The 53558-nt window shown below is 66.4% G+C and carries 64 protein-coding genes (2 of these 64 only partly in view); 37 read left to right on the forward strand and 27 right to left on the reverse strand.

Annotation, left to right across the window (positions count from 1 at the left end):
- The 4 genes from mnmA to A4249_RS08660 all read left to right on the forward strand — a co-directional run.
- Nucleotides 1-1013 carry the 3' portion of a tRNA 2-thiouridine(34) synthase MnmA gene (gene mnmA / locus A4249_RS08645; protein WP_066551990.1) on the forward strand. 199 nt of this gene lie to the left of the window's left edge, so 1013 of the gene's 1212 nt are visible here — the last part of the coding sequence; the start codon falls outside the window, past its left edge; the stop codon is at nt 1011-1013.
- An 85-nt stretch (nt 1014-1098) separates the two neighbouring features.
- Entirely contained in the window at nt 1099-3024 is a 1926-nt protein-coding gene (locus tag A4249_RS08650; RefSeq protein WP_066551991.1) for a S9 family peptidase, read from the forward strand.
- Nucleotides 3025-3219: 195 nt separating this feature from the next.
- Nucleotides 3220-5553, forward strand: coding sequence for a TonB-dependent receptor (locus tag A4249_RS08655; RefSeq protein WP_066551994.1), 2334 nt, complete (start codon nt 3220-3222; stop codon nt 5551-5553).
- A gap of 164 nt (nt 5554-5717) precedes the next feature.
- On the forward strand, nt 5718-6410 hold the full coding sequence (locus A4249_RS08660) for a response regulator (RefSeq protein ID WP_066554951.1): 693 nt from the start codon (nt 5718-5720) through the stop codon (nt 6408-6410).
- A 6-nt stretch (nt 6411-6416) separates the two neighbouring features.
- Here the strand turns inward: A4249_RS08660 and A4249_RS08665 are convergent, their stop codons facing one another.
- The 3 genes from A4249_RS08665 to A4249_RS08675 all read right to left on the reverse strand — a co-directional run bounded on the left by A4249_RS08665 (nt 6417) and on the right by A4249_RS08675 (nt 8068).
- On the reverse strand, nt 6417-6767 hold the full coding sequence (locus A4249_RS08665) for a VOC family protein (protein WP_066551998.1): 351 nt from the start codon (nt 6765-6767) through the stop codon (nt 6417-6419).
- A 61-nt stretch (nt 6768-6828) separates the two neighbouring features.
- Nucleotides 6829-7530, reverse strand: coding sequence for a helix-turn-helix transcriptional regulator (locus A4249_RS08670; RefSeq protein ID WP_066552000.1), 702 nt, complete (start codon nt 7528-7530; stop codon nt 6829-6831).
- Nucleotides 7531-7579: 49 nt separating this feature from the next.
- On the reverse strand, nt 7580-8068 hold the full coding sequence (locus A4249_RS08675; protein WP_066552002.1) for a winged helix-turn-helix transcriptional regulator: 489 nt from the start codon (nt 8066-8068) through the stop codon (nt 7580-7582).
- Between the two features lie 180 nt (nt 8069-8248).
- On the opposite strand from A4249_RS08675, the gene A4249_RS08680 reads away from it, so the two are divergent.
- Complete coding sequence (locus A4249_RS08680; protein ID WP_066552004.1) at nt 8249-9097, forward strand: thioesterase family protein; 849 nt, start codon at nt 8249-8251, stop codon at nt 9095-9097.
- A gap of 55 nt (nt 9098-9152) precedes the next feature.
- Entirely contained in the window at nt 9153-9431 is a 279-nt protein-coding gene (locus A4249_RS08685; protein ID WP_017504585.1) for a hypothetical protein, read from the forward strand.
- A 1-nt stretch (nt 9432) separates the two neighbouring features.
- On the opposite strand, the gene A4249_RS08690 is transcribed toward A4249_RS08685, so the two are convergent.
- Genes A4249_RS08690 through queC form a run of 3 tightly spaced genes read right to left on the reverse strand, consistent with a single transcriptional unit; the run spans nt 9433 to nt 11164 of the window.
- Nucleotides 9433-9801 (reverse strand): 6-pyruvoyl trahydropterin synthase family protein, encoded by a 369-nt coding sequence (locus tag A4249_RS08690; protein ID WP_066552005.1) that lies wholly within the window; start codon nt 9799-9801, stop codon nt 9433-9435.
- Nucleotides 9801-10436 carry a 7-carboxy-7-deazaguanine synthase gene (gene queE / locus A4249_RS08695; RefSeq protein WP_066554954.1) on the reverse strand — a complete coding sequence of 212 codons (636 nt, stop codon included), beginning with the start codon at nt 10434-10436 and terminating at the stop codon, nt 9801-9803. The genes A4249_RS08690 and queE overlap by 1 nt, the downstream gene beginning before the upstream one ends.
- Complete coding sequence (gene queC / locus A4249_RS08700; protein ID WP_066552007.1) at nt 10433-11164, reverse strand: 7-cyano-7-deazaguanine synthase QueC; 732 nt, start codon at nt 11162-11164, stop codon at nt 10433-10435. Before queC ends, queE begins: the two co-directional genes overlap by 4 nt.
- Before the next feature lie 192 nt (nt 11165-11356).
- Here queC and A4249_RS08705 point away from each other — a divergent pair, with 192 nt between their 5' ends.
- Complete coding sequence (locus tag A4249_RS08705; RefSeq protein WP_066552008.1) at nt 11357-12979, forward strand: response regulator; 1623 nt, start codon at nt 11357-11359, stop codon at nt 12977-12979.
- 3 nt (nt 12980-12982) lie between these two features.
- Here the strand turns inward: A4249_RS08705 and A4249_RS08710 are convergent, their stop codons facing one another.
- Nucleotides 12983-14014, reverse strand: coding sequence for a ligase-associated DNA damage response exonuclease (locus A4249_RS08710; RefSeq protein ID WP_066552009.1), 1032 nt, complete (start codon nt 14012-14014; stop codon nt 12983-12985).
- A 46-nt stretch (nt 14015-14060) separates the two neighbouring features.
- Here A4249_RS08710 and A4249_RS08715 point away from each other — a divergent pair, with 46 nt between their 5' ends.
- The 5 genes from A4249_RS08715 to A4249_RS08735 all read left to right on the forward strand — a co-directional run bounded on the left by A4249_RS08715 (nt 14061) and on the right by A4249_RS08735 (nt 16681).
- Entirely contained in the window at nt 14061-14561 is a 501-nt protein-coding gene (locus A4249_RS08715) for a PaaI family thioesterase (protein WP_231868676.1), read from the forward strand.
- Nucleotides 14558-14953, forward strand: a complete 396-nt coding sequence (locus A4249_RS08720) for a PaaI family thioesterase (protein ID WP_055754741.1) — start codon at nt 14558-14560, stop codon at nt 14951-14953. Before A4249_RS08715 ends, A4249_RS08720 begins: the two co-directional genes overlap by 4 nt.
- Nucleotides 14954-15129: 176 nt before the next feature.
- The gene (locus A4249_RS08725; RefSeq protein WP_066552012.1) at nt 15130-15471 is read left to right on the forward strand and encodes a hypothetical protein; all 342 of its coding nucleotides are present in this window, start codon (nt 15130-15132) and stop codon (nt 15469-15471) included.
- A 91-nt stretch (nt 15472-15562) separates the two neighbouring features.
- Nucleotides 15563-16003, forward strand: a complete 441-nt coding sequence (locus A4249_RS08730; RefSeq protein WP_066552014.1) for a hypothetical protein — start codon at nt 15563-15565, stop codon at nt 16001-16003.
- A 42-nt stretch (nt 16004-16045) separates the two neighbouring features.
- Entirely contained in the window at nt 16046-16681 is a 636-nt protein-coding gene (locus A4249_RS08735) for a S24 family peptidase (RefSeq protein ID WP_017504575.1), read from the forward strand.
- A 61-nt stretch (nt 16682-16742) separates the two neighbouring features.
- Here the strand turns inward: A4249_RS08735 and A4249_RS08740 are convergent, their stop codons facing one another.
- The 6 genes from A4249_RS08740 to A4249_RS08765 form a co-directional block, all read right to left on the reverse strand.
- Entirely contained in the window at nt 16743-17216 is a 474-nt protein-coding gene (locus A4249_RS08740) for an SH3 domain-containing protein (RefSeq protein ID WP_039246408.1), read from the reverse strand.
- A gap of 77 nt (nt 17217-17293) precedes the next feature.
- The gene (locus A4249_RS08745; RefSeq protein WP_066552019.1) at nt 17294-17683 is read right to left on the reverse strand and encodes a hypothetical protein; all 390 of its coding nucleotides are present in this window, start codon (nt 17681-17683) and stop codon (nt 17294-17296) included.
- A gap of 60 nt (nt 17684-17743) precedes the next feature.
- Nucleotides 17744-19426, reverse strand: a complete 1683-nt coding sequence (locus tag A4249_RS08750) for a lysine--tRNA ligase (protein WP_066552021.1) — start codon at nt 19424-19426, stop codon at nt 17744-17746.
- A 41-nt stretch (nt 19427-19467) separates the two neighbouring features.
- A complete protein-coding gene (locus A4249_RS08755) occupies nt 19468-19812 on the reverse strand; it encodes a RidA family protein (protein WP_066552022.1) in 345 nt (114 codons plus the stop codon).
- A gap of 61 nt (nt 19813-19873) precedes the next feature.
- On the reverse strand, nt 19874-20350 hold the full coding sequence (locus tag A4249_RS08760; protein ID WP_066552024.1) for a hypothetical protein: 477 nt from the start codon (nt 20348-20350) through the stop codon (nt 19874-19876).
- A gap of 41 nt (nt 20351-20391) precedes the next feature.
- The gene (locus tag A4249_RS08765; RefSeq protein WP_039246401.1) at nt 20392-20841 is read right to left on the reverse strand and encodes an Lrp/AsnC family transcriptional regulator; all 450 of its coding nucleotides are present in this window, start codon (nt 20839-20841) and stop codon (nt 20392-20394) included.
- 135 nt (nt 20842-20976) lie between these two features.
- On the opposite strand from A4249_RS08765, the gene A4249_RS08770 reads away from it, so the two are divergent.
- Both A4249_RS08770 and queA read left to right on the forward strand, forming a co-directional pair.
- Entirely contained in the window at nt 20977-22263 is a 1287-nt protein-coding gene (locus tag A4249_RS08770; RefSeq protein WP_066552025.1) for a D-amino acid dehydrogenase, read from the forward strand.
- Between the two features lie 345 nt (nt 22264-22608).
- Nucleotides 22609-23694 carry a tRNA preQ1(34) S-adenosylmethionine ribosyltransferase-isomerase QueA gene (queA, locus tag A4249_RS08775; RefSeq protein WP_066552028.1) on the forward strand — a complete coding sequence of 362 codons (1086 nt, stop codon included), beginning with the start codon at nt 22609-22611 and terminating at the stop codon, nt 23692-23694.
- Between the two features lie 7 nt (nt 23695-23701).
- Here queA and pdxH read toward each other — a convergent pair whose 3' ends face one another.
- Complete coding sequence (pdxH, locus tag A4249_RS08780; RefSeq protein WP_066554958.1) at nt 23702-24376, reverse strand: pyridoxamine 5'-phosphate oxidase; 675 nt, start codon at nt 24374-24376, stop codon at nt 23702-23704.
- A 110-nt stretch (nt 24377-24486) separates the two neighbouring features.
- Between pdxH and A4249_RS08785 the strand changes: the two genes are divergently transcribed.
- Together A4249_RS08785 and aroC are read left to right on the forward strand one after the other, a co-directional pair.
- On the forward strand, nt 24487-25233 hold the full coding sequence (locus A4249_RS08785; RefSeq protein ID WP_066552031.1) for a J domain-containing protein: 747 nt from the start codon (nt 24487-24489) through the stop codon (nt 25231-25233).
- A gap of 8 nt (nt 25234-25241) precedes the next feature.
- Nucleotides 25242-26327, forward strand: a complete 1086-nt coding sequence (gene aroC / locus A4249_RS08790) for a chorismate synthase (RefSeq protein ID WP_066552034.1) — start codon at nt 25242-25244, stop codon at nt 26325-26327.
- Here the strand turns inward: aroC and A4249_RS17055 are convergent, their stop codons facing one another.
- Nucleotides 26328-26453 carry a hypothetical protein gene (locus A4249_RS17055; protein ID WP_257722450.1) on the reverse strand — a complete coding sequence of 42 codons (126 nt, stop codon included), beginning with the start codon at nt 26451-26453 and terminating at the stop codon, nt 26328-26330.
- Between the two features lie 99 nt (nt 26454-26552).
- Between A4249_RS17055 and A4249_RS08795 the strand changes: the two genes are divergently transcribed.
- Entirely contained in the window at nt 26553-26894 is a 342-nt protein-coding gene (locus A4249_RS08795; RefSeq protein ID WP_066552036.1) for a VOC family protein, read from the forward strand.
- A gap of 3 nt (nt 26895-26897) precedes the next feature.
- Here A4249_RS08795 and A4249_RS08800 read toward each other — a convergent pair whose 3' ends face one another.
- The 3 genes from A4249_RS08800 to thiE all read right to left on the reverse strand — a co-directional run bounded on the left by A4249_RS08800 (nt 26898) and on the right by thiE (nt 30131).
- The gene (locus A4249_RS08800) at nt 26898-27680 is read right to left on the reverse strand and encodes a hypothetical protein (RefSeq protein ID WP_066552037.1); all 783 of its coding nucleotides are present in this window, start codon (nt 27678-27680) and stop codon (nt 26898-26900) included.
- Between the two features lie 43 nt (nt 27681-27723).
- Nucleotides 27724-29415 carry a sensor histidine kinase gene (locus A4249_RS08805; protein WP_066552038.1) on the reverse strand — a complete coding sequence of 564 codons (1692 nt, stop codon included), beginning with the start codon at nt 29413-29415 and terminating at the stop codon, nt 27724-27726.
- Between the two features lie 62 nt (nt 29416-29477).
- Entirely contained in the window at nt 29478-30131 is a 654-nt protein-coding gene (thiE, locus tag A4249_RS08810) for a thiamine phosphate synthase (RefSeq protein WP_066554961.1), read from the reverse strand.
- A gap of 131 nt (nt 30132-30262) precedes the next feature.
- Here thiE and A4249_RS08815 point away from each other — a divergent pair, with 131 nt between their 5' ends.
- The 6 genes from A4249_RS08815 (at nt 30263) to A4249_RS08840 (ending at nt 34527) form a co-directional block, all read left to right on the forward strand.
- Nucleotides 30263-30448, forward strand: coding sequence for a (2Fe-2S)-binding protein (locus A4249_RS08815; RefSeq protein WP_017504559.1), 186 nt, complete (start codon nt 30263-30265; stop codon nt 30446-30448).
- A gap of 141 nt (nt 30449-30589) precedes the next feature.
- The gene (bfr, locus tag A4249_RS08820; RefSeq protein WP_026108332.1) at nt 30590-31090 is read left to right on the forward strand and encodes a bacterioferritin; all 501 of its coding nucleotides are present in this window, start codon (nt 30590-30592) and stop codon (nt 31088-31090) included.
- A gap of 69 nt (nt 31091-31159) precedes the next feature.
- Complete coding sequence (locus A4249_RS08825; protein ID WP_066552039.1) at nt 31160-31720, forward strand: tryptophan-rich sensory protein; 561 nt, start codon at nt 31160-31162, stop codon at nt 31718-31720.
- A 103-nt stretch (nt 31721-31823) separates the two neighbouring features.
- Nucleotides 31824-32390, forward strand: a complete 567-nt coding sequence (gene efp, locus A4249_RS08830; RefSeq protein WP_055754985.1) for an elongation factor P — start codon at nt 31824-31826, stop codon at nt 32388-32390.
- A gap of 104 nt (nt 32391-32494) precedes the next feature.
- Nucleotides 32495-33301 (forward strand): inositol monophosphatase family protein, encoded by an 807-nt coding sequence (locus tag A4249_RS08835; protein WP_066552040.1) that lies wholly within the window; start codon nt 32495-32497, stop codon nt 33299-33301.
- 194 nt (nt 33302-33495) lie between these two features.
- Complete coding sequence (locus tag A4249_RS08840) at nt 33496-34527, forward strand: glycerophosphodiester phosphodiesterase (protein ID WP_066552042.1); 1032 nt, start codon at nt 33496-33498, stop codon at nt 34525-34527.
- Here A4249_RS08840 and A4249_RS08845 read toward each other — a convergent pair.
- A complete protein-coding gene (locus A4249_RS08845; RefSeq protein ID WP_066552044.1) occupies nt 34524-36392 on the reverse strand; it encodes an ABC transporter transmembrane domain-containing protein in 1869 nt (622 codons plus the stop codon). The genes A4249_RS08840 and A4249_RS08845 overlap by 4 nt on opposite strands.
- Before the next feature lie 153 nt (nt 36393-36545).
- Here A4249_RS08845 and rpmE point away from each other — a divergent pair, with 153 nt between their 5' ends.
- The gene (gene rpmE, locus A4249_RS08850) at nt 36546-36770 is read left to right on the forward strand and encodes a 50S ribosomal protein L31 (RefSeq protein ID WP_017506001.1); all 225 of its coding nucleotides are present in this window, start codon (nt 36546-36548) and stop codon (nt 36768-36770) included.
- Nucleotides 36771-36929: 159 nt separating this feature from the next.
- The gene (locus A4249_RS08855; RefSeq protein ID WP_066552045.1) at nt 36930-38492 is read left to right on the forward strand and encodes a L,D-transpeptidase family protein; all 1563 of its coding nucleotides are present in this window, start codon (nt 36930-36932) and stop codon (nt 38490-38492) included.
- Nucleotides 38493-38501: 9 nt separating this feature from the next.
- On the opposite strand, the gene rcdA is transcribed toward A4249_RS08855, so the two are convergent.
- Nucleotides 38502-39002: a protease adaptor protein RcdA gene (gene rcdA / locus A4249_RS08860; protein WP_055754989.1), complete on the reverse strand. Its 501-nt coding sequence runs from the start codon at nt 39000-39002 to the stop codon at nt 38502-38504.
- Nucleotides 39003-39111: 109 nt separating this feature from the next.
- Complete coding sequence (locus A4249_RS08865) at nt 39112-39315, reverse strand: DUF1192 domain-containing protein (RefSeq protein ID WP_066552046.1); 204 nt, start codon at nt 39313-39315, stop codon at nt 39112-39114.
- 88 nt (nt 39316-39403) lie between these two features.
- Between A4249_RS08865 and A4249_RS08870 the strand changes: the two genes are divergently transcribed.
- The gene (locus A4249_RS08870; protein ID WP_066552047.1) at nt 39404-40375 is read left to right on the forward strand and encodes an NAD(P)H-quinone oxidoreductase; all 972 of its coding nucleotides are present in this window, start codon (nt 39404-39406) and stop codon (nt 40373-40375) included.
- On the opposite strand, the gene A4249_RS08875 is transcribed toward A4249_RS08870, so the two are convergent.
- A complete protein-coding gene (locus A4249_RS08875) occupies nt 40372-41214 on the reverse strand; it encodes a beta/gamma crystallin-related protein (protein ID WP_066552048.1) in 843 nt (280 codons plus the stop codon). The genes A4249_RS08870 and A4249_RS08875 overlap by 4 nt on opposite strands.
- A gap of 220 nt (nt 41215-41434) precedes the next feature.
- On the opposite strand from A4249_RS08875, the gene A4249_RS08880 reads away from it, so the two are divergent.
- Entirely contained in the window at nt 41435-42100 is a 666-nt protein-coding gene (locus A4249_RS08880; RefSeq protein ID WP_039245300.1) for a DUF1013 domain-containing protein, read from the forward strand.
- Between the two features lie 183 nt (nt 42101-42283).
- On the opposite strand, the gene A4249_RS08885 is transcribed toward A4249_RS08880, so the two are convergent.
- Complete coding sequence (locus tag A4249_RS08885; RefSeq protein WP_017505994.1) at nt 42284-42457, reverse strand: YdcH family protein; 174 nt, start codon at nt 42455-42457, stop codon at nt 42284-42286.
- A gap of 116 nt (nt 42458-42573) precedes the next feature.
- Between A4249_RS08885 and A4249_RS08890 the strand changes: the two genes are divergently transcribed.
- The 7 genes from A4249_RS08890 to A4249_RS08920 all read left to right on the forward strand — a co-directional run bounded on the left by A4249_RS08890 (nt 42574) and on the right by A4249_RS08920 (nt 49053).
- Nucleotides 42574-43176: a UbiX family flavin prenyltransferase gene (locus A4249_RS08890; RefSeq protein WP_066552049.1), complete on the forward strand. Its 603-nt coding sequence runs from the start codon at nt 42574-42576 to the stop codon at nt 43174-43176.
- On the forward strand, nt 43173-43637 hold the full coding sequence (locus tag A4249_RS08895; protein WP_066552052.1) for a TIGR02444 family protein: 465 nt from the start codon (nt 43173-43175) through the stop codon (nt 43635-43637). Before A4249_RS08890 ends, A4249_RS08895 begins: the two co-directional genes overlap by 4 nt.
- Nucleotides 43638-43687: 50 nt before the next feature.
- Nucleotides 43688-43912 (forward strand): YdcH family protein, encoded by a 225-nt coding sequence (locus A4249_RS08900; RefSeq protein ID WP_055754995.1) that lies wholly within the window; start codon nt 43688-43690, stop codon nt 43910-43912.
- Between the two features lie 168 nt (nt 43913-44080).
- Nucleotides 44081-44722, forward strand: coding sequence for a M23 family metallopeptidase (locus A4249_RS08905; protein WP_066552055.1), 642 nt, complete (start codon nt 44081-44083; stop codon nt 44720-44722).
- Between the two features lie 67 nt (nt 44723-44789).
- Nucleotides 44790-46676, forward strand: a complete 1887-nt coding sequence (locus tag A4249_RS08910) for a CocE/NonD family hydrolase (protein WP_231868677.1) — start codon at nt 44790-44792, stop codon at nt 46674-46676.
- 74 nt (nt 46677-46750) lie between these two features.
- The gene (locus A4249_RS08915; protein WP_066552059.1) at nt 46751-47698 is read left to right on the forward strand and encodes an ABC transporter ATP-binding protein; all 948 of its coding nucleotides are present in this window, start codon (nt 46751-46753) and stop codon (nt 47696-47698) included.
- A complete protein-coding gene (locus A4249_RS08920) occupies nt 47695-49053 on the forward strand; it encodes an ABC transporter permease (protein WP_066552061.1) in 1359 nt (452 codons plus the stop codon). Before A4249_RS08915 ends, A4249_RS08920 begins: the two co-directional genes overlap by 4 nt.
- A 166-nt stretch (nt 49054-49219) precedes the next feature.
- Here A4249_RS08920 and rpsU read toward each other — a convergent pair whose 3' ends face one another.
- Entirely contained in the window at nt 49220-49462 is a 243-nt protein-coding gene (gene rpsU, locus A4249_RS08925) for a 30S ribosomal protein S21 (RefSeq protein WP_026108547.1), read from the reverse strand.
- A 188-nt stretch (nt 49463-49650) separates the two neighbouring features.
- Between rpsU and A4249_RS08930 the strand changes: the two genes are divergently transcribed.
- Nucleotides 49651-50298, forward strand: coding sequence for a COQ9 family protein (locus tag A4249_RS08930; RefSeq protein WP_045810502.1), 648 nt, complete (start codon nt 49651-49653; stop codon nt 50296-50298).
- A gap of 67 nt (nt 50299-50365) precedes the next feature.
- Nucleotides 50366-50542 (forward strand): hypothetical protein, encoded by a 177-nt coding sequence (locus A4249_RS16620; protein WP_156494682.1) that lies wholly within the window; start codon nt 50366-50368, stop codon nt 50540-50542.
- Between the two features lie 511 nt (nt 50543-51053).
- Here A4249_RS16620 and A4249_RS08935 read toward each other — a convergent pair.
- Together A4249_RS08935 and purE are read right to left on the reverse strand one after the other, a co-directional pair.
- Nucleotides 51054-52136, reverse strand: a complete 1083-nt coding sequence (locus A4249_RS08935) for a 5-(carboxyamino)imidazole ribonucleotide synthase (RefSeq protein ID WP_066552063.1) — start codon at nt 52134-52136, stop codon at nt 51054-51056.
- On the reverse strand, nt 52137-52628 hold the full coding sequence (purE, locus tag A4249_RS08940; protein ID WP_055804233.1) for a 5-(carboxyamino)imidazole ribonucleotide mutase: 492 nt from the start codon (nt 52626-52628) through the stop codon (nt 52137-52139).
- 183 nt (nt 52629-52811) lie between these two features.
- On the opposite strand from purE, the gene A4249_RS08945 reads away from it, so the two are divergent.
- The gene (locus A4249_RS08945; RefSeq protein WP_066552065.1) at nt 52812-53375 is read left to right on the forward strand and encodes a GGDEF domain-containing protein; all 564 of its coding nucleotides are present in this window, start codon (nt 52812-52814) and stop codon (nt 53373-53375) included.
- A 22-nt stretch (nt 53376-53397) separates the two neighbouring features.
- On the opposite strand, the gene A4249_RS08950 is transcribed toward A4249_RS08945, so the two are convergent.
- A protein-coding gene (locus tag A4249_RS08950; protein ID WP_066552066.1) for an autotransporter domain-containing protein crosses the window boundary here: on the reverse strand, nt 53398-53558 show its final stretch. The gene runs 1642 nt beyond the window's last position; only the last 161 of its 1803 coding nucleotides appear in the window; its start codon lies off the right edge, out of view — the gene reads right to left on this strand; the stop codon is at nt 53398-53400.

Here is a 53558-nt window from a genome sequence, read left to right on the forward strand (position 1 = left end):
TGACGCTGCAGCTCTACGACCACGGCGCGGCTTTGAAGAAAAAGGGCGCCTGCTGCGCGGGTCAAGACATTCACGACGCGCGTCTGGCCGCCGACATGATCGGCATTCCACACTATGTCTTGGACTATGAGAGCCGATTCAAGGATGCGGTGATCGACCAGTTCGCCGACTCCTATCTGAAAGGCCAGACGCCGGTCCCCTGCATCCGCTGCAATCAGACCGTCAAGTTCCGCGACCTGCTGGACGTGGCCCGCGACCTGGGCGCCGAGGCGATGGCGACGGGTCACTACGTCCGCCGCGCCGTCGCCGGCAACCGCTCGCAGATGCGCAAGGCGATCGACCATTCGCGCGACCAATCCTATTTCCTGTTCGCCACGACCCAGGACCAGTTGGACTATCTGCGCTTCCCCCTGGCCGATCTAGAAAAGCCACAGGTGCGCGGCGTCGCCGCCGAACTGGGTCTGAAGATCGCCGCCAAGCCGGACAGCCAGGACATCTGTTTCGTGCCGTCCGGGGACTATCGCACCCTGATCGACCGCCTGCGTCCGCAAGGGCGTGAGGCCGGCGAGATCGTGCATATGGACGGCCGGGTGCTGGGTCAGCACGCGGGCATCACCGACTACACCATCGGCCAGCGCCGGGGCCTGAACGTCGCCGTGGGCGAGCCGCTGTTCGTGACCAGGCTGGAGCCCGAAACCCGTCGCGTCATCGTCGGCCCGCGTGAAGCCCTGCTGACCGCCTCTCTGACTTTGGAAGAAACTAACTGGCTGGGCGACGAGGCCACCATCGTCGAGGCGGCCGAGACCAACATCCCGGTCCTGGCCCGTGTCCGCTCGACCCGGCAGCCCTCGCCGGCGCGCCTCGCCCTGATCGACGGCGATATCCGCGTCGTCTTCGACGATGGCGAAGAAGGCGTCGCGCCGGGCCAAGCCTGCGCCCTGTATGACCCGACGGACCCCGAACGCGTCCTGGGCGGCGGCTTCATCCGCGACACGACAGCGGTCGTCGTCTAACGACGATCCATTAAATCGAAGACAGTTTGCATCCGACGTGGTGTTCTGTCGCCTCCTCCGGTCATCCCACCGACGAGAGGCTCCGATGCGCACCACCGCCTGCCTGGTTTCCGTACTGGCCCTGATGGCCGCCCTTCCCGCCGCAGCCATGGCGCAAGCTGCCACGACCGCAGCGACAAGCCCGGCGACGCCGACCTATACGGCGGCCCAGTTCTTCGACACCGTTTCGTATGGTCTTGGCTACGGCGGGGCCAAGGCGTTCTCGCCGGACGGCAAGTCCGTGCTGATCCGGTCGGACAAGACGGGGGTCTTCAACGCCTATGCCCTGCCCATCGCCGGTGGCGACCCGGTCGCACTGACCAACTCGACCACGAGCGCGGTCAATCCCGTCAGCTATTTCCCCTCCGACGCACGCATCCTGTTCACCCAGGACGGCGGCGGCGACGAGCTGAGCCATCTGTTCGTGCGGACGCCGGACGGGGCGATCACCGACCTGACGCCTGGCGACAAGGTCAAGGCCGACTTCCTGAGCTGGAGCCAGGACGGCAAGACCTTCTTCGTCACGTCCAATGCACGCGACGCCTCGGCCTTCGATGTCATCACCTATGATGCGACCACCTATGCGCATCGGACGGTCTTCGAGAACACCGGCGGTTTCTCACCGGCCGCCCTCTCGCCGGACGGGCGGTGGCTGGTGCTGGACAAGGCGCTGACCAGCGCGAACAACGATCTCTATCTGGTCGACCTGACGACACCGGGCGAACCCAAGCTGCTGACCCCGCACGAGGGCAATGTCGCCTATACCGCCTTCGACTTCACGCCAGACTCGAAAGCCGTGCTGATCGGCACGGACCAGAACGGCGAGTTTCAGCAGGCCATTCGCCGCGATCTGGCGAGCGGCGCAAACACGCCGCTTATCCAAGCGGATTGGGACGTCAGCTTCGTCTTCTATTCGCCGAGCGGGCGTTACCGCGTCTCGGGCCTGAACGCCGACGCCAAGACCGAACTGACCCTGCTGGACGCCACGACCAGTCAGCCCGTCGCCCTGACCGGCCTGCCTGACGGCGACATCGGCAATGTCCGGTTTAGCGAGGACGAGAAGACCATCGCCTTCACCGTTTCGTCCGACACCTCGCCGGCCGATGTGTTCGTCGCCGACCTGACCACCGGGCGGGCCACCCGTCTGACCCATGCCCTCAATCCCGCAATCGACGAAAACGCGCTCGTCGAGGCCACCATCGTGCGATACCCTGGCGAGGGCGGCGTCATGATCCCCGCTGTGCTTTACAAGCCCAAGGGCGCGTCCGCCGCAAATCCCGCCCCGGCCATCGTGCTGGTCCACGGCGGTCCCGGCGGCCAGACCCGACGCGGCTATTCGGCCATGGTCCAGCACCTGGTGAACCATGGCTATGCTGTGTTGGGCGCCAACAACCGGGGCTCCTCCGGCTACGGCAAGACCTTCTTCCATCTGGACGACAAGAAGCACGGCGAGGCGGATCTGCGCGACATCGTCGCCGGCGGCGACTGGCTGAGACAGCAGGACTGGGTCGCCGACGATCAGGTCGCAGTGATGGGCGGATCCTATGGCGGATACATCACCGCCGCCGCCCTCGCCTTCCATCCTGACGCCTTTGCGGCGGGGGTGGACATCTTCGGCGTAACCAACTGGGTTCGGACGCTTGAGTCCATTCCGCCATGGTGGGGCGCCCAGCGCATCGCCCTTTATGACGAGATGGGTGATCCAGCCACCGACGCCGAGCGCCACCGCCGCATCTCGCCCCTGTTCCACACCGAAGGGATCAACAAGCCCCTTTTGGTCGTGCAGGGTGAGAACGACCCGCGCGTGCTGAAGGTCGAAAGCGACGAACTGGTCGCCGCCGTCCGCGCAAATGGCGTGCCGGTTGACTATGTCGTCTTCCCGAACGAAGGGCACGGCTTCACCCGCCGCGACAATCGCATCACAGCCCAAGACGCCTATCTGACCTTCCTCGACAAATACGTGAGGAAATAGCTTTCACGAGGACGGAGCGCGTTGTCCGACGCGCTCCGTCCGATCGATTGTGGAGACGATGTGGAATTATTGTGGACCTGCATCGAAGATTTGACGCGTCCTCGGACATCAAAGATGCACTAGGCTGTTGCACGGCTGTAAACTGCGCATCGCAATGACGGCGTAATCCCCGCCCCGACTAAGCAGGGGATAAAAATGCATCGTCAGACCAAACTGCGCCTTCAGCTGCTGCTGGGGACCGCCCTTCTCGCCGCGCCCGTTTCCTCCTTCGCCCAGACCGTTCCGGTCCAGACCGCGCCTACGGCCGCCAGCGCCGAGCCGGCCGGTCTTGACGACATCGTCGTGACCGCCACCAAGCGCGAAACCAACCTGCAAGACACGCCGATCTCGATCTCGGTCGTCAACGCCGAAGCCCTGGCCGATCGCCACGTGCAGAGCCTGATGGACCTGGCCGACGGCAGCGTCCCCAGCCTGCGCATCGCCACCTTCGAGGCCCGTCAGTCCGCCTTGACCATCGGCATCCGCGGCATCGTGCCGAACGACGCCAATCAGCCGGCCCGCGAGCAGGGCGTCGGCGTCTATGTCGACGGCGTTTATCTGGCCCGCCAGCATGGCCTAGCCGCCGCCCTGCTCGACATCGAGCGCGTCGAAGTCCTGAAGGGTCCGCAAGGCACCCTGTTCGGCCGCAACACCGAAGGCGGCGCCCTGTCGCTGGTGACCAAGAAGCCCACGGGCGTGTTCGGCATGCGCGCCATCGCCGGCGTGGGCAATCTCGAGTCCTACAACTCCGAACTGCACGTCGACTTCCCCGCCCTCGGCGACTTCGCCTTCAAGGTCGACGGCATCATTTCAGTCCAGGGCCCGGTGACCGAGAACATCCTGCCGGGCCAGACAGGCTTTGGCGAATATGACCGTCGCGGCCTTCGCTTCCAGACGCGTTGGACGCCCGCCGAAAACTTCACCGCCACCCTGGCGGCGGACATCAGCAAGGACAAGAACACCCCGTTCTACAGCCAGCTGCTGAACTTCAACCCGAACGGCCTGACCGTCGTGCCGTTCACCTCGGCTACGGTTCCGTCGGGCAGCATCCGCGCCCTGTCGCCCCTGGTTCAGGTCGAAGGCTCCAAGCGGATGACGCAGGCCGACATCGGCGTGCCTCAGCAGTTCAGCGTCGACGACACGCGCGGCATGGATCTGCATCTGTCGTATCGCCCGACCGACTCGCTGGAAATTCGCTCGATCACGGCCTACCGCGATCTGGACGTCGAACAGTACGACAACATCGCCGGCGCCCACCGTCCGCCGGTCGTCGGCCCGAACGGCCGCTTCAGCCGCTACTCGCTGGCCGGCTTCTGGCAGCATCAGTTCAGCCAGGAACTGCAGGCCGTCGGTTCGCTGGGCGACAGCATCGACTACGTCGGCGGCGTCTTCTACTTCAAGGAAACGGTGTCCGACGACGCCGCCACGCCCTCGACGAACCAGTGGAACGCCGACGGCACGGGCTACACCATTCTGGACCCCACCCCGACGATCCGCGGCTTCCGCTCGCTGGACCGCAAGTCCACCGCACACTCGGAATCCAAGGCCATCTACGGACAAGCCACCTGGACCCCGGCCAGCATGGACGCCCTGCACCTGACGGTCGGCGGCCGCTACACCTGGGACGACAAGGACGGCAAGCTGGAGGTCGTCAACAACGCCCCCACCAACCTGACCTTCAGCTCCAAGGTCGATCGCTTCGACCCGCTGGTCACCCTGGCCTATGACGTCAGCAACAACATCAACGTCTATGGCAAGTATTCGACCGGCTACCGCGCCGGCGGCGCCTCCTCGCGCTCGCTGACCTACCGCTCGTTCGATCCCGAAGAGGTCAAGGCCTACGAAATCGGCCTGAAGAGCGACCTGTTCGACCGCCGCGTCCGCTTCAATGCGGCCGTCTACGCCATGGACCGCACCGACAGCCAGATCGACTTCAGCCTGGTAACCGTCCAGGGCGCCTCGACCCGCAACACGCTGGAAACGATCAACGCCCCGGGCACCACGAAAATCCGCGGCGTCGAGCTGGAAGGGCAGTTCCGGGCGACCGACAACCTGACTCTGTCGGCTTCCTACGCCTATACGGACGCTAAGGTGCCGGACACGGTGAACCCGTTCAACGGCCAGGTGCAGCAGGTCTTCATCGCCTATACGCCTGAGAACGCCGGCAGCGTCGCCGCCGACTGGAACTCGCCCTTCATGGGCGCGACCCTGAAGGCGCACATCGACGCCAACTACGCCGATGCCGCCCACAGCTTCGAGCAGTTCGCAATCAAGGCCGACTCGTCCTTCGTCGTGAACGCCCGCGTCGCCATCGCCGACATCACGACCCGCGACGGCGGTCCGCTGCTGGAAGTGGCCCTGTGGTCGCGCAACCTGCTGGACGAGACCTACGTCTACCGTCGCGACCCGTCGAACCGGAACACCTTGGGCGACTACGGCAACTTCAACAACCCGCGCACCTTCGGCATCGAGCTGCGCGCCTCCTACTAAGCGTTCCTCCCGAACGACCGACTGGCCCCCTTCCGCCTTGGCGGGAGGGGGTTTTTCTTCGTCTGCGTGAAGGCTTTGCGACGGCGATATGAAACTTCACCGCAGCCGTCCGGTTTTGCTGGACGACGCGACGATCTGGCGCGATGGCGGCTTTCGGAGACGCCATGAGCAGCCTGATCCTGATCGCCGATGACGCCGCCGAGGGCGTCGAAATCATGGACGCCGCCCTGCGTCGGGACGGCTTTCGCACCGTCGTCGCCGCCGACGGCCAGCAGGCGGCCGACCTGCATGCGTCGCTCAAACCCGATCTCGCCCTGCTCAGCGTCCGCCTGCCCGTGCGTGACGGCTGGGATGTGCTGGGCGAACTGCGGCGGCGCGGCGAGACGCCCGTCATCATGATCGGCGACCGGGACGAAGCCACAGACAAGCTGCAGGCGCTGCGGATCGGGGCGGACGACTATATCGCCAAGCCGTTCAAACCGGCCGAGGTCACGGCCTCGATCCAGACCATCCTGCGACGCAGCAGCGGCGGCGGCCGGACCGCCAAGACGCTGCACGTCGGTCCGCTGGAGGTGCAGTTGGAAAATTATCTGGCGGCGATCCTGACGCCGTCAGGCAAGTGCCGTCTGGACCTGACCCTGACGGAGTTCCGCATTCTGGCCCACATGGCCCGCACGCCCCTGCGCGTCTTCAGCCGCAGCGAGATCATGCAGGCCTGCTTCCCCAATCAGGCGGTTCTGGAACGCACGATCGACAGCCACGTCAGCCACCTGCGCCGCAAGCTGGACGCCGCAGACGCGGCCGGTCTGCTGACCAATGTGCGCGGGGTCGGATACCGGCTCGAAGCCGAGGTCTGATCGCGCCTAGGCCGCGACGGCGTAGACCCTCAGCCGATGGCCGTCCGGGTCGCCCGCCACGAAGCTGCGGCCCGGTGCGGCGTCCGTCGGCGGCGTCAGAATTCGCGCCCCGCGATCCCACCAGTCGATATGCGCCTGATCCACCGCTTCGGCGCCCTCCAGCGGAAAGTCGACCTCGCACACCTCGCGCCGATCGTCGGCACGCCGCAGCAGCCCCAGCGCCCGGCCCGACGTCAGTTTGAACAAGGCACGATCCGGTCCCGCCATCAGCGGCCGACAACCCAGCAGATTGGCATAGAAGCGTGCGCTGACCTCCGGATCCGCAACGGCCAGAAGAATGTCCTCAATATCGCTCATCAGCCCGGCCCCTTGTGTTTCCAACACGTCGAACCCTAGCCTTCGCTGCTGCCAGTTTCCGTCAGCAGCTGTCGCCTGACCGCGATCTTTCATGCGCCTCGCGCCAGGTCTTCATCAGCGCCTGACGGCGCGTCGGATAGCGCGCCTCCATCACCTCGGCCTCGACGATGCGGTCGGTGCGGAAACTGCGGAAATCACCGCGCAGTTCGCACCAGGCGATCAGCAATCTCACCCGGTCGAAGAAGGCCAGGGCGAACGGCCAGACGACGCGCTCGGACGCCGACCCCGCCTCGTCGCGGTAACATAGCTTCAGCCGTCGCTCGGTACGGATCGCCTTCCTGAGCAAGGCCGGGTCGACCTGATCCGCCGGGAACGGCTCGCCCGGCACGACCAGCAAGGCCGATGTGTCCATCTCGTCGCGCAGGTCGGGCGGCAGCACCGCCGAAATCCGTCCCAGCGCCGCCAGCGCCGCATCGCGCATGCGCGGATCGGCGCGATCCGCCACCCAGCGTGACCCCAGCACCAGGGCCTCGATCTCTTCCGGCGTGAACATCAGTGGCGGCAGCATGAAGCCCGGCTTCAGAACATAGCCGACCCCCGCCTCCCCCTCGATCGTCGCCCCTTGCGCCTGCAGGCTGGCGATGTCGCGGTAAAGCGTCCGCAGACTGACGCCCATCTCCTCGGCCAACACCTGCCCACTCACCGGCCGACGATGCCGCCTCAGCACATTCAGCAGATCAAGAAGGCGTTCGGAGCGTGACACCCCGCGACCCTAGCAGCCTTGCTGCCAGAAAGCGTCAGCAGGAACTGGCCTAAGCCACTTCCTTCGGCATCACGTCGCCGACCGTCGGCCGGTTCTCGGCGCGGGTCAGGACCATGTCTCTGGGTTTGACGATCTCGCCGCAGCAGCCGCAGGCGATGCGCGGGCTCAGGGAGTGACCGCAGGTCTTGTGGATCATGTCGATGCCGCTGTCGGCGTCGCCATAGACGTGCTTGTTGCCCCAACCGTGCAGGGTGACCAGAACGCCGTACAAATCCTTGCCCTTGGCGGTCAGGACATATTCGTTGCGCGGCGGGCGTTCGGAATACAGGCGCGGCTCCAGCACGCCGTGCTGGACCAGACTTTTGAGGCGGGCGGCCAGGACGTTGCGCGCCACGCCCAGATTGTCTTGCCACTGTTCGAACCGGCTGACGCCGTTGAAGGCGTCGCGAATGACTAACAGGGTCCAGGGATCGCCGATTACCTCAAGCGTGGCGGCGATGGAGCAGCTTTGGCGGCTGTAGTCGGCGGTGCGTCCCATAGGCGCGAAAGTGACGCCGCGTCAGGCATTTGGCAAGGGTTGCAAATCCGAACGCTCCAAGTCAGTCTTGTTTCGCAACGGACGTGCGAGCCTCCCGGTTCGCCGCCTTGTTCCTTGGACTTCGGCGGGAGATCTTCATCAGGTCTTCCGCCGCTTGTTCGCCTGACGCAGGATTGCGCAATGACGCCGCCCATTTCCCTCGACGCCGCCCTTACCTTCCAGATCCTCGACGACGGCGGTCTGTCCGCGCCCGTGCCGGGTCATTTCTCGAACGGCCCATCGAGCATGGCGTCGGAGAAGGGCTTTCCGTTCGGCGGGCTGCTGGCGGCCCTGTGCGCTCAGTCGATGCGACAGGGACTGGCGCTGACCGCGCCCCTTCGGACCCTGTCGGTCCAATATCTGTCAGCGGCAAGGTTCGGCGAACAGGTCGCCTTTCGCCCTCGCCTGCTGCGCGGCGGCCGCAACGTCCTGTATGCCGCGGTCGAGGCCGAGCAGGACGGGCGAATGACCCACCACGCCACCGGCACCTATGGGCTGGACGCCGCGCCGGCACCGCTGACGCCGTTGCACGCGCCGCCCCCGCCGCTGGACAGGCTGGACCCGAAGGCCACCATACGCGGGCCGATGTCGCCGCACTTCGCCCAGCACGTCGAATACCGCTTCGACGGCGGCCCCAACATCCTGGGCGGCAATGAGGGTAAACCGGTGATCGAGCGCACCTGGATGCGGATGGCGGACGGCCGGCCCTTGGATGAGGTCGGCCTGTGCTACCTGCTGGACGCGCTGTATCCGCCCGCCTGGACCGCGTCCAAAACGCCAGCCGCCATGACCACCGTCGATCTGCGCATCGACATCCTGACCGATCAAACGCCCCAGACCGCGCCGGACGGCTGGGCCTTCTTCGAGTTCAGGATGCTGGACCTCGGCCTGGGCTGGACGGTGGACGAGGCGATCGCCTGGGGCGCTGATGGAACGCCGCTGGCCCTGTCGCGCCAACGCCGCAAGCTGCTGCCGCAACGTCCCGCCTGAAGTCAGCCCTCATTCATCATTATCGACGACTATTCCAAATCTCTGGAGTGTCGCCATGCGTCGTCGAAATCGCCTCGTTTCCGTATCCCAAGTCGTCGTCGTGCTGGGCGGTTGTCTGATGCTGCAGGGCTGCCTTGTCGGCGCCGTCGTCGGCGGGACCGCTGCGGTCGTCGGCGGGACGGCGAAAGCCACTGGCGCGGTCGTCGGCGCCGGCTTCGACGCCGTCACCACCTCGGACGAGGAAACCAAACTGCGTCGCGAGCGTGAACAGCGCGACTATGAACGCGAACAACGCCGCTGCGAACAGCGCCAGCGTCAGGGCAAACGCTGCTAAGTCAGAGACTTAGAACGCACCGCTCGTTGATCGTCGGCCGCGCCACCTGAATCCGGCAAAGGCCCGGCCATTCGGGTTTCAGAGTCTTGGCGAACCACAGGCACAGGTTTTCCAGACTGGGCAGCTCCAGTCCCTCGTGCTCGTTCAGCATGCCGTGATCAAGCGTCTCGGCCGCCGCCTTCAGCGCCCGGTCCAGCGCGCCCAAGTCCGCGACCCAGCCGTGTTCGACATCCAGCACCTCGGACCGCACCGTCGCTTCGACCGTGAAGGAATGGCCGTGGACGCGGCGATAGATGCTGCCCTCGGGCTCGTTCGGGAAGTGGTGGGCGGCGTCGAAGGTCGCCTGTTTGGTGATTTCGAAGACGGACATTAGCGGACGCCGATGTATTTGTGGGTCTGGACGCTCAGGCGCCACTGCGGGTGGGTCAGGCAGTATTCGATGGCGGCGGCGGTGTTTTGCACTTGGTCCGGACCGTCCATCGGCTGAAGCCAGAACCGCTCGAAATCCAGATGCTCGAACCGATCCGGCATGGCCTTGGGCTGGGGGAAGACCAGCTTCAACTCGGCCCCGCGCGCCTGCACCACATCCGCATCAGCCTTTGGACTGATGCAGATCCAGTCGACGCCGTCTGGCGCTGCAATCGTTCCGTTCGACTCGATGGCGATCTCGAAACCGCGCGCATGCAGCGCGTTGATCAGCGGCGCATCCAACTGCAGCAAGGGCTCTCCGCCGGTGCAGACCACCAGTTTCGGATCGCCTTCACGCCCGCGCCACATCGCCGCGACGTGATTGGCCAGCAGGTCCGGCGTGGCGAACTTGCCGCCCCCATCGCCGTCGACGCCCACAAAGTCGGTGTCGCAGAAGGTGCAGACGGCGCTGGCCCGATCCTGCTCGCGACCGCTCCACAGATTGCAACCGGCGAACCGCAGGAAGACCGCCGGCCGCCCCGCCTGTCCGCCCTCGCCCTGAACCGTCAAGAACACTTCCTTGGCCGAATAGGTCATCGCCCCGACGCCCATTCGTCATAACCGGCCGCGCGCAGTTCGCAGGCCGGGCAAGACCCGCAGCCATAGCCCCAGGCGTGTCGATGCGTCCGGTCGCCCTGATAGCAGGTGTGGCTATCCTCGATGATCAGCTCGATCAGCTTGTCGCCGCCGATCCTGTCCGCAAGTTCCCAAGTCTGGGCCTTGGTCAACCACATCAGGGGCGTGTCGATGACGACTGGCTTATCCAGCCCCAGCGACAGCGCCTGCGCCATCGCCTCCATCGTCTCGTGGCGGCAATCCGGATACCCCGAATAATCCGTCTCGCACATGCCGCCGACCAGGACTTCCAGTGCTCGCCGATCCGCCAGCGCCGCGGCTGCGACCAGAAAGATCAGATTGCGGCCGGGCACGAATGTGGTCGGCAGGCCGCGCGCGTCCATTTCGATCTTGCGGTCGGCGGTCAGGGCGCTCTCGGCGATCCTGCCGTATCCGGTCAGGTCCACCACATGGTCGTCGCTAAGGCGATCGGCCCATTGCGGCAGGGCCGTCTTCATTCCGTCGCGCACCGCCTGACGCGCCTGCATCTCCACCAGATGGCGCTGCCCATAGTCGAAGCCGACCGTCTCCACCCGCTCGAACCGCTCCAGCGCCCAGGCCAGGCAGGTCGCGCTGTCCTGCCCGCCGGAAAACAGAACCAGGGCCGTCTTGCTAGCGGTGAGGGAGGTCTTTTCCAGGATGACGCTCATGACGAGTCTGCGGTCGGCCGTTTGGCCGCGCGCATGCACAAAGAGATGGAGACCCAGATGGGTCGGGCGGGCCTCATACACCAGACCCCGCCCGTGAGCAAAGAAGGCGTATTTGCGTCTTGGATGACGCCGCTTAACTAATCCGCAAGCGATTTGGGCTTTTACTCACAATGAGTAGGAGTTCCAGGCAGTATGCCGACCATCGAGACCCTTTCCGAGCGTCCAAAGCCGGTTGCGCCGACGACTCTCGGCTGCGAGGTTCTGGCGCGTTTTGAATGCGAGCCGGATACGCTGGTCATTCCCGTGGTCGATGGCGACCGTCCCGTCGGCCTGGTCGAACGCACCGCCTTCCTTCAGAAAATCGCCGCCCGCTTCGGCCACGCCCTTTATGATCTTCGCCCCATCACCTTCGCCATGGACCCCGAGCCGGCCGTGGTCGAGGCCGGCGTCCGCATCGACGCCTTTTGCGACATCATGCTGAAGGGCGGTCCGGCCGCCCTGCTGCGCGGCTTCATCGTCACCAAGAACGGCGCCTATTGGGGCGTGGGCACCGCCGCCACCCTTTTGCAGGCCGTCAACACGCGTCAGCGCGAGCAGAACGCCGAACTGGCGGAACAGGCCGCGATCCTCAGCGACACCCGCGCCCAGGCCATCGCCGCCGCTCGCGCCAAGAGCCAGTTCCTGGCCATCATGAGCCACGAACTGCGCACGCCCATGAACGGCGTCCTGGCCGTCGCCGAACTGCTTCGTCGCCAGCCGTTGAATACGGCGGCTCAGGCGCACGTCCAGACCATCGTGGACTCGTCCGAGACCCTGCTGCGCATCCTCCAGGACGCCGTCGACCTGTCCAAGGCCGAGGCCGGCGAACTGGAGCTGAAGACCGAGCCGACCGCTCTGCGCGCCGTTATGGACGACATCCAGTCGATGTGGGAGCCGCGCGCCTCTCAGGACGGCGTGACCCTGCTCGTCGGCTATGAAGGCGACACCGAACTGGCGGCCGTTATCGACGGGGTGCGTTTGAAGCAGGTGTTCAACAACCTGATCGGTAATGCGCTGAAGTTCGCCCGCAACGGCGTTGTCGAAGCGGGCCTTAAGGCTTGGGTCGAAGGCGACCGCATTCGGATGGAAGCCCGCATTCGCGACGATGGCCCCGGCGTCGAGCCGGATCGCGTCGATTCCATCTTCGAACCGTTCGTCCACGGATCCGGCCCCGACGGCGCCGGCCTGGGCCTGTCGATCTGTCGTCAGGTCATCGACCGGATGGACGGCCGGATCTGGGCCGAGAACAACAAGGGACGCGGCGCCACCTTCGCCTTCGACCTGACCGCGCCCCGCGCTGTGGTCGAGGCGGAAGCGCAATCGAACGTGTCGGATCTGTCGGGCCTCGACCTGAAATCCGCGCCGCACATCCTGATCGTCGACGACAACGCTACCAACCGCGTCGTCGCCCAAGCGCTGTGCGAGATGTTCGGCTGCAGTTCCGAACTGGCCGAAGACGGCCTCGAGGCGCTTCAGGCCGTTCAGGAAAGCCGCTACGACCTGGTCCTGATGGACATCAAGATGCCGCGGATGGACGGGGTTCAGGCGACACAAGCTATTCGCGCCCTGCCCGGCGCCGTCGGCCGCGTGCCGATCGTGGCCCTGACTGCGAATGCGGACCCCGAAGACGCCAAACACTATCTCTCGATCGGCATGGCCGCCGTGGTTGAAAAGCCGATCAAGCCCGAACGCCTGCGGATGGCGATGAACGCCGCCATCTCCGCCGCTCACGAAGACGCACAAGACCAGGACCAGTCCGGTCGCGCCGTCGCCTGATCGTCAGTCCGGACGAACGTCCAGCGCCTCTTCGTCCTCTTCGTCGTAGCCGACCAGACGCAGGGCTCTCGCTTTTTGCCCGTTGATCTCGGCCCAGCGCAGCAAACCCTCCTCGCGGCCGTGAGTGATCCAGATCTCCTCCGGCTTGATCTCGGTGAAGGTCGCGGTCAGTTCGTTCCAGTCGGCATGATCCGACACGACCAACGGCAGTTCCACGCCGCGCTGCCGCGCCCGCGCCTTCACCCCCATCCAGCCTGAAGCAAAGGCCGTGACCGGATCGGCGAACCGACGCGCCCATCGATCCTGGATGGCGGATGGCGGTGCGATGGCGACCTCGCCGCCCAGCGCATTCTTCGGCAGATCACGGGTCGGGGCCAGCGGGCCCAGATCGACCCCTTCCCTCTCGTACAAGGCGTTCAGCCGCTCCAGCGCCCCGTGGACATAGATGGTGCGGTCCCATCCAGCCTCGCGCAGCAGACGGATGATCCGCTGCGCCTTGCCCAGCGCATAGGCGCCGACCAGATGCGCCCGCTCGGGAAACTGCCCCAGCGACCGCACCAGCCGCCCCACCTCTTCTTCTGCCGGCGGATGGCTGAAGACCGGCAGGCCGAACGTCGCCTCCGAAATGAAGACGTGACACGGCACAGGCTCGAACGGCGCACAAGTCGGATCGCGGCGGCGCTTATAGTCGCCGGACACGACCATGATCAGCCCCTTCCAGCGCACCTCGACCTGGGCAGAACCCAGCACATGGCCGGCGGGCGCCAATCTGAGATCGACCCCATTGATCGCGGTCGCCTCGCCGTATTCCACCGATTGGGGCTGCAGCGTGAAATCCGCGCCATAGCGCTCAGCCATGATCGCCAGGGTCTGGCGCGTCGCGAGAACCGCCCCATGACCGGCGCGCGCATGGTCGGCGTGGCCATGCGTGATGACGGCGCGATCCACCGGCCGAACCGGGTCGATGTAGAAATCTCCCGGCGGACAGTAGAGGCCGGCGGGCGTGGGATGCAGCAGGTCTTCGGGGCGGATCATCTTGCGGTAACGCTCTCGACGCCGTCGGGTCGCCGCCCCATAGAGGATGACCCCGAAAATCGGCGCAACAGGTTCAGCCCGCACGATGCATGAGAGTTTCCTGACCACCATCCTGCCGCAACTGGCCGCCGGCGCCGCCCACACCGGCGCCCTGGGCTTCAGCTTTGACGGCCTGCACGATGGCGAGCCCCGTATTCGCGTGCCGTGGCGCGAGGACTTGGTCGGCGATCCCGATAGCGGCGTCTTCGCGGGCGGGCTGGTGACGACCTTGCTGGATCATATCGGCGGCCTGGCCGTGTGGACCGCGATGGACGCCTTCCAGCCCATCGCCACCCTGGATCTGCGCGTCGACTACATGCGCGCCGCAAGACCGCGTCAGGACCTGCTGGCCCAGGGCCTGTGCTACCGGCTGACGCCCAGCATCGCCTTCGTGCGCGCCTGGGCCTTCGAGGACGATCCCGCCGATCCGGTCGCCGCAGCGCAAGCCGCCTATATCCTCAACCAGACCCGCGAGCGGGCGCCCCATGCAAAAGGAGCGGCGGCATGACCGACATCCTGAACGGCATGCCCTACGCCCGCTTTCTTGGCCTTCAGACCCTGGTCAGCGGCGACGAAGTCACCGTCATCATGCCCTTCGACGACAAGCTGATCGGCAATCCGATGCTGCCCGCCCTGCATGGCGGATCGACGGCCGCCCTTCTGGAAATGACGGCGATGGCTCAGGTTGCGCTCAGCTTTCCTGGTCCGCGACTGCCCCGCCCGATCAATGTCACGGTCGCCTATCTGCGCACCGGCAGACCGATCGACGTCTTCGCGCGTGCTCGCATCAGCCGGGCGGGTCGTCGCGTCGCCCATGTGCACGCGGAGGCCTGGCAGGAAGAACGTCAACAGCCTATTGCGTCCCTTACCGCACACTTCCTGCTGGACAACCAGGACTGATCACTGCGCCCTAGCGCGCTGATTCGCGCCGATTTCTTGCTCTCATTGGGTTTTAACGCCGTGCTTACGGCGGCGCTTCAACGCGCGATTGCCGATATGGTAAAGATTGCTCTACCAAACAGGGTTAAGACGTGATAACCATACGGTTCTTGTAAACCTGTCTTTGAGGGGCTTTCATGGACCGCACTGAAGTCGTCACCAGCGTTGCTGGCGATCTGCATGCCACCGAACTCGCGATCGACGCCGCGATCACCCAGGCGACCACGCTGGTTCAATCCTTCATCGGCGCTCGCGCCGCTCTGTCGCTGTCGCCGGTCTCCGGCACGATGTCGCAAGCAAAGGCCATGGAAACGATCGCCGCCCTCTCGGCCGCGCGTGAGTCCATCGTGGCCTGCCACGCCGAACTGCAAAAAGATCACCGCCGCCTCGGCTTCGGCACCTACGCCGCCGGCCCGGTCGCCAAGCCTGACGATTGGTGGGAAGACAAGCCCGTCAAAGGCCATCTTCGGGTCGCGTGAATTCTTGGTAAGCTTCACTGAACGAGATTTCAGTCGAAGCTAAATTCGGTCATTATCGCCCTCGCGCATTCTCGCGCGGGGGCGATCTGTCATGTTGAATATCGTCTACGCGATTATTGGCGCCGTCTTCATGGTCGGCATGGCGCTATTCGCCTTTCTCAAAGGCGGCCGTTCCGAGCGGATAGGTGCGGGCGCCTATCTGTTTGCTTGGTTTGCGACCATTGTGATGCAAGAAGGCAGCGGCTTCAGAGGCGTTCCATTGGGATTGTTTCTGATCGACATTTCGCTGCTCTGCATTTTCGCGGCGATCGCCTGGCGGCACCGGCAGTCTTGGCCGGTTTGGGCTAGCGGCCTACAACTCATTGTCGTGATGGCTCATATCATGGCGCTTACTGGCCAGGCAGTGTCTGCATCGTCACTTTATACGATCATGAATTTCACAGGTTACCTTATCATCGTGTGCATCATCATAGGCACGTTCTACGCTTGGCAGGAGCGTCGAGCGGCTGAGCTGATAGGTAGAAATTCCTAGCATCTGATCGTATGCTGGCGGCGAATCGGTCGCTGGAATCTCATGCCGCTATCCCACGCCAAGCTCTGGAAGGCCGTCGACGCCTTGGCGCGGCGTGAGGGTCTGACACCGTCGGGCTTGGCGCGACGGGCCGGTCTGGATGCGACGAGTTTCAATCCGTCAAAACGCTTTGGGCCCGGCGATCCGCCGCGTCCGCGCTGGCCCTCGACGGAGAGCATGACGCTGGTGCTTCAGGCGACGGGCCTGTCGCTGTCGGAATTTGCGGTGCTGGCTGAGGACGCACCGGAGGCGCCGACCAGCGTGCCCTTGCTGGGTCTGGCCAAGGCGGGTCAGGACGGGTTCTTCGACGACGCTGGCCTGCCGGTCGGCGAAGGCTGGGATCAGACCGACCTGCCGCGCGCCAAGGACACCCTGTTCAGCCTTCAGATCACTGGCGATTCGATGTCGCCCCTCTATCGCGAAGGCGACCGCGTCATCGTCGATCAGGAAGCGACGCAGGTGCGGCGGGGCGACCGCGTTGTCGCTCGCCTGACCAGCGGAGAAACCGTGGCCAAGGAGGTCACCAGCCTGACCAGCCGCGCCGTCACCCTGGCCTCGATCAATCCCGACTATCCGCCAAGGGTTGTGCCCCGACGTGAGATCGAATGGATGGCCCGCATCCTTTGGGTCAGCCAGTAACGCGCAGCAAAAACCCCGCCCGGCGAACCGGACGAGGCTTTCGAACAATGGCGAACTGCAATCAGTTGGCCGTGACGTAGTGGGCGTTCACCCAACCACCGCCTGCGATCTGCACCCATTCACCTTGCGAACCGATGGCGGTGAAGGGCTGACCGGCCGACAGCGTTCCGGCTTGGCGATAGTTGGTGCCGGGGCCGCTGCGGATGCGCAGGTTCGACGAAGCGCGATACTGGGCGCCGCTAGAGGCCGAAGCAGCACGGGCGCGCTGCTGGTTGCAGCCGATATAGGAACCGGCGGCGGCGCCGGCGCCCGCGCCGACGATGGTGCCGGCCGTACGTTCGTTGCGGGCGAGGTTCGAGCCCACGACGCCGCCCACCACGGCGCCGATCAGAGCGCCCGCCCGCTGGCGACCGCCAGGCGCGTCACAGTTGGTCACGCCGTTGGCCTGGGCCTGGGCGGACATCGGGGCGGCGGTCACCATGGCGGCCAGGGCGGCAGCGGTGGCCAGACCGGTCTTGAAAATCTTGTTCGACATAACTCTTCTCCTGTCAGCGCGTTTGCCGATGACGGGAGAATGCACGGACGAACCTGAAGGCTCCCGGAGCTTCGCCGTTATTTTCCGTTCATCTTGGCTATGCGCGCAGACTGGCGGCGGGCGACAAATCGTCTGGCGATATCGATGTCGCGTTCGATGAAGTGTTTCCGGCGCACGAACTGGAAGTCCAGCACGCGCGCCCACAGATGAAGCATGCGGTCGTGGGTCACAAAAACCGTCACCGCCTCGACCGGCGGCGGCGGCCCCCAGGCCTCAGCCAGCTTCGCCAGATGCTGGACCGTGGCATCGTCGGTCATGGGTTCGCATTCGACGATCCAGTCCCAGCTGCAGAGCTCAGGCCTATGCGTGATCAGATCGACCGTCGCTTTCAGGACGCGGTCAGCCGATCCGGCCGAGACCAGGTCGAGCATCAGGACCCTGTTCGCCTCGTCGATCTCGTAACGCAACGTCGCCTCCCCCGGCTACGTCCCTTCAGGAGGGCATCACGCAACAACCCTGACGCAAGGTCAAGGTTGCGCCAGCTCTCCGTTTGCGCCCGCTTCGATCAGGGCGATCGTCTGCGGCAGACCGTAGATGGCTGCGAACGAACCGAAGCGCGGCCCCTGGCTGGCGCCCAGCAGCACCTCGTAGAGCGCGCCGAACCATGCCCGCAGCGGCTCGAATTCATGCGCCTTGCCGACCGCATAGACCTCGTTCTGGATCAGTTCGCCATCGGTGGTGTCGACCGGCAGCGCCTTCAGCCGTTCGGCCAGGTCCAGCAGCGCCGCCTTCTCCTTGTCGTCCGGCAGGCGATAGGACTTCGAGGGCTTCACGAAGTCCTCGTAGTAGTTCAGCGCGTGGTCCATCAGCCGATCCAGCAGGGGCTCGTTCTGCGGGGTGGCGTCAGGCAGGTATTTGGCGAAATAGGCCCACAGCTGGTCCTTGGTCGAGGCGTTGGCCACGCCGACCAGGTTCAGCAGCAGGGCGAAGGACACCGGCGACGTGTGAGTCGGCGGATCGCCCGCATGGATCGACCAGACGGCGTTGTCGATCCGCTTGGCCGGCTCTTGGGTCTTGTAGCTTTCGATGAAGGCCAGATAGTCGTCGATGGCGCGCGGAATGACGTTGAAGTGCAGGCTCTTGGCCGACTTCGGCGACTGGAACATGTACCACGACAGGCTCTCGGGCGTGCCATAGCGCAGCCACTCGTCCATCGTCAGGCCGTTGCCCTTGGACTTGGAGATTTTCTTGCCCTCGATGTCGAGGAAGAGCTCGTAGTTGAAACCCTCAGGCGGTGTGCCGCCCAACGCGCGGCAGACCTTGGAGCTTTCGCGCACGCTCTCGATCAGGTCCTTGCCCGACATCTCGTAGTCGATGTCCAGCGCGACCCAGCGCATGGCCCAGTCGGGCTTCCATTGCAGCTTCACATGACCGCCCGTGACCGGCACCTCGGTGCGGTTGCCCGGTTCGCCGGCGGGGTCTTCGAAGGTGATCGTGCCCTTCTCGACGTTGCGCGCCAGGGTCGGGACCTGAAGCACATGGCCGGTGATCGGGCTGATAGGCAGGAAGGGCGAATAGGTGGCGCGCCGCTCCTCGCCCAGGGTCGGCAGCATGATGGCCTGGACCGCGTCGAACCGTTCCAGAAGCGTCAGCAGCGTCGCGTCGAACCGGCCCGACTTGTAGGTCTCGGTCGATGACATGAATTCATAGTCGAAGCCGAAGCTGTCGAGGAAGGCGCGCAGGCGGGCATTGTTGTGCGCGCCGAAGCTGTCGTGGGTGCCGAAGGGATCGCGCACCCGCGTCAGGGACAGATGCAGGTCCTCGCGCAGCATCTCCGGGTTCGGGACGCCCTCCGGCACCTTGCGCAGGCCGTCCATGTCGTCGGAGAAGGCGATCAGGCGCGTGGGCCAGTGGTCGCCCGTCAGGGCGCGAAAGGCGTTGCGCACCATGGTGGTGCGGGCGACCTCGCCGAAGGTGCCCATGTGCGGCAGGCCCGACGGGCCATAGCCGGTCTCCAGGATCACCGGGCGCTGCAAGGCGGGAAAGGCCGCCAGGGCTTCATCCGCCTTGCCGGCGTCGATCAGGGCGCGCGCTTCGGCTCGCTCGGTCTCGCCCAGCCGTTTCTTCAGAACATGCGCCAGCAGGTTGCGGGCTTGTTCGAAGGGCCAGGACTTGGCCTCGCGGGCGAGGGTTTCGAGGTTCTGAAGCATGGCGGCGGTTTGCAGTCTGCATCCCGCCCGGTCAACCGCGATCAGGCTTTGGCGGCGATTACGATGATCTCGACCTTGTAGTCGGGGGAAGCCAGCCGGCTTTCGCCCGTGGCGCGGGCCGGCGGGTTGGCGGTGTCGACCCAGGCGTCCCAGACGCCGTTCATCGCCTCGAAGTCGGCGATATCCGCCAGCCATATCTGGGCCATCAGAATCTTGGACTTGTCGCTGCCGGCTTCGGCCAGCAGGGCCTCGATCTCCGCCAGCGCCGTTCGGGTCTGCGTCGCCACGTCGTCGCCGGGTTCGCCGACCTGGCCCGACAGATAGATGGCGTCGCCGTGGACGACGGCCTCGCTCATGCGGGCGCCGGGCTGGATGCGGGTGATCATGGGCTAAGGGTCCTTCGAAACGTCCCTCACCTATCGCCGCCGGGGCCCGGCTGTCGAGCGGCTAGCGGCGGTTGAACCGCGAGACGGTCAGGCCGACGACCAATGCGCCGGCGCCGACGATCAAGGCGTCCTCGATCAGGCCGCTCTTGGTCTGGCCGATGCGGGCCATGGCCTTCTTGCGCCCCGAAAGGGTCAGATAGGCCAGCGGCACGGCCGTGCCGACCGCCAGGCCTGCGCCCAGCTTCTCCTTGCCACGCGGGGCCAGGGCGGCGCCGGCGATGCCCGCACTCATGACCCGCGCCAATAGGCCGAGGAAGACGGTGCGATCGGGCGCGGTCTTCATCTTGTCGCCCAGCAGTTCGCCGACGCCCATGGCCAGGGCGCCGAACTTGAACAGCGGCCGGTTCAGCAGGAAGACGCGGCCGGGCAAGGGCTTGTGCGCCAGTTCGGCGGCGGCGAGGGCCGCCATCGGGGTCATGGAACGGGCGCTGGCGACAGCGCCGATGAGGGCGGACGGGAGGAGGTCGAGGGCTTTCATGCCGCCACAACACCCGACTGGGCCGGAAGGTTCAGCCCGTTTCAGCCGCGCGCCGCCAGGACATTGCGGATCGCCAGGCTGGAGTGGATGCGCGACACGCCCGGCAGACGCGACAGGACGTCCTTGTGGATCACCTCATAGGCGGCGATGTCTGGCGCGACGGCGCGGACGATGTAGTCGGCCTCGCCCGCCATCAGATAGCAGTCGCGGATTTCCGGGTGGTTGCGGACGGCCGCCTCGAACCGGCGCATGTGGTCGTCGGTCTGCTTCTCCAAGGTGATCTCGACATAGGCGACGACGCCGTCGTCGCTGTCGTTGGCCAGGACGGCGGCATAGCCCCGGATCACCCCGCGCTCTTCCAACCGCCGCACGCGCCGCAGGCAGGCGGAAGGCGACAGACCGACGGCGGAAGCCAGGTCCGCATTGCTGATGCGCCCATCTGCGCGGAGCCGTTGAAGGAGACGCTGGTCGAGGGGATCAAGCAGGGACACAAGTTTCCGCCATTCAGCCGCAGATTATTGCGTCAGACTTCTATCAGCGACCGATCCTTGCGCAAACAGGCAGGATCGTCGATCCATGCGGCGCTAGCTTGCGACGAATAACAACATTGGGCTTGGGAACGTCACATGCGGGTTCTGGTGCTTGGGTCGGGCGTCATCGGCGTCACCACCGCCTGGTATCTCAGCCAGGCCGGGCATGAGGTCACGGTGGTGGATCGGCAGGCCGGTCCGGCGCTGGAAACCAGCTTCGCCAACGCCGCGCAGATTTCGCCGGGTTATTCCGCGCCCTGGGCTGCGCCGTCGATCCCGGTCAAGGCGATGAAGTGGCTGCTGATGCGGCACGCCCCGCTGATCGTGCGCCCGCGTCTGGACATGGCTATGGTGCGCTGGACCGTCGCCATGCTGCGCAACTGCACCCACGACCGCTACGCGCTGAACAAGAGCCGGATGGTGCGTCTGGCCGAATACAGCCGCGACCAGATCGACCTGCTGCGCCGCGAAACCGGCATCACCTATGATGGTCGCCAGCAGGGCACGCTGCAGCTGTTTCGTACCGAAAAGCAGCTGGCCGACGTGCACAAGGACGTCGATGTGCTGAAGGCCGCCGGCGTGCCGTGCGAGGTGCTGGACCGCTCGGGCTGTATCGCGGCCGAGCCGGGCCTGGCCGCCTCCGACGTTGATTTCGTTGGGGGTCTTCGTCTGCCGCATGACGAGACCGGCGACTGCTTCCTGTTCACCAACGCCTTGGCGAAGCTGGCGGCGGAGCGCGGCGTGGTCTTCCATACCGGGACCGAGATCCAGTCGATCGCGATGACGGACGGTCGCGCGACCGGCGCAATGACCAGCAAGGGCGCCATGACGGCCGATCTGGTGATCCTGGCGCTCGGCTCCTATTCGCCGATGATGGCCAAGCCGCTGGGTCTCGATCTGCCGGTCTATCCGGTGAAGGGCTATTCGATCACGGCCAAGATCGTGAACGAAGACCGCGCGCCCGTCTCCACCGTCATGGACGAGAGCTACAAGGTGGCGATCACGCGCCTGGGCGACCGCATCCGCGTGGGCGGCATGGCCGAACTGTCGGGATACAACAACACCCTGCCCGCCGTCCGTCGCGAAACCCTGGCCCATTCGGTCGGCAGCCTGTTCCCCGGCGGCGGCGACCTGGCGGGCGCCAGCTATTGGTCGGGCCTGCGTCCGATGACGCCGGACGGCACGCCGGTGATCGGCGCGACCAAGGTTCCGGGGCTTTATCTGAACACCGGCCACGGCACCCTGGGCTGGACCATGGCGTGCGGCTCGGCGCGGGTTCTGGCCGACATGGTCGACGGCAAGGCCCCCGAGATCGAGACCCGCGACCTGTCGCTGAACCGCTATGGCGCCTGGGCCGGGGCGTTCGCGCCGGGCTACAGCTGAGATCAGACGTCGACGGGGAATTTTACCGTCTAAAGAGTCTAGTTCGTCTAATCGCGCGGCGGTGGGGCCTTGGGCCGCGGACGGGAATTCACCGTCTAAAGTGTCTAATTCGTCTAATCCGGCACCATCATCCAGGTGAGGCGCAGGCGGGATTTCGCCATCCCTTCCGCCTGAACTTACGCTGTCAAAGATCGCCGGCCAGTCTAGCACGCGGCCGGGTCGCGGTCGGTTAGACGCCGTTCGGGCGCGAAAACCCTTTGTGAATCAGACAGCGGCGCGCCGACGATGCGCTGGCAGCACGCCGCAGCGTGGCGCGGCGCGTCGGAGCCCCCTATAGAGCGCGCGATGAAGACCGCCGATTTCGATTTCGACCTGCCCGAAGACCGTATTGCGTTGCGCCCGGCCGATCCGCGCGATTCCGCACGGCTGCTGGTGGTGAAAGGCGGCGCGCTGGAAGACCGGGTCATTCGCGATCTGCCGGACTTCCTGCAGCCGGGCGACGCCCTGGTGTTCAACGATACGCGGGTCATTCCCGCCCGTCTGTCGGGCGTGCGTCAGCGGATCGGGGCCGAGGGCGAGACCCTGACGGTCGAGGTGGAGGCGACGCTGCATCACCGCGACGCGCCCGACGTCTGGTCCGCCTTCATGAAACCCGGCAAGCGGATCAAGCCGGGGGATCGGGTTCGTTTTGGAAACGCCAGCGACGCCGCCTGCGACCTTGGTCGTCTGGATGCGACGGTGACGGCAAAGGGGGAAGACGGGCTGATCACCCTGACCTTTGACCTCGCGGGACCGGCGCTGGACGATGCGATCCGCGACGTGGGCGTCATGCCTCTGCCGCCCTATATCGCCGCCAAACGGCCCGAGGACGACCGCGACCGGTCGGACTATCAGACCGTCTTCGCCGAGCATGACGGGTCGGTCGCGGCGCCGACGGCGGGGCTGCATTTCACCCCGGCCCTGCTGGACGCCATTCGAGCCAAAGGCGTCTCGACCCATGCGGTGACGCTGCATGTCGGGGCCGGCACCTTCCTACCGGTCAAGGCCGATGACCTGGCCGACCACAAGATGCACAGCGAATGGGGCGAGGTGTCGCCTGAAACCGCCGCCGCCCTGAACGCGGTCCATGGAAAGGGCGGGCGCATCGTCTGCGTCGGCACCACCAGCCTGCGGCTGCTGGAAAGCGCGACGGCCGAGGACGGCGAGATCAAACCCTTCCACGGCGACACGGCCATCTTCATCACGCCCGGCTATCGGTTCCGGGCGGTCGATGTGCTGATGACCAACTTCCACCTGCCGAAGTCGACGCTGTTCATGCTGGTCAGCGCCTTTGCCGGCACGGCGACGATGAAGGCGGCCTATGCCCATGCGGTCGCCGACGGCTATCGCTTCTATTCCTACGGCGACGGATCGCTGCTGTTCCGCGACTGATCGCGGGTCAGGGCCAGAGGCGGCCAGAGCGCCAGGCCTCGCCGTCGCGGTCGAACCGCAGTCGGTCATGCAGGCGGAACGGGCGATCGCGCCAGAACTCGACCGAGCGCGGCACGACGCGCCAGCCGGTCCAGTGGGACGGGCGCGGCACCTCCTGACCATCGAAACGCGCGGTTTCGCGGCCCACGGCCTCTTCCAGCACCGTGCGATCCGACAGGGGGCGGGACTGGTCCGAGGCCCAGGCGCCGATGCGGCTTTCGCGCGCGCGGCTGGCGAAATAGGCGTCGGCCTCGGCCGGCGTGACCGGCTCGACCGCGCCGCGCACCCGCACCTGGCGGCGCAGGGATTTCCAGTGGAAGGTCAAGGCGGCGGCCGCGCAACCGGCCAGTTCGACGCCCTTGGCGCTTTCGCTGTTCGAATAGAAGGTGAAGCCCCGCGCATCCACGTCCTTCAGCAGAACGATCCGCGCATCGGGCAGGCCGTCGGCGTCGACGGTCGACAGGGTCATGGCGTTGGGATCGTTCGGCTCGTGCGCGCGCGCATCGGCCAGCCATTCGACGAACAGGCCGATGGGTTCGGTCCGATCGAAGATGGTCTCGTCGCCATTGGCGGCCAGGGCGGCGGCATAGTCGCGGGCGTATTCCTCACGCGACGGGCTGGGCGGGATCACGGAAGCGGTCATGCGAGTGATGTAGTCGGTGCGGGCGCGGCTGGGAATGATCGAGGTCAAAAACGGGCGTGTCGCCGTCAAGGTTAACCGCCCATTGACCCTGATGCGCGAACGGTGACGGCATGAGCGCGCCTGTTTCGATTTCAGATGTGTCCGGCGTCCGAGAGGCCTTGTCGATCCTGGGCCTAGAAACGGATGTGCGCGGCGATGTCGATGCGTCGACGCTGAAGGCCGCGTTCCGCACGGCGGTGAAGGCGGCGCGGCCGGATCAGGCCGGCGGGGACGCCGAGCGATTCCGGCGCGTGATCGCGGCCTATCGACTGATCCAGGCGCACCAGCCCCCTCGCCCCGCCCTGTCGGCCCCCGCCGCGCGGCCCGCGCCGACACCGGTTCTGGTTCTGTCGCCGATGCAGGCCCTGGCCGGGGGGCAGGTCGAGGTCCGGCTGGGCGCGCGCACGGTGCGGGTCACGACGCCCAAGGGCCTGCGCAGCGGCGATCATCTGCGGCTGAGACGCGGGGCGGCGGACGGGAGCGACCTCTATCTGTCGGTGTTGATCCGGCCCGAGGACGGGCTGTCGGTCGTCGGCGACGACCTGTTCATGACCTGGGCCGTCGAGCGTCGCCTGATGGCCGACGGCGGGCGGGTGGAGATCGAGACCCCTGTCGGCACGCGCTCGGCCTGGATCACCGCCGACATGGCCGCGCCGGTGCGGGTGCGGTTGAAGGACCTGGGCCTGCCCGCGCGGGGATCACGGCCGGCGGGGCATCTGTTCGTGACGCTGGAGCCTTCGTCTGATGTTCCCTCGGCGGCGGAGGACCTACTGGTGCGCTTCACGCGGGTCTGGACGCAGGAGCGTCTGGCGGCCTAAGTCGGGGCATGTCGCACAACACCTTCGGCCATCTGTTTCGCGTGACCACCTGGGGCGAGAGCCACGGGCCGGCGATCGGCTGCGTCGTGGACGGATGCCCGCCGATGATCCCGCTGACCGAAGCGGACCTTCAGCCGTGGCTGGACCAGCGGAAGCCGGGCGGCAGCCGCTTTGTCACCCAGCGCAAGGAGAGCGACACGGCGCGCATCCTGTCGGGCGTGTTCGACGACGGCGACGGGCCGGTGACGACGGGCACGCCGATCTCGATCCTGATCGAGAACGAGGACCAGCGGTCAAAGGACTATGGCGAGATCGCCCGCGCCTATCGGCCGGGGCACGCCGACTATGCCTATCAGGCCAAATACGGGGTGCGCGACCACCGGGGCGGCGGTCGATCCTCGGCGCGCGAGACGGCCAGCCGCGTGGCGGCCGGGGCCGTGGCGCGCAAGGTGCTGGGCGACGGCGTTAAGATCAGGGCCGGCGTGGTGCAGATCGGCCCGCACCGGATCGCACCGGACCAGATCGACTTCGACGCCGTCCACACCAATCAGCTGTTCGCCGCCTCGGCCGAGGTCGTGGGCGACTGGGAGGCCTATCTGGACGGCATCCGCAAGGCGGGATCGTCGGTCGGGGCGGTCGTCGCGCTGGAGGTCACAGGCGTTCCGGCGGGCTGGGGCGCGCCCCTGTATGGCAAGCTGGACGGCGAGTTGGCCGCAGCCCTGATGTCGATCAATGCGGCCAAAGGGGTCGAGATCGGGGCGGGCTTTGAGGCCGCCGAACTGACCGGCGAACAGAACGCCGACGAGATGCGGCTGGACCTCAACAAGCAGCCAGTCTTTCTGTCGAACAAGGCGGGCGGCGTGCTGGGCGGGATTTCGACGGGTCAGCCGGTGACGGCGCGGGTCGCGTTCAAGCCGACCTCCTCCATCCTGACCCTGCGTCAGACGATCACCCGCGATGGCGAAGAGACGGACCTGCGCACCAAGGGGCGTCACGACCCGTGCGTCGCTCTGCGCGCCGTGCCGGTGGTCGAGGCCATGGCCGCCTGCGTCCTCGCCGACGCGCATCTGAGGCACCGCGCCCAGGTCGGCTGATCAGGGCTTGGGGCGGGCTTGTCGCTGGTTGGCGCGACCGGCGTCGAGCCTCGGCGGCTCGACCGGACGCGTCTCGCACCGCATCAAGGCCATCAGGGCCGACAGGCCTGTCGTCATCACGATCATCGCTCGATTCCTGCAATTGCGAACCGTTTGCAGGTTTGCGCATGTTTAGGGCGCGTGCAAGACAATGGACCGGTGGCGCCCATTTTCAGGAGATCAACCGTGCGTGAAGACGGAAAGCTGGACTACCTCGAACTGCCCGCCGCCAACCTGCCCGCAACCAAGGAATTCTACAGCCAGGCGTTCGGCTGGACCTTCGTGGATTACGGCCCGACCTATGCCGCCTTCGATCAGGGTCTGGACGGCGGGTTCGACGCCGATCAGACCGATCAGACCGAGGCGCCCCTACCCATCCTGTACGCACACGACCTCGAGGCCATGCTGGCCAACGTCGAGGCGGCCGGCGGCCGGATCTTGAAACCGATCTACAGTTTCCCCGGCGGTCGCCGCTTCCACTTCGCCGATCCGGCCGGCACCGAAATGGCTGTCTGGTCCGAGGGCTGAACCCTATTTGACGTCGATGGACTGGCCGATCCGTTCGGCCAGATCCCGGTCCGCGCCCTCGACGCTGGCGATCCAGACGTGGATTTCCTTGGGGTCCACGGCGCGCTGGAACAGGTGCTCCATCGCCAGACGGCGGCTGCCTTCGGTCACGACGACCGAGGCGCGGCCGCCGGCGCGGACCGTCTCGCCGTCATAGATCGGAAACTGCGACGACGGACCGGCGTAGATCATCAGCAGGGTCTGGTCGCCGCGCTGGACGCGATAGATGTTGGCGTTCGCGCCGGCGCGCGCCGGGGTGATGGTCAGGCCGGTAGGCAGCTGGATGCTGAACGGCAGAGCGGCGATGGCGGCGGCGTTCAAGGCCGCCGGGGCGGGTGCGGCGGCCGGCGGGGTTGCGGCAGGCGCGGTCGTTGTCGGTTGGGGCGCGGTCGCTTGAGGCGCCGTTGTGGTCGGGGCTTGCGTTTGCGGACGTGTCGCGGTCGCCGGGCGCGTCGTGGCCGCAGGGCTTTGGCCGATGGGCGGCTGGGCCTGGGTCGTGCGCGTTGCGGATGACGCGGCGGGCGCCGGACGCGGCGATGCCGCGGGGGTTTGGCCGATTGGAGGCAAGGCCTGGCTCGTCGCCCGGGCCAGGGCCTGGGTCGGAGCTGCCGTGGAGGCGGCGGGCGGGGTCGCCGAAGGCGGGGCGCTGTTCAAGTCCCGCGTCAGGTTGGAACCGGCGCGCTGCGGCGGAGGCGTCGTCGCCTGTCCGGAAATCACGAGGGCGGCGGCAAGGGCGATCATGGGCATGGCCGGACCATCGCGCGGCCGGAGCGCGACCGCAAGCGCGACCTCACGCCTTGGGCAGCGCGACCCAGAAGGTGGCGCCCTCGCCCGGCGCCGAGATCACGCCGATCGAGCCGCCCTGCAACTCGACCAACCGCTTGGCCAGGGCCAGGCCGACGCCGTGCCCCTCGACCGTCGAACGCTCAAGGCCCAGGCGGTTGAAGGGTTCGAACAGCTGCGCCTGCTTCTGAAGCGACAGACCGGGGCCGAAATCGCTGACCTCGATGCGGACGCAGTCGTCCTGACGAAGCGCACGCAGAACGACACGGCCGCCGGACCCGCCGTATTTCAGCGCATTGCTGGTCAGGTTGGTGATGATCTGGGCCAGACGCTGAGAGTCCGCGACCGCGATCAAGCCATCGCCCTCGCACACCACCTCGACGGCGACCCGGTCGGCGTCGGGCCACAGCAGGCACGTGCGGCGCACGTCTTCCAGCAGCCCTGGAATGTCGGTCGGCCGCAGATCGACCCGGACGGCCCCGGATTCGGCGCGGGCCACATCCAGCAGATCGTGGGCCAGGGTTTCGACCTGACGCGCGGTTTTGACCAGCATGTCGGACATCTCGGCCTGCTGGGCTGAGACCGGCCCCAGATGGCCCTGTCGCCACAGATTGCCGATGCCGATGATGCCGGCGACGGGGCTCTTGATCTCGTGGGCGACGTTGGCGAGCAGGCGGGACTTGGCCTCCGAGGCCTTTTCGGCGCGTTCGCGACCGACGCGCGCGCGCTCCGCCAGAAGATCGCGCTCTTCCAGCAACGAGGCCACCAGCAGGACGGGCATATAGCCGATCAGCACCAGCATCTGGGCCATCAGAACCTGATGGGTCAGGTCGCCCTGAGCATAGGGGCCGTTTCCGATCATGGCGCTGCCGACCAGCAGCACGCTCATGACGACGAGGGTGAAGGCGGCGCCCGCGACGCCGAGCCGTACCGCGATGGCCAGCAGAAGCGGCAGCAGGACGAAGCCCATCGGCACGTCGCCCGTGAAGGCGACAAAGTAAAAGACGGGAACAAGGCCGATCAGAACGACGGCCTCGATCAGCTTCTTGGGTTTCAGCAGTCGCGCGAACATCGCAGGCGTCAGCGACATTCCTAGCGAACCCAATACAGCGATGCCCAAGGCGTGACCCAGCCACCAGGTCTGGAACCCCTGCCAAACGATGTCGCCCTGGCCCATCAGCGACAGGATCAGGGTGCTGCACAGGGCGGCGGGGATCGGCGCCAGGACAGCCGCGAAGAACAGGAAGCTGACCGCGCCGTTCAGGCTGGAAAGGTTGAGCGTGGGCGAGAACCGGCGCGCCAGCAGGACAGCCCCGACGATCTCGATCATGTTGGCGATCGTGAAGGCCAGCGCCAGCGGCGGCTTGTTGCCGGCGATGATCTCGCCAATCAGGATGCTGACGGTCAGGACGCCGGCGAAGGTGAGGTCGCTGGTGCGGCCACGGCTGGTGCGCAGCCAGACGGCGACGGCGACGCCGCTGGCGCCCCACAGGCCCGCCACCAGTCCGGCCGAACGGGCGTAGGCGATCGCCAGGGCGACCAGGATGGCGACGACGACGCCCGTCAGCACCGGAATCAGGGGATTGGGGCCGTCCGGGCCGTCGGCGCCGACGGGGCCGGGCCGATGGCCAGCCGCCATCACGCCCTTGACGGGGGCGCTGTGGGGGGCGTCGATGTTGAGCGCGCGGCTCAGGATCATGGACAGGTTCCGACCAATCAGAGGTCGGAATAGGACGACACGGTTCCTAATATCCCCTGAAGTCAGGCCCGCAATTTTTCATTGAAACGCCTGACGGCCTCGGCTGCGCCGTCGGGATGGTTCCAGACCCCGCCGCTGACCGCCACGAAGTCGGCGCCGGCCTGGGCAAGCTCTGCAGCGTTGTCGACCGTGATCCCGCCGATGGCGACGCAGGGCGTCTCGACCGTCTCTTGCCACACCGTCAGGATGTCCAGCGGCGGGCGATGCACCGTTTCCTTTGTATCGGTGGGATAGAAGGCGCCGAAGGCGACGTAGTCGGCGCCGCCCTCTGCGGCGTCCCAGGCCAGGTCGCGGTCGTCGTGGCAGGTGACGCCGATCATGGCGTCCGGCCCCATGATACGGCGCGCCTCGGCCAGCGAGCCGTCTTCCTGACCGATGTGAACGCCATCGCAGCCGGTGGCCCGCGCCAGATCGGGCCGGTCGTTCAGCAGGACCGCGACATCATGACGCCGCGCAATGGGAGCCAAGACCTCGACCGCAGTACGAAGGGCGGCGTCGTCGGCGGGCTTCAGCCGGATCTGCAAGGCCGCGACATCGCCGGCGGCCAGGGCCTGATCGAGGGTTTGCGCAAAGGCGTTCAGGTCGGCGATCACAGGCGGCGTGATCAGATACAGCCGGCAGGGCGGACGCTCGGGGACGGTGGGTGTTCGGGCCATGTCCGTCATTGCCTGCCCCCGCGACGATCCGTCAACGGCCTAAGGCCGGGCGAAGCCGTGCGAACGACTTGCAATCGCCTTAAGGACTGCTATAGCGAACCATTCTCAGTCAGTGAAACGTGTAGCGCCTCGTGTACGTCTGCAACTGTAACGGTCTTCGCCAGCGTGATGTCGCCCAGGCCATCGAGGCCGGCGCCTGCCGTCCGCGTGACATCTTCGCGCGCAACCAATGCCAGGCCCAGTGCGCCAAATGTGTCTGCGAGATGCGTCAGATGATTCAGGAAAGCCGCGAAGCGTTCGCACTCGCAGCCGAATAGTTTGCTTCGCCTGCGGCCGACAGTCACTCGCACTCTCAATGCAGTGATAAAAACTCGCAAATAAACAAAGCCCGTTTTACTGTGTTATGGCTGCGCTCGACAGACGGCGATAGCGCCGTGGCGAGACCAAGGACCATGGCCATGAAGGGCGACCCCGCAATCCTGCGCACGCTGAACGCAGTGCTGACCAACGAGCTGACGGCCGTGAATCAGTATTTCCTGCATGCCCGCATGTTCGAAAGCTGGGGCCTCGCGCACCTGGGCAACGTCATCTACGAAGAGTCGATCGGCGAGATGAAGCACGCCGACATGCTGATCAAACGCATCCTCTTCCTGGACGGGCTGCCCAATCTGCAAGACCTGCACAAGCTGAAGGTCGGCGAGGATCCGATCGAATGCTTGGGCGCCGATCTGCAACTGGAACTGGACAGCCGCGCGACGACCGCCGCCGCCGTGACCCAGTGCGAGGAAACCCGCGATTACGTCAGCCGTGACCTGCTGATGAAGATCCTGGCCGACACCGAAGAGCACATCGACTTCCTGGAAAACCAGCACAAGCTGATCGAGCTGATGGGCGCGCAGAACTATCTGCAATCGGCGATGAAAGAGATCGTCACCGACGGCGCGGCGACCGGCAACTAAGCTCTGCCTTCTGACGGAACTCCAATCCGCTCCGGCCATTAGCCTGTCAGGGCCAAGCTGGAGCGGACCATGACCGATATCGACGACGCCATCGACGACGTGCGCGACGCCGCCATGGAATTGCTGAACAGCGAGGGCCGCAGCGCCGGCCATGTGGTCGCCGGGATCGCCCTGACCGTCGGCTTCGCCCTGTTGGCCCACACCATCGCCTCGGGCGCGTTGAAGCCCCGTCGCAACCTGAAACAGGTGCGCGACAAGGACCTGCCTATCACCGAAAAGCCCAAGGGGGCCTTCAGCCTGATCCTGCCGGCGGTGTTTTCGGCGACGACCCTGTCGGCCGTACGGGTCTGGAATGCGCCTCCGCAAAAGGAGCGGACCCGCGCCATGGGCCTATGGGTCGCGGCCCAGACGGTGAACGCCGTCTGGCTGGGCCTGCGGCCGTCGTCGATGGCGCGTCAGGTGGTCGCCGCGATGTCGTCGGCCGGTCTGGCCGCAGCCTTCGCCCACGAAGCGCGCAAGCTGGACGAAGGGGCTGGCAAGATGGCGGCGCCGCTAGGATCAGGTGTGCGGTTCGGAAACTTCCTGCATCGCAAGGCCGATGACGCTTCGGGCGGACGCACCCTGCATTAGGTTGCGTCGCCTTGCCCTTTATCGGGGCTTCCTCTAGGGATCGCGCCCTATTCGCCTCGCCCCGAACGGTGCGAGGGCGCAACTCCATTTCCGATGTGACCCCATGAAGATCAACGGCAACACCATCAAGCCCGGCATGGTCCTGCAGCACAATGGCGGCCTGTGGGTCGTCACCAAGGCCAGCCACGTCAAGCCCGGCAAGGGCGGCGCCTTCGCCAACGTCGAGGCCAAGAACCTGGAGACCGGCAACAAGCTGAACGAACGCTTCCGGTCGGAGGACAAGGTCGAGCGCGTGACGCTGGAACAGAAGGACTTCTCCTATCTGTTCGACAACGGCGACAGCCTGGTCTTCATGGACGACACCACCTACGAGCAGATCGAACTGCAAAAGGACTGGGTCGGCGAAGAACGCATCCCCTATCTGCAAGAAGGCATGAAGGTCGTCATCGAGATGCACGAAGAGCGTCCGATCGGCCTGGAACTGCCCGATCAGGTCGTGCTGGAAGTCGCCGAGACCGAGCCGACCGTGAAGGGCCAGACCGCCTCGTCGTCCTACAAGCCCGCGCTGGCGTCGAACGGCGTGCGCATCATGATCCCGCCCTATATGTCGGCCGGCGAGCGTATCGTCGTCGACACGACCAGCGGCGAATACGTCCGCCGCGCGGACTAACAGACCACCACGCTAAAGCGGCCCCTCGCGGGGCCGTTCCTTTCTGAACTTCTCCGACTGTCCGGCTGCGGCTTTGAAGGACTTTCGGACCAGGAGATTCCCCGATGGCCCTCGCCTCCGCCCTGCTCCAAGTCATGACCGATGCGGTGCGCAAGACCGCCCGCCCGATGCTGCGCGACTTCGGCGAAGTCTCCCAGCTTCAGGTGTCGAGGAAGGGCCCCGGCGATTTCGTCACGGCCGCCGACCTGAAGGCCGAAGACACGCTGTACGAATTGCTGATGAAGGCCCGCCCTGGCTATGGCTTCCTGGGCGAGGAACGCGGCATGATCGATGGGACGGACAAGTCCCACACCTGGATCGTCGATCCGATCGACGGCACCACCAACTTCATGCACGCCATGCCCCACTTCGCCATCACGGTGGGTCTGGAGCGCCGCGCGCCCGACGGGTCGAGCGAGATCGTCGCCGGCGTGACCTACAACCCCGTCATGAACGAGCTGTTCTGGGCCGAAAAGGGCAAGGGCTGCTATTTGAACGACCAGCGCATCCGCGTCGCCGGCCGTCGTGATCTGTCCGAAAGTCTGATCGCCACCGGCCTGCCCTTCATCGGCAAGTCGGGCCACGCCCAGTCGATCAAGGATCTGCACGCTGTGGGCCAACGGGTCGCCGGCATACGCCGCCTGGGCTCGGCCGCCCTGGACTTCGCCTGGGTCGCCGCAGGCCGCTACGACGCCTATTATGAGCGCAATCTGAAGCCCTGGGACGTGGCGGCGGGCATCCTGTTCGTCACCGAGGCCGGCGGCCGCGTCACGACCATCGAGAACGACGGCGATCCCAAGACGGGCAAGTCGATCCTGGCGTCGAACACCGAACTGCATCCGCACTTGCGCAAGGTGCTTCAGGGCTCCTGAAGCTCGCTTCTGTCTCTTCCCCGCTTGGGGGAAGTGGCGCGGCGCTTCTTCAGCGCCGTGACGAAGGGGATCTTGCCTGATCGCCAGCGGCCGGTGGGGCGTCAAGAACCCCTCCACCGCTTCGCGGTCCCCCTCCCCACATGTGGGGAGGAGACGGTCATCGGCCTGTCGCGCCCCTGCCCTATCCAAGGCGGATGATCCGTTTCATCCTGTGCGGCCTCGTCCTTCTGACCGGAACGCCAGCCTTGGGTCAGCCCCTGATCATCGCCCATCGCGGCGCCTCCGGCGAACGGCCCGAGCACACGCGCGCGGCCTATGAGTTGGCGATCGAACAGGGCGCGGACGTGATCGAGCCGGATCTGGTGCTGACCAGGGATGGCGTCTTCGTCGATCGGCATGAGAACGAGATCGGCGGCACGACGGACGTGCGCGACCGGCCCGAGTTCGCAGGCCGTCGGACGACCAAGACCATCGACGGGGTCGAGACCACCGGCTGGTTCACCGAAGACTTCACCCTGGCCGAGTTGAAGACCCTGAGCGCCAGGGAGCGGTTACCCGCGTTTCGACCGGGCAGCGCCGCCTATGACGGTCAAGAGTCGATCCTGACCTTCGACGAGGTCGTCGCCATCGCGCGCGAGGCCTCGGCGCGGACCGGGCGGACGATCGGCGTGGCGCCGGAGCTGAAGCACCCGACCTATTTCGCCGGGATCGGCTTGCCGATGGAGGACGGTTTCGTCACCGAATTGGAGCGGCTGGGTCTGTCGGGCGCCGAGGCGCCGATCATCATCCAGTGTTTCGAGGTCGGGCCGCTGGAGCGGTTGGCGACGCGCATCGATGCACCGCTGGCCCAACTGATCGCGGCCAAGGGCGGACCGGCAGACCGGGCGGACGTGACCTATGCGCAGATGATCACGCCCGAGGGGCTAAAGGCCATCGCCGCCTACGCCGATTGGGTCGCGCCGGAGATGACCCTGGTCCTGCCGCGCGACGCCGAAGGTCGCACGACCGCGCCGAGCACCCTGGTCGCCGACGCCCATGCGGCGGGCCTCAAGGTCGTGGTCTGGACCCTGCGGGCCGAGAACGTCTTCCTGCCGGTCGAGCGACGCAGAGGCGACGACCCCGCCCGGCACGGCGACATGACCGGCTATGCCTCAGCCTTCGCCGAGGCCGGAGTCGATGCGCTGTTCACCGATTTCTCGGCCCTGGTGCGGCCTACGGCGCCCTAGTTGCGGAACTGAAGCTCGGCGAGGCGGGCGTAGAGGCCGCCCTGGGCGACGAGTTGCTCGTGAGTGCCCTCTTCGACCACGCGGCCGTCGTCCATGACGACGATGCGGTCGGCGCGCAGGACGGTGGCGAGGCGGTGGGCGATGACCAGGGTGGTGCGCTCCTCCATCGCCTGATCGAGGGCGACCTGGACCAGGCGTTCGCTTTCGGCGTCGAGGGCGCTGGTGGCCTCGTCCAGCAGCAGGATGGGGGCGTCGCGGACCAGGGCGCGGGCGATGGCCAGGCGCTGGCGCTGGCCGCCCGACAGGCTCTTGCCGCGCTCGCCGAGCGGGGTGTCGAACCCTTCCGGCAGGGCGTCGATGAAGCCGAGCGCCTGGGCCTTTTCGGCGACGACGCGGGCTTCTTCCAAAGTCGTGTTCTCGCGGCCGAAGCGAATGTTCTCCAAGGCCGAGCCCGAGAACAGCGGCGTCTCTTGCGACACCCAGGCGAAGCGGTCGCGCACGGCGACGGGATCAGCCTGGCGCACGTCGACGCCGTCGACCGAGACCATGCCGGTCTGCGGATCGTAGAAGCGCAGTAGCAGGCGGAAGACCGTGGACTTGCCGGCGCCGGACGGACCGACCAAAGCGACCGTCTCACCGGGGCGTACGGTCAGGCTGAAGCCCTTCAAGGCCGGAAGGTCGGGGCGGCCTGGATAGGCGAAGCCCACGGCCGACATCGACACCTCGCCACGCGGGGGCGTTGGCAGGGCCGTGGCCTGGGGCGGCGGGGCGATGCCGGCGACGGCGCGCATCAACTCCTCGATCCGCTCCATGGCGCCGGCGGCCTTTTGCACGTCGCCCCAGCTTTCGCCGAGCGCGCCAACGGCGCCTGCGGCGAAAACGGACAGCAGAACGAACTGAAGCAGGGCGCCGGGCGTCATGGCGCCCTTCACCACGTCCTGGGCGCCCAGCCACAGCACCAGGGTCACGCCGCCGAACATGACAACGATGATCAGGGCGGTCATCCAGGCGCGGGCCTGCATCCGCGTCAAGGAAGCGTTGAAGGCGTCCTCGACCGCCGCGCCGAAGCGGGTGATGGCGCTCTGTTCACGACCGAAGGCCTGGACCGTCTCAATGGCGTCCACGCTTTCGCCGGCGAAGCCGACGGCGTTGGCGAAGCGGTCCTGGGACGCGACGGTCAGTTTGCGCACCTTGCGGCCGAAGATGAAGATCGGCCCCAGGAGGAAGGGCACGATCAGCAGGACGAAGCCGGTCAGCTTGGGGCTGACGAAGAACAGCAGGGCCACGCCGCCGATCAGGGTCAGGAAGTTTCTGAGCGCGTACGAGATCGATGTCGTCATCAGCGTCTCGACCAGGGCGATGTCCGTGGTCAGGCGCGACAGCACCTCGCCGGTGCGCATATGGGCGTAGAAGGACGGGTCCAGCGTCAGGATGCGGCCGAACAGGCCCTTTCGCACATCGGCGATGACGCGCTCGCCCGTGCGGGTGACGAAATAGTAGCGGGCGGCTGTCGCCAGCCCCAGGAACAGGGCGTTGGCGCCCAGCAGCAGGAACCAGATGTTCAGATTGGCGCCACCGGCCTCGAACCCATGGTCGATGGCCCCGCGCGCCAGGGCGGTCAGGCCCAGCGAGGCGGCGGTGGACAGCAGCAGCCAGAAGACCGCCATCAGGGCATGACCCTTGTGGCGCATGGCGAAGGGAATCAGTCTCGCCAGTGGGCGGATGTCGCGGCGCTTGGCGCGCTTGGCGCCCGCTTCAGACATCTGGTCGGCCAGAAGGGCGCCGGCGCTGGGCCGCCCTTCCAGCGAGGCCATGCCCGAGGCGCGGTTGGCGGAAGGGGCGGAGGCGGCGGCTTGATCGGTCATTTCGCCCGCCTCTTGCCCCGGAACGCCCCCCGGTGTAAACGCCGCCCCTCATTCCCGCCGGGCCTTTCCCTTAAAAAGGATTTGGTGGCGGGTTTCTCATTTCACGCGCACGGACGGTCGGCATCGTCACCGCGCAGAGACCGGACGACGACCATGAAGGCGGATACCCATCCCGACTACCACTTCATCACCGTGGTGATGACCGACGGCAGCACCTACCAGACCCGTTCGACCTACGGGAAGGAAGGCGACAAGCTGGCCCTCGACATCGATCCGTCGACGCACCCGGCCTGGACGGGCGGCAACGCCCAGCTGATGGACCGCGGCGGTCGCGTCTCGCGCTTCAACAACAAGTTCGCCGGCTTCATCAAGAAGTAAGCGCGTCCTGGCTGCGACATCTCGCAGCAATCGGAACACCAACAGCGTCGGTCGCAAGGCCGGCGCTTTTTGTTTGGTCGGAACACCGATAATGTGGGGGCGTTCGGGTACCAGGGGCGTCGGCCACGCTGGCCGAAGCGATCGAAGAAGCGGAAGACTATGAATAGACGGCAACTGGGTCTGGGCGTCGCGACGGCGGCCATGACCCTTGGCTCGGCGGCGCGCGCGCAGCAGGTCTTCGTGCAGCGCGGACCGGAGGCGACCGCCTTCTACAACAGCTTCAACGACCAGATTTCTCGTCTGCCCGAGACTCAGCAGGCGGATGTGCGCGCCTTCTATGAAATGAACGGCTGGCGGCCGGTGTGGAACGCCGACCGGGTGCGGGCCTTGAACACCGTCGCGGCCGGCGCCAATCGCCATGGTCTGGCGGGCTCCGACTATTTCGACTTCGTGGGACTGGCGGCCGATCCGGCGAGCGCGGACCTGCGGACCACGGCGGCGGCGCTGGCCTATGCCCGTGTCCTGGCCGAGGGCAAGGTGCGGCCCGAGACGGTCGAAGACCTTTGGGAAATGCAGAAGAACCGCGTGGACCTGCCGCGCGGTCTCAGCGACGCCCTGACCCGCAACGTGCTGGGTCAATGGTACGACGGCCTGGCGCCCACCGACATCGGCTATCAGAACCTGTCGGCCGGCTATGTTCGCTATCGCCGTCTGGCGGCGCAGGGCGGCTGGCCCCGCTTCACCCAAGGCGCGACCATCGAGCCGGGCAATAGCGATCGCCGCATCCCCGCCCTGATCGATCGCCTGACGGCCGAGGGCGATCTGTCGGCCGCCGACGGCGCGCGGCTGAAGTCGCAGGGCTTGGTTTACAACGCCGAACTGCAACGTGCGGTGCAAAGCTTCCAGAACCGCCATGGCCTTGGCGCAGACGGGCGGATCGGCGCAGGCACCCAGCGCTCGCTGGGCGCCTCGGCCGAGGACCGTGCGCGCCAGATCGCGCTGAACCTGGAGCGTCGTCGCTGGCTGAAGCGCGAGGTCGCGCCCGAGCGGATCGAGGTCAACACCGCCGCCGCCATCATGGTCTATTGGAAGGACGGCAAGCCGGTTCACTCCAACCGCGTCGTGGTCGGCTCGGCTGAGAACCAGACGCCCAGTCTGGAGAAGCCGTTCGCCTCGGTCGTGGCCAATCCGCCCTGGTATGTGCCGGCCGGCATCGCGCGCCGCGAAATCCTGCCCAAGGGGCCGGGGTATCTGGCCGCCAACGACATGTATGTGAAGGACGGCACGGTCATTCAGCGCGCCGGTCCGCGCTCGGCCCTGGGCTATGTCAAGTTCGAGCTGCGCGACAGCTACGCCATCTTCCTGCACGACACGCCGTCGAAGGCCGCCTTCAACCTGTCCACGCGTCAGCGCAGCCACGGCTGCGTGCGGGTGCAGAATGCGGTGGAGTTCGCGCGCCTGCTGCTGTCGCCCGATCCGGCCAAGCTGGCCCAGTTCGACACGGCCCAGGACACGCGTGAGACGACGCGCGTGACGACCGGACGCGAAATCTCGGTGCGCCTGCTGTACTGGACCGCCTTCGTGGACGGCCAGGGTCGCGTGGCGTTCCGCGAGGACGTCTATGGGCGCGACGACAAGCTGGCGCAGGCGCTGGGCATCGGCGTCAACCTGCCCAAGCCCATCGACGACGGCAGGGCGGACGCCAACGACGTCGGGCCGTAAAGGGGGCGATCAGCCCCTGAAGGCCGCCTCAAGCATGCCCATCTGGCTGAGCACCGGGTTTTCCGGGGCCTGATCCTGATCGTCGGCATACATGCGGCGATCCAGATACAGGGTGCGGTCGAACAGCTTTTCCGAACGCACGAGGTATTCAATCAGGGCGATCGGAAGTTCGGCGTGGCTGGGCTCGGCGTCGATGCGGCGCTCGTTCAGGCGATAGCGCGGCTCGCAGGCGGTTTCCGGCGACATGTCGTCTTCGCGTACGGCGCGCTGGACCAGGAGCCAGGAGGCGATCTGCATCAGGCGGGTGGTCAGCTTCATGCTCTCAGCCGCATAGGCAAGGGCGGCGGCGCGCGACAGCATCTTGGAGTCGCGACGGCCCTCGCCGTCCAGATAGGCGGCGGTTTCTTCGACCAGTTCCATGCCTTCGCGGAAGGTGCGATCGAACAGCTCCGACCGGGCGAAATCGCGAACGGTGCGGCTGCGGTCAGCGGGGGATGGAGCGGAGGTCATTTGAGCATTGATCATCAGAGAAGGTCGGGTCCGTCCTGCAATCGGCCCCTGGCAGCGCCGTTCGCACGAAAGATGCAACGCTCATGCCATGCCAGCGGATCATTCGCGATCACGAACCGAAGTTGAACAGGGCGTCGGCGGCGTTTTTCTTGGAGCGTTTCGTCTCGATCGCGGCTCGCGAGCGCGTGATCTCGGCCTCAAGCGCGGCGATCCGCTCCTGCAAATCCTCGACGGCGTAAACATCCAGATGTTCGCGTGACAGGGCCCGCAGCGGTTCACCGCGTTGCGGGCGGGGTTCAAGATCTTCGAACATCGTCGCCTTCCTTTCGCGCTGTCATGGCCAAGGCGGTCCACAATCCCTATCTGAACGCCCGGATACGGACGAATGCAAGGCGAGTGCGATGCGCGTGATCGAAATCGAAGGCGGTTCCGGACCGGCCGAGGCCCTGAAAATCGCCGAACGGCCCGATCCCGTGGCGAGGCCGGGTCAGGTGCTGATCCGGGTGCGGGCGGCGGGTGTGAACCGGCCGGACCTGCTGCAACGCACCGGCGCCTACCCCCCTTCCCCCGGCGCGTCGGACGTTCTGGGGCTTGAAATCGCCGGCGAGATCGAGGCCGTCGGAGAGGGCGTCACGCGCTGGGCGGTCGGCGACCGGGTCTGCGCCCTCCTGGGCGGCGGCGGCTATGCGGAGTTGGCCGTGGTCGACGCGCGTCATGTCCTGCCGATCCCCGAGGGTCTGGATTACGTGCAGGCGGCCGTGCTGCCGGAAACCGTCTTCACCGTCTTCGCCAATGTGTTCGAGGGCGGCGCGTTGAAGGCCGGCGAGACGTTGCTGATCCACGGGGCGACCAGCGGCATCGGCGTGACGGCCATCCAGATGGCCAAGGCGGCCGGCGCCCGAGTGATCGCCACCTCACGCGGGGCGGACAAGGCCGCAGCCGCCAAGGCGCTGGGCGCGGACATCAGCCTGGACGCCAAGAGCGACGATCTGGAGGCGCAGATCCGCGAGGCGGGCGGCGCGGACGTGGTTCTGGACATGGTGGGGCGCGATTACGCCGCCTTGAACCTGAACAGTCTGAATGCAGGCGGGCGTTGGGTGGTCATCGCCTCCCTGACCGGCCCCAAGGTCGAGATGGATCTGCAGCGGATCATGCTGAAGCGATTAATCCTGACGGGATCGACCTTACGCAGCCGCCCGGCAGACGAAAAGGCGCGTCTGACCGCGGCTGTCGAGGCGACCGCCTGGCCGTGGGTCGCATCCGGCAAGGTGAAGCCGCCAGTTCAGGCGGTGTTCGCGTTGGAGCAGGCGGCCGATGCGCACGCCGAACTGGAAGCCGGCGAGCACATCGGCAAGATCGTGCTGAGCGTCTAGTAGCGCCCGCCGCGCACGGGGCGCAGCGACGAGATGTTGTCGTTGAAGCCGCCGTTCAGGAAGCGGACATCGCCTTCGACGATGCGGCAGCGTCCCCGGAACTCGGCGTCGGTGCAGACTTCCCAGCGGCCTTCGACGCGCATCGAACTGATGCGGTCATTGAACGGGGTGCGGCCCAGGTTGCGGTCCTCGCTGGTGAACTCACGCGAGGCGCCCCGGAAGTTGGCGTCGTCATAGACGGTGATCGAGGACCGACCCCAGCCGCCGCCATTGCCGCCGCCCCATCCCTCTTCGCCTTCCCACTGACCTCGCACCGGGCCACAGACCAACAGACCATTTTCGTTCGCGATGACGAAGCGGCCGCAGCGGCTGTAGTCCAACGAGCTGGCGCGACGATCCCGACCGCCGCCCTCGCAACGGGCGAACAGGCGACCGCCGCGCACCGAGGCGTCCGTGCAGCTTTGGCGATAACTGCCCTGGGGCGCGCGGCCGGCGCCAGCGCCCCAGTCTGGACCGCCGTTGCCCGGCCCACCATTGCCAGGCCCCCAGCCGCCGCCGGGACGGCCGGGCTGGCTGTCTTCATAGTCGCCACGGAACCGCCCGCAGACCAGCAGGCCGTTGTCGTTGTTGATCTCCTCGCCGCCGCAGCGGTTCAGCTCGATCGAAGTGCCGCGCATCCGGCCGCGCGTATCGCGGCAATCGGCATAGAGACGACCGCGATTCACATAGGCTTCCGAACACGACTGGGTATATCCGCCGCGCGGGGCGACGCGTTGCTGCGCATAGTCCTGGCCCGAGGCCATCGCTGCGGCCAGAGCCGCGCCAAGCAGAATGGACATGGTGGTTCTCCTCTCCCGAAGCTGAAAAGCTTCATTACCGCGAAGGTTGCGTCAGGGCGGATGAACCGTTGCTGTATAGGATTGTCGCTCAGCGTTTTCTTTTGTGTCGAATAGGCCTATATCGGCATCATACGCGCCCGGTCGAAAGGCCGGGCGCCGTCGTATCCAACGCCAGCCGAAGCCTCATTCGGCGGCTCAACAACACCGGGACGAACGCCCCATGAGCGACATTTTGATGCCCAAGGCCACTGCGGTCTGGCTGGTCGACAACACCTCTCTCAGCTTCGAGCAGATCGCCGACTTCTGCGGCCTGCACCCGCTAGAAGTTCGCGGCATCGCCGACGGCGACGTGGCGCGCGACATCCGTGGCGTCGATCCCGTCACCGGCGGCCAGCTGACGCGCGAAGAACTGGACAAGGCCCAGGGCGACGAAAACTATCGCATGAAGGCGATCGTCAGCCGCCACGCCGAACTGCTGAAGTCGGCTAAGCCGGCGCCGAAATACACGCCCGTGTCGCGTCGCCAGGACCGCCCCGACGCCATCGCCTGGTTCGTGCGTAACCACCCCGAGGTGACGGACGCCCAGATCGCCAAGATGCTGGGCACGACCAAGTCCACCATCGAGAGCGTGCGCAACCGCACCCACTGGAACAGCGCCAACATCAAGCCGGTCGACCCGGTGACCCTCGGCCTGGTCGGCCAGCTGGCGCTGGACGAGATCGTCAAGAAGGCCGCCGACAAGAAGGCCAAGGACGACCTGAAGAACGGCGGCGGCACGATCCAGCCCGTCGAACAGGTCGAGGCCGAGCCCGAGTTCGTGCCGGAAGCCCGCCAACGTCCCGGCGCCGAGCCGACGGCGGAATCGGTGTTCGGCACCAAGGACTGATTTCAGTCCGTCACCCTCGGGCTTGACCCGAGGGCCGGGCGTCGATGCGGCTGTGCGTTGCTTATTCGCACAGGCAGCGGACGCTCCGATCCTCGGGTCAAGCCCGAGGATGACGAAACCAGGAAAGCAAACGGCCCCGGAGAGCGATCTCCGGGGCCGTCGTCGTTTTCAGGGAGGCGGACGCTAGGTCGCGCGCGCCTCCAGACTGGTGATTTCTTCCTTCAGCCGAAGCTTCTTCTGCTTCAGCGCCCTGACCTGCAACGGATCCGTGGATGGGCGGGTAAGCTCCTTCTGGATGGTCTCATCCAAGGTGCGATGACGATTACCCAGTTCGCGAATACGAGCCTCGATGGTCATGGCTTGCGCCTCCTTTGGTTAGGGACCAGTAGAGTGAGCGCCCGGTTTGGCGCGCTGTGTAATCACTTTCCAGTGACAGCCCGTCGCCCCGGACCCGAAGGAGGCTGACCCCCAAAATGGACGATGATGTGAACGGAGCCATACGGAACCCGCCTGCCAGACTGGTGGTCGGAATTTCAGGGGCTTCCGGCGCCGTCTATGGCGCCCGGGTGCTGGACGCGCTGAACGATCTGGGCGTCGAAAGCCATCTGGTCGTGACCAAGGCCGCCCTGCTCACATTGTCGCAGGAGACCGATCTGTCGCCCGACGAACTGACGGCCAAGGCGTCGGTGGTTCACAAACTGGGCGACGTGGGGGCGACGATCGCCTCCGGCTCGTTCCGCACCATGGGCATGATCGTGGCGCCCTGCTCGATCAAGACGATGAGCGAGATCGCGACCGGCGTGACCTCCACCCTGCTGACGCGTGCGGCGGACGTGACGCTGAAAGAGCGGCGACCGCTGGTGCTGATGGTCCGCGAAACGCCGTTCCACCTGGGCCATCTGCGCACCATGACGTCCTTAGCCGAAATGGGCGCGATCATCGCCCCGCCCCTGCCCGCGCTTTACGCCAGGCCGAGCTCGATCATGGAGATGGTCGATCAGTCGGTGGGGCGGACGCTGGACCTGTTCGGCCTGGATTGGGGCGCGGTGCGGCGCTGGGAAGGCCTGAATTCATGAGGCTGTGGGACTGGGCGGTCGCCGCCTATGGCGCGCCGGGGGTCGGCGAGGCGTGTCTGGCGCTGCAGGACAGCCACGACCAGAACGTGCCTGTGCTGCTGTGGTCCGCCTGGGTCGCGGCGACAGGCCGAAAGCCGGACGAAGAGACGATCGAGGCGGCCTGCGACACGGCCCGCGCCTGGGACAGCGTCGTCGTCGCCCCGCTGCGTTCGGTGCGGCGGACCCTGAAGGCGCCGGTGCCCGATATCGACGACGGCCCGCGCGAGAGCGTGCGCAACCGCATCAAGGCGCTGGAACTGGAGGCGGAACGGCATTTGCTGGATGCGCTGGAGGCGCTGGCGCCCGAACCCAGCGGACCGGCCCGCCCGATCATCGACGGCCTGGCAGCCACGGCGCGGATGTGGGCCGACGTGACACCGCGCCCGGCCCTGATCCGGCTCGCAGACGCCCTTCCGGCCTGAGATCAGCGTGGCTATAAGCGGCTTGAGACGAGCGGCGTGGAGATGACACGATGAACGACGACACGCCTGCGATCACCGAAGAAATGGTCGAGCTTCACGCGCGGGTGAAGCATCTGCGCCAGGAACACGCCGACCTTGACGCCTCGATCGAAGCCTTGGGTCAGGCCGCCATTCCCGATCAGCTGATGATCGCCCGGCTGAAGCGCAAGAAGCTGGCGCTGAAGGACGAGATCGTGAAGCTGGAAGACCGCATCCTGCCCGACATCATCGCCTGATCTGGCCGGGCAGGCGGCCGGTTCCGCCCTGCGACCATCCGCCGCCCTGCCCTAGCCCCAAAGTCGCCAAAGCCCGCGGGCATAAGCCGTCCTCCCACGGAACGCCGTGCGCTGTCGGGGCGCCGCTTCCTTCATTCCAGAGCGTAGAGACGCTGGAGAGGCCGCCGAATGCGACGCCTGCTGTCCAACGCGCCGATGGCGCGGTGCAAGACCCTGTTGATCCACTCCGGCCAGACGGCCGCCTTCGCCGCCGTGGCCGTGTTCGCCGCCGCCGCCGCGCCAAATGCTGCGCGCGAGGCCGCCTTGCCGCCGCCGACCCAGATCGCCGCGCCGGTGTCGCCGCCCCTGAAGGCTGAAGTCGAGAAGGCGGGTCCGATCACGCGCCAGATCGCCTTCACCGCCCCGGTGCGCGGCTATGCGATCAACTCACCGTTCGGCCTGCGCAAACTGGCCATCGAAGCCAAGGCGCGCGCGCACAAGGGCGTGGATATCGCCGCGCCGAAAGGCACGACCGTCTTCACCGCCGCCGAGGGCGAGGTCATCCGCACGGGCTATGACCCCGAGGGCTATGGCAACTTCATCCAGGTGCGCCACCCCAACGGCATGAGCACCCTGTACGGCCACCTGAGCCGGATTGATGTGGCGAATGGCGACGCTGTCGCGCCCGGTCAGCGCATCGGTCTGGTCGGCTCCACCGGCTATTCCACCGGCCCGCACCTTCATTTCGAGGTCCGTCGCGGCGGTGCGCAGGTCAATCCGACCAAGGTGGTCGATCGCCATTTCGAAGTGACGGTGAAGGCCAAGGCCTGACGCGCATTGCGTTGCGACGGGCGTAGCAAACGTCCTAGTGTCCCCTCTCGTTCTGGGAGGGATGAACATGAACAAGATCGTCGCCGCCGTCGTCGCGGGCTTGTTGGCCGCCACGCCCATCGCCGCCTCGGCGCAGGACTATGGGCGCTACAGCGACGGTGCCGCACAGACCGAGCTGTCGCGACTGGCGGATGTGCAGATGGCGGTCATGGTGCCGATGCGCGACGGCGTGGGACTGGCCACCAATGTCTATCGCCCCAAGAACGCATCCGGCCCCTTGCCGACCGTTTTCGTCCGCACGCCCTATAACGAGCTGGCCTACAACGCCCGCACCACCCGCTCGGCTCTGAGCTGGGTCAGCAAGGGCTATGCCTTCGTCATCCAGAACGAGCGGGGACGGTATTTCTCGGGCGGCGACTATCAGATCCTGGGCTATCCACAGACCGACGGCTATGACGCCCTGACGTGGATCGCGGCCCAGCCCTGGTCGAACGGCAAGGTCGGCACCTTGGGCTGTTCGTCCTCCGCAGAGTGGCAGCTGGCCCTGGCGGGCCAGAACCACCCGGCCCACGCCGCCATGGTGCCCCAGGCCTCGGGCGCCGGCATCGGCAAGGTCGGACGGTTCCAGGAACAGGGCAACTGGTACACCGGGGGCGTGCCGCGCAACCTGTTCTTCGTGTGGCTGTACGGCGTGGACAATCCACAGCGCGCCCAGATCCCGATGGATCTCGATCAGGAAACCCGCGCCCGAATCGTCCGCTACAACGACCTGGACGCCAAGAAGCCGGATGTGAACTGGCCCAGCCAGATCCGGCATCTGCCGGTCAACGAGATGCTGAAGGACCTGGGCGAGCCGGCCGGCACGTTCGAGGAACTGATCGCGCGCACCCCATCCGATCCGGCCTGGCGTCAGGGCGGCCTGTATCACGACGACATGGGCTGGGGTGTGCCGTCCCTGTGGTTCAACAGCTGGTATGACGTCTCGATCGGGCCGAACATGGAGCTGTTCAACCACGCCCGGTCCACGACCCAGGATCGCGAGGCGGCCGAGAACCAGTACGTCGTGGTCGGCCCCAACAATCACTGCGCTTTTGGCGGCCTGGGGCCAAACTACAAGTCGGGCGACCGCCCGCTAGGCGACGCCACCTTCGACAGCGACGCCCTGGTGCACGCCTGGTTCGATCGCTGGCTGAAGGGCGAGCGCCGCGCCTTCCCCGAGAGCACGCCGCATGTGCAGTATTTCAACATGGGTGAAAACGCCTGGCGCACGGCCGCTCAGTGGCCTCCGGCCGGGGTCAAGACGGTGCGGATGTACCTGCGCTCGGGCGGCGGGGCCAACAGCTTGAATGGCGACGGCCTGCTGAGCCTTCAGGCGCCGCCCGCCGGCGAACCGGCCGACCGCTATCGCTATGATCCGATGAACCCGGTCCAGACCATCGGCGGCGGCGATTGCTGCAACGGTGGGCTGGTCACGGCCGGGGCCTTCGATCAGCGGCCGATCGAAGCGCGCAACGACGTGCTGGTCTATACGTCGGAGGCGCTGACAGAGCCGATGCAGGTCACTGGCTTCATCGATGCGGTGCTGAAGGTGTCGTCCTCTGCGCCCGACACCGATTTCGCGGTCAAGCTGGTGGACGTGGCGCCAGACGGCACGGCCTATATCCTGGGCGACACCATCATGCGGGCGCGCTATCGCAACGGCTATGACCATCCAGCGCCCCTGACGCCGGGCCAGGTGGCGACCGTGCAGCCCACGCCGTTGACCATCAGCAACACCTTCCAGCCCGGTCACCGCATCCGGGTCGAAGTCACCAGCTCCAACTTCCCCAAGTTCGTGCGCAACCTGAACACGGGCGGACTGAACGAGACCGAGAGCCAGGGTGTGGTCGCCGACAACGCCGTCCATCACGCGGGCGACGACGCGTCCTACATCGATCTGCCTGTGGTGAAATAGGCGCCCCTGCGCCGAAGTCGCTGGCGTCCCCTGTCGTCGGATTCTAGGCTGACGACAGGGATTTGGGAGGCGACATGGCGGCGTTGACGCTGGATGGGGTGAACAAGCGGTACGGCGATTTCCACGCCGTGCGCGATCTGAGTTTTCAGGTCGAGAAGGGGTCGATCTGCGGCTTTCTGGGACCGAACGGGGCGGGCAAAACCTCGACCCTGCGAATGATCCTGGGGTTGCAGCCAGCGACGTCGGGACGGATCGAAATCCTGGGCGCCGACGACGGGCGTAAGGTGCGCGACCGGATCGGTTTCCTGCCCGAGGAACGCGGCCTCTATAAAAAGATGACGCCGGTCGAGGCCATCGCCTTCTTCGGCGCGCTGAAAGGCCTGCCGGTCGCCGAAGGCCGCAAGCGCGCCAAGACCCTGCTGGAGCAGCAGGGGCTCGGCGAGGCGCAGAAAAAGAAGATGAAGGAGCTGTCCAAGGGGATGGCGCAGAAGGTGCAGCTGATCGCCTCGGTCGTGCACCATCCCGAGTTCGTCATCCTGGACGAGCCCTTCTCCGGTCTGGACCCGATGAACCAGCAGGGCCTGGAAGCGATGATTCGCGGGCTGGCCGCGAACGGGGCTACGGTGCTGTTCTCCACCCACGTGATGCAGCATGCCGAGCGGCTGTGCGACAAGGTCGTGCTGCTGGCGCGTGGCAAGAAGGCGTTCGAGGGGACGGTGGACCAGGCCAAGGCCACCTCGCCGCGCTTCCTAAATCTGGACGGCGCGATCAGCGCGGACGCCGCCGCCGCCCTGCCCGGCGTGGCGGGCGTCGAGACCCTGTCCGAGGTGAACGGTGTGCGTCGTCTGAAGATCGCCCTGGCGCCCGGCGCCGGGGGTCAGGACACGTTGAAGACGGCTTTCCTAGACGGCCTGGACGTGCGCGGCTTCGCACTGAAGGAGCCGACGCTGCACGACGCCTTCATCGGCCTGACCGGCGACCATCCCGACCAACCCGTCGCATCCGTGGAGGCTGTCCGATGAACCGCACCCTGCTGATCGCGCGACGCGAATATGTCGCCTACGCCAAGACCGTCGGCTTCTGGCTGTCGCTTCTGGCCTTCCCGCTGTTCGCCGTGCTGGGCGGCGGCATTCCGGCGCTGATCAAGGCCTCCGAGCCGATCAAATCGGTGGCGGTGATCGAGGAAGGCCCCAATGCGACGGGTCTAGCCGCCGCCGTGCGCGCCTCGTTGCAAGCCGATGTGGACCGTCAGAACAACCGCCTGCGCGAAGCCGCCGAAAAGGGACAGGCGGGCGCCGGGCGCGCCGTCGCCTCCATCACCGGCCCCAAGATCCGTCTGGTTGACGCGCCGCCCGCCATCGCCGACGCCGTCGGCCCGGCCCGTGACGAGGCGATCCGCAAGGCGCTGGACAAACAGACCTCGAAGGCCAGGCGCCTCGACGCCGTAGTCTTCCTGAGCCGCACGGATGGCAAGCCCGCCGCCCAGGTCTGGACCGCGCGCGCCACCGACAACGACGTTTCCGGCTTCGTCCGAAATGCCCTGCGTGATGCCCGACGCACCGAACTTCTGACCGCCGCCGGGGTCGCCCCGGCCGTGGCGCAGGAGGTTCAGACCTTCCGACCCGAGGTGAAGTCCTTTTCGCCCAGCGCGGCCAGCGGGGGCGAGGTGTCGATGCGTGACCGGATCCCGTCCTTCATCGGCCTGGGCGTCGGCTTCCTCTTGTGGTCGCTGGTCATCACAGGGGCCTCCATCCTGCTGAACAGCGTGATGGAGGAGAAGTCGAACAAGATTCTGGAGGTGCTGCTGTCCTCAGCCTCGGCGACCGAAATCCTGACGGGCAAGGTGCTGGGCGTGGCGCTGCTGACCCTGACGGTCATGGGGGTCTGGGGCGGGATCGGGGCCTTCACCCTGATTTCGGCCTCGCCCGAGACGGCGGCGACGGTCGGACAAGTTCTGCTGCACGACGGCCTGATCTTCTATTTCATCGCCTATATGGTCGGCGGCTACCTGATGTATGCGGTGCTGTTTGCGGCCATCGGCGCCTTCTGCGAGACGCCGCGCGACGCCCAGACCCTGATGGGGCCGATCATGATGATCCTGGTCGTGCCGATCCTGGTGATGCAGATGGCCCTGACCAGCCCGGATGCGCCTGTGGTCAAGGTTCTGTCCTGGATCCCGTTCTTCACCCCCTTCCTGATGAGCGCGCGCGCGCCCAGCGATCCGCCGCTGGTGGAGGTGGTTCTGACGCTGATCGGCATGTTCGCGACCGCCGCCTTCATGGTGTGGATCGCCGGGCGGGCGTTCCGCGCCGGCGCGCTGTCGGATGTAAAGCTGAGCTGGAAGAGCTTCGGCCGGGCGATCACCGGGCAGGCGTAGGCGGCACGGTTGTCTCCTCCCTGTCGCGTCGCGATGGGGAGGTGGCGCGGCGCTTCTTCTGTGGGACTTCAAGAGTCCTGCACAACGCTCCGCAGAAACGAAACGCAAAGAAAAAGGCCGCTTCCCGAAGGAAGCGGCCTTAAATCTTTCGGCTTTCGCCGGGGTCTTAACGACCGCCGGGAACGCGCGGCTTCGGCGCGGGCAGCAGGCCCTCGCGCTGCATGCGCTTGCGCGCCAGCTTGCGGGCGCGACGGATGGCTTCGGCCTTTTGACGGGCGCGCTTTTCCGAGGGCTTCTCGAAGTGCACGTGGCGCTTCATTTCACGGAAGCTGCCCTCGCGCTGCATCTTCTTCTTCAAGGCTTTGAGCGCTTGGTCGACGTTGTTGTCGCGAACGAAAATCTGAACCAGGTTAAACTCTCCTTTGGCCGCCCGCCGCGTCCTGTGAGGGAGACGGGCGAACAAAATAAAATCGTCTTCCGACAGCCGGGCTTTCGGATGAAGGCGCGCTGATACACGAGCCGCCCCCTTCTGTCCAGATCGTCGCGACCATTCTTCAAGGCTCGAAACGCCATGACGACCGGCGTATGATCGCCCTTATGACCGAGACGACAGACTGGGCCGACCGGACCGAACAGACCGTGCTGGACGCCGCCATCGCCCGCGCGCCCGCGCTGGGTTGGAATGCGCGTCTGGTGCGCGAGGCCTGCGAGGCGTGCGGCCTGTCACAGGGCGACGAGGAACTGCTGCTGCCCAACGGCGCGCGCGATCTGGCAGCCCTGCTGTCGCGCCGCCACGATGCGCGAGCGCTGGCGGCTCTAGGTGAAATCGACGCCAAGTCGCTGAAGATTCGCGAGCGAATTGCCCGCGCCGTGTCCGAGCGGATGGAGGCCGGCGCCGCGGATCTGGAGGCCACGCGTCGCTGCGCCGCCTTCCTAGCCCTGCCCGTCAACGCCGATCTGGGGCTGAAACTGGCCTGGGAGAGCGCGGATCATCTGTGGCGCTGGGCCGGGGACGAGGCGACCGACTGGAATCACTATTCGAAGCGGACGATCCTGTCGGGCATCCTGATTCCCGCCCTGACCCTGCGCTGGTTCGACGGACGCGAAGCGGCGGAGGCCTTCGTCGCCCGCCGGATCGAAAACGTCATGGCCTTCGAGAAGTGGAAGGCGGGCAAGGACTTCGACGCGCCGTTCCGAAAAGTCAGCGATGCGCTGAGCCGCATGCGGTATGGGGCGCGGGTATAGGGTAAACATGCCCAGATTGTCGACAAGCGCAACTCATGCGACCATCGCGCCGAATGGAGATGGCGAGATGCGTAAGATGGTTGCCTTGAGCGGCATCGGCGTTTTGGCGGGATCGACCCTACTGGGAGTGCTCTTCTATCAAGAGGCGCCGTCGCGAGAAAAGCCCGCCATATGCTGGGTCAAAAGCCAACCGATTCCCAATGGCACGCTCAATGTCGTGCGGTGCGCCGAAGCAAAAGCTTAGACCTTTGCGGAACGAAGCTCGGCGCGATTGTCGCGCAACGCCTGATCGCGACCGGATTGGTGTCCAAGTTGGTAAACTCCGACGCCTAGGATAAAAACTGCAACGCCAAGGATTGCGCCTGCCAGCACGCGTGAGCGGCCAGCTCCGTCTGAAGCTCTTTGGTCTCCGCGCGCGCCGTCGACAGCCGCTGACGAACTGATCAGCGACAATGCCATCGGAAACAGAAACGCTGGGGTGTTCATGGTCAGACGCTCCTGGTGATTGCAGATCGATTGTCACGCTCTGCGGCGTCTTTTCCCAAGCGTCCGCCAAGGTCTACACCGGCGACAATCAAGGCCACAGCAGCTGCAGCCACGGATACGCCGAGCGCGCTGAAACGTGACGATCGACGGGGACCGAGCGCGCCGATTACTCCAGTACCGGAGGTGATCAGCAGAAGCGCGAGTGACAGCATCAGCGACAACGACATGGTTCGAGCATGACGTAAGTTGCGTTCAGTGCAACTCAAATATCAGCTGGCGCCCAACACCCGATTCACATGCGCCATCTTGCGGCCGGGGCGGGCCTCGGCCTTGCCGTAGAGGTGCAGGCGTTCGTCGGACTTGGCCGACAGCTTGCGCCAGTCCTCGACTTCGTCGCCCAGCAGGTTTGTCATTTCGATGCGGGCGTGGGCCGTCGTGGGGCCGAGCGGCCAGCCGGCGACGGCGCGGATATGCTGTTCGAACTGGTCGCAGACGCAGCCGTCCTGGGTCCAGTGGCCGGTGTTGTGAACGCGCGGAGCGATCTCGTTGACCAGAAGCACGTCGTCTCCGAGGTCGAACAGTTCGACGCCCAGAACGCCGACGTAGTCCAGCCCGTCCAGGATCGCCTCGGCGATGGCGCGGGCGCGAACTTGGGTTTTCTCGTCCACGGCGGCGGGGGCCAGGGTGGTGCGCAGAACGCCGCCTTCGTGCCGGTTCTCGCCCAGCGGATAGACCGCCATATGGCCGTCCCAGTCGCGGGCAGCGATGACCGACAGTTCGCGCACGAAGGTCGCCTTGGCCTCCAGGATGGCCGGACGACCGCCCAGGCTTTCCAAGGCGGCGGGCGCGTCCTCGATGGCGTGGATCCAGACTTGGCCCTTGCCGTCATAGCCTTCGCGACGGGTCTTCAGGAGGGCGGGCAGGCCCAGTTCGGTCAGGCCGACGACCAGATCGTCCAGCGTGTCCACGACGGCGAAGGCGATCGTCGGGGCGCCGACGGCGTTCAGGAAGGTCTTTTCGTCCACCCGGTCCTGCGACACGCGAAGCGCGGTCGGTCCCGGCGCGACGAGGGCGCCGGCTTCGGCCAGACGCTCGATGGATTCGGCCGGCACGTTCTCGAACTCGAAGGTGACGACGTCTGCGGCGCGGCCCAGCGCCGACAGGGCCTTTGGGTCGTCATAGGCGGCGACGATCTGGCGCGCCGAAACCCGGCCGGCCGGGCTGTCGGCCTCGGGGTCCAAGATCACGACGTCGAAGCCCAGGCGCGAGGCGGCCTGGCTCAGCATCCGGCCCAGTTGGCCTCCGCCGATGATGCCGAGGGTCGAACCGGGGGGAAGCGGAAGATCAGGCACTCAGTCCTCGACGGTTTCTGCGACGGATTCGGTCTGGGCGGCGCGGAAGGCGGCCAGGCGTCCGGCCAAGCCCTCGTCCGACAGGGCCAGGATCTGGGCGGCCAGGATGCCGGCGTTGGCCGCCCCCGCCTCGCCGATGGCCAGGGTGGCGACCGGAACGCCGGCCGGCATCTGAACGATCGACAGAAGGCTATCCATGCCCTTCAGCGCCTTGGACTGGACCGGCACGCCCAGCACCGGCAGTTCGGTCATGGAGGCGGCCATGCCTGGCAGATGGGCGGCGCCCCCTGCTCCGGCGATGATGACCTTGTATCCGGCAGCCTTGGCGCCCGTGGCGAAATCGACCAGGCGTTTGGGCGTGCGGTGGGCGCTGACGACCTTGGCGTCCCAGGCGACGCCCAGTTGATCCAGGCGATCGGCGGCCAGCTTCATGGTCGGCCAGTCGGACCGGCTGCCCATGATGATCGCCACCGGGGTTTCGGAAGTCGCCATGTCTGCAAGGCCCCTCGCGGAAAGGCGCCGGTTACAGCACGCGGGTGACGCCCGCAACCGCAACACCGTGATTTCAGCCGCGTCGGCCCGTAATGTCGGCCTTCAATGTCAGCGGATCACGCTCTACCATCGTTCGACCGCGCGACGCAGACTGAGTCGCGCCTTCGGAGCCAACCCTGCGCCGTGACCGACGTGGCCGAACACGACCTGACCGCCGAGATCGCGCGCCTGCGCGTCGAGCTGGAAGCGTGGAAGACGCGCGCCGCGGCCGCCGAGGCCGCCGCCGACCATGATGTGCTGACGCCCGCCCTGAACCGGCGCGGCTTCATCACGGCGATGCAACGGACCATGGCCTATTGTCAGCGGCACGGGGTGCCGGCGGTGCTGCTGTATCTGGACATGGACGGGTTCAAGAGCGTCAACGACAGCCTGGGCCATGCCGCCGGCGATGCAGCCCTGGTCGCGGTGGCCGAGCTGTTCCTGGCCAATCTGCGCGAGTCGGATGCGGTGGGCCGGCTGGGCGGGGACGAGTTCGCCCTGCTGATGTTGCACGCGGGCTATGAAGAGGGCCGGGCCAAGGCGCGTCAGCTGGCCGAGGCGCTCAAGACCGAAGGCTTCGTCTGGGACGGCCAGAAGACTGAACTGGGCGGCTCTTTCGGGGTGCGCGCCTGGGACGGCCATACCGACGCCGAGGTCTGGCTGACCGAGGCCGACGCCGCCATGTGGGTGAGGAAGATGGGGCGCTGAGGCCCCTTCCCGCTCCTGCCGCTTAAAGCGGCAGTTTCAGCTGAATGCCGCCCATGTGGCTGTCGGCGTGGTCGCCGAAGCGGCCGCGATAGCCGACCGTCACCTTGACCGGGCCGAGCGAACCCTCGACGCCGGCCGAGGCCAGGAACTGGCCGCCGAACGGATCGTCGATCTCGCGCGACA

This window comes from Brevundimonas sp. GW460-12-10-14-LB2 (genome assembly GCF_001636925.1).
GTDB lineage: Bacteria > Pseudomonadota > Alphaproteobacteria > Caulobacterales > Caulobacteraceae > Brevundimonas > Brevundimonas vesicularis.

Excerpts from the sequence above, each read along its gene's own strand:
- A4249_RS08655 (WP_066551994.1), top strand. The coding sequence starts at position 3,220 with ATGCATCGTCAGACCAAACTGCGCCTTCAGCTGCTGCTGGGGACCGCC.
- A4249_RS08805 (WP_066552038.1), bottom strand. The coding sequence starts at position 29,415 with ATGATCCTGAGCCGCGCGCTCAACATCGACGCCCCCCACAGCGCCCCC.
- A4249_RS08665 (WP_066551998.1), bottom strand. The coding sequence starts at position 6,767 with ATGAGCGATATTGAGGACATTCTTCTGGCCGTTGCGGATCCGGAGGTC.
- A4249_RS08685 (WP_017504585.1), top strand. The coding sequence starts at position 9,153 with ATGCGTCGTCGAAATCGCCTCGTTTCCGTATCCCAAGTCGTCGTCGTG.
- A4249_RS08880 (WP_039245300.1), top strand. The coding sequence starts at position 41,435 with ATGAGCGACATTTTGATGCCCAAGGCCACTGCGGTCTGGCTGGTCGAC.
- A4249_RS08865 (WP_066552046.1), bottom strand. The coding sequence starts at position 39,315 with ATGTTCGAAGATCTTGAACCCCGCCCGCAACGCGGTGAACCGCTGCGG.
- A4249_RS08825 (WP_066552039.1), top strand. The coding sequence starts at position 31,160 with ATGACCGATATCGACGACGCCATCGACGACGTGCGCGACGCCGCCATG.
- rcdA (WP_055754989.1), bottom strand. The coding sequence starts at position 39,002 with ATGACCTCCGCTCCATCCCCCGCTGACCGCAGCCGCACCGTTCGCGAT.
- A4249_RS08840 (WP_066552042.1), top strand. The coding sequence starts at position 33,496 with ATGATCCGTTTCATCCTGTGCGGCCTCGTCCTTCTGACCGGAACGCCA.
- A4249_RS08710 (WP_066552009.1), bottom strand. The coding sequence starts at position 14,014 with ATGATCCGCCCCGAAGACCTGCTGCATCCCACGCCCGCCGGCCTCTAC.
- A4249_RS08650 (WP_066551991.1), top strand. The coding sequence starts at position 1,099 with ATGCGCACCACCGCCTGCCTGGTTTCCGTACTGGCCCTGATGGCCGCC.
- queA (WP_066552028.1), top strand. The coding sequence starts at position 22,609 with ATGAAGACCGCCGATTTCGATTTCGACCTGCCCGAAGACCGTATTGCG.
- A4249_RS08705 (WP_066552008.1), top strand. The coding sequence starts at position 11,357 with ATGCCGACCATCGAGACCCTTTCCGAGCGTCCAAAGCCGGTTGCGCCG.
- A4249_RS08875 (WP_066552048.1), bottom strand. The coding sequence starts at position 41,214 with ATGTCCATTCTGCTTGGCGCGGCTCTGGCCGCAGCGATGGCCTCGGGC.
- A4249_RS08910 (WP_231868677.1), top strand. The coding sequence starts at position 44,790 with ATGAACAAGATCGTCGCCGCCGTCGTCGCGGGCTTGTTGGCCGCCACG.
- purE (WP_055804233.1), bottom strand. The coding sequence starts at position 52,628 with ATGGCGACTTCCGAAACCCCGGTGGCGATCATCATGGGCAGCCGGTCC.
- A4249_RS08870 (WP_066552047.1), top strand. The coding sequence starts at position 39,404 with ATGCGCGTGATCGAAATCGAAGGCGGTTCCGGACCGGCCGAGGCCCTG.
- pdxH (WP_066554958.1), bottom strand. The coding sequence starts at position 24,376 with ATGACCGCTTCCGTGATCCCGCCCAGCCCGTCGCGTGAGGAATACGCC.
- queC (WP_066552007.1), bottom strand. The coding sequence starts at position 11,164 with ATGAGCGTCATCCTGGAAAAGACCTCCCTCACCGCTAGCAAGACGGCC.
- A4249_RS08730 (WP_066552014.1), top strand. The coding sequence starts at position 15,563 with ATGTTGAATATCGTCTACGCGATTATTGGCGCCGTCTTCATGGTCGGC.
- A4249_RS08770 (WP_066552025.1), top strand. The coding sequence starts at position 20,977 with ATGCGGGTTCTGGTGCTTGGGTCGGGCGTCATCGGCGTCACCACCGCC.
- A4249_RS08755 (WP_066552022.1), bottom strand. The coding sequence starts at position 19,812 with ATGATCACCCGCATCCAGCCCGGCGCCCGCATGAGCGAGGCCGTCGTC.
- A4249_RS08725 (WP_066552012.1), top strand. The coding sequence starts at position 15,130 with ATGGACCGCACTGAAGTCGTCACCAGCGTTGCTGGCGATCTGCATGCC.
- A4249_RS08740 (WP_039246408.1), bottom strand. The coding sequence starts at position 17,216 with ATGTCGAACAAGATTTTCAAGACCGGTCTGGCCACCGCTGCCGCCCTG.
- A4249_RS08675 (WP_066552002.1), bottom strand. The coding sequence starts at position 8,068 with ATGGGACGCACCGCCGACTACAGCCGCCAAAGCTGCTCCATCGCCGCC.
- A4249_RS08680 (WP_066552004.1), top strand. The coding sequence starts at position 8,249 with ATGACGCCGCCCATTTCCCTCGACGCCGCCCTTACCTTCCAGATCCTC.
- bfr (WP_026108332.1), top strand. The coding sequence starts at position 30,590 with ATGAAGGGCGACCCCGCAATCCTGCGCACGCTGAACGCAGTGCTGACC.
- A4249_RS08760 (WP_066552024.1), bottom strand. The coding sequence starts at position 20,350 with ATGAAAGCCCTCGACCTCCTCCCGTCCGCCCTCATCGGCGCTGTCGCC.
- A4249_RS08885 (WP_017505994.1), bottom strand. The coding sequence starts at position 42,457 with ATGACCATCGAGGCTCGTATTCGCGAACTGGGTAATCGTCATCGCACC.
- A4249_RS08785 (WP_066552031.1), top strand. The coding sequence starts at position 24,487 with ATGAGCGCGCCTGTTTCGATTTCAGATGTGTCCGGCGTCCGAGAGGCC.
- A4249_RS08895 (WP_066552052.1), top strand. The coding sequence starts at position 43,173 with ATGAGGCTGTGGGACTGGGCGGTCGCCGCCTATGGCGCGCCGGGGGTC.
- A4249_RS08735 (WP_017504575.1), top strand. The coding sequence starts at position 16,046 with ATGCCGCTATCCCACGCCAAGCTCTGGAAGGCCGTCGACGCCTTGGCG.
- A4249_RS08920 (WP_066552061.1), top strand. The coding sequence starts at position 47,695 with ATGAACCGCACCCTGCTGATCGCGCGACGCGAATATGTCGCCTACGCC.
- A4249_RS08855 (WP_066552045.1), top strand. The coding sequence starts at position 36,930 with ATGAATAGACGGCAACTGGGTCTGGGCGTCGCGACGGCGGCCATGACC.
- A4249_RS08890 (WP_066552049.1), top strand. The coding sequence starts at position 42,574 with ATGGACGATGATGTGAACGGAGCCATACGGAACCCGCCTGCCAGACTG.
- A4249_RS08800 (WP_066552037.1), bottom strand. The coding sequence starts at position 27,680 with ATGCCCATGATCGCCCTTGCCGCCGCCCTCGTGATTTCCGGACAGGCG.
- A4249_RS16620 (WP_156494682.1), top strand. The coding sequence starts at position 50,366 with ATGCGTAAGATGGTTGCCTTGAGCGGCATCGGCGTTTTGGCGGGATCG.
- thiE (WP_066554961.1), bottom strand. The coding sequence starts at position 30,131 with ATGGCCCGAACACCCACCGTCCCCGAGCGTCCGCCCTGCCGGCTGTAT.
- A4249_RS08915 (WP_066552059.1), top strand. The coding sequence starts at position 46,751 with ATGGCGGCGTTGACGCTGGATGGGGTGAACAAGCGGTACGGCGATTTC.
- aroC (WP_066552034.1), top strand. The coding sequence starts at position 25,242 with ATGTCGCACAACACCTTCGGCCATCTGTTTCGCGTGACCACCTGGGGC.
- A4249_RS08750 (WP_066552021.1), bottom strand. The coding sequence starts at position 19,426 with ATGCTTCAGAACCTCGAAACCCTCGCCCGCGAGGCCAAGTCCTGGCCC.
- rpmE (WP_017506001.1), top strand. The coding sequence starts at position 36,546 with ATGAAGGCGGATACCCATCCCGACTACCACTTCATCACCGTGGTGATG.
- A4249_RS08900 (WP_055754995.1), top strand. The coding sequence starts at position 43,688 with ATGAACGACGACACGCCTGCGATCACCGAAGAAATGGTCGAGCTTCAC.
- A4249_RS08930 (WP_045810502.1), top strand. The coding sequence starts at position 49,651 with ATGACCGAGACGACAGACTGGGCCGACCGGACCGAACAGACCGTGCTG.
- A4249_RS08690 (WP_066552005.1), bottom strand. The coding sequence starts at position 9,801 with ATGTCCGTCTTCGAAATCACCAAACAGGCGACCTTCGACGCCGCCCAC.
- A4249_RS08905 (WP_066552055.1), top strand. The coding sequence starts at position 44,081 with ATGCGACGCCTGCTGTCCAACGCGCCGATGGCGCGGTGCAAGACCCTG.
- queE (WP_066554954.1), bottom strand. The coding sequence starts at position 10,436 with ATGACCTATTCGGCCAAGGAAGTGTTCTTGACGGTTCAGGGCGAGGGC.
- A4249_RS08715 (WP_231868676.1), top strand. The coding sequence starts at position 14,061 with ATGACCCCGAAAATCGGCGCAACAGGTTCAGCCCGCACGATGCATGAG.
- A4249_RS08835 (WP_066552040.1), top strand. The coding sequence starts at position 32,495 with ATGGCCCTCGCCTCCGCCCTGCTCCAAGTCATGACCGATGCGGTGCGC.
- A4249_RS08720 (WP_055754741.1), top strand. The coding sequence starts at position 14,558 with ATGACCGACATCCTGAACGGCATGCCCTACGCCCGCTTTCTTGGCCTT.
- A4249_RS08660 (WP_066554951.1), top strand. The coding sequence starts at position 5,718 with ATGAGCAGCCTGATCCTGATCGCCGATGACGCCGCCGAGGGCGTCGAA.
- A4249_RS08845 (WP_066552044.1), bottom strand. The coding sequence starts at position 36,392 with ATGACCGATCAAGCCGCCGCCTCCGCCCCTTCCGCCAACCGCGCCTCG.
- A4249_RS17055 (WP_257722450.1), bottom strand. The coding sequence starts at position 26,453 with ATGATCGTGATGACGACAGGCCTGTCGGCCCTGATGGCCTTGATGCGG.
- efp (WP_055754985.1), top strand. The coding sequence starts at position 31,824 with ATGAAGATCAACGGCAACACCATCAAGCCCGGCATGGTCCTGCAGCAC.